Origin of the sequence: Campylobacter sp. RM12637, assembly GCF_020137645.1 — a bacterium.
GTDB lineage: Bacteria > Campylobacterota > Campylobacteria > Campylobacterales > Campylobacteraceae > Campylobacter_E.
This window is the reverse complement of the sequence record NZ_JACGAV010000014.1, coordinates 1-44406: the sequence shown is the minus strand read 5'-3', so window position 1 is coordinate 44406 and position 44406 is coordinate 1. Positions and strand designations below refer to the sequence as shown.

Genomic DNA, 44406 nt, shown 5'->3' with positions numbered 1-44406 from the left:
GAATTTGAAATAGAAATTCGGAATTGGGAAAAAGGGGTGGAAATATCGGTATTTAGGTGCTTTTAAGCTAAAACACAAAATTCGCTCACATTAAAAAAATAAACGCTTTAAAAACTTTCAAAAATGCTTATCTTGTTTCATAAAAAATAGTTGGCAAGTTAAAAACTTGCCTTGTATAAAAAAGGATAAAAGATGATTTGGTATTTAATAAAATTTGAAGTTGCTTTAATGGTTTTAATGTGTTTAACACTTATAATCTTAGATAAATATGCATCAAAAGAAAATCAACTATCTAAAAATAAAATTAAGGTTTATATTTTGTGTGTTGTAGGACTAATTTATCTTATAAAATGTGTTTAAAGGACAAATAATGAAAATTATTGATACTTGGATATTAGTGGCTATGGTTTTAATATGTTTTTGTGTTGTTGTTTTGACTTACGAAGACTATAAAAAAGCCTTAGCTAGTGGTAATGAAAGAAGGATTGATAAAGACAGAAAAGATTTAAAAGAAGCAATAGCTATATTATTTGTAGCGATAGTTTGCTTTATTTTAGGGTTTTTGTTTTTTTGATAGGTGCTTGGCAAAGGCTAGAAACTTGTTGTTTAAAAAAAATAAGGATAGAAAATGGTAAAGGTAAAGTTAAAGTTTAAAACTGATGAAGAAGAATTAAAAAAATTGGCAAGTGAATATAATTTAGCAGATAAAAAAGCGTTAAAAGCTATAGAGATTTATTGCTTGATAGAAAAATTACTTCCTAATGAGTTTGTTGTAGAAGGTAAAGGAATTTTTGGGATTAATAATACAATACTAACATTGCAAGATGAAATAAAGTTCGTAGAATTAATGGCTGTAGATCTTCATAATGCGTTTAATGTATTTATGAGTGATGAACTTATAAAAAGATTTGAACAAGAAGAAAGCTTTTATAAGTATTTTGAAGCTAAAAATATGCTAGGAGAATTTTCTACAAGGCAAATAGCTATGATATTTTGTATGTGTTTTTATAGATTTTATTCTTATTTAATAGCAAGGCGTGAAAATAAGTCAACTAATATTCGTAATTTGAATGAGATAGTTGATAATGATTTAGGTTTTGGTAGATTTGATTTGGGTCTTGTATTTGAAGAACTTAATATAGAACGAGAAAATGAAAAAAGAAGTCATCACAGATATTATGAAGTAGTACAAAATAAAGAATTATACTACAGCACGATTTGTAAGCTGATATTTAAAAGGATTTTTTGTGAAATTGAAAAAACGCAAGAAAAACAGCAAATTGTAAATGAAAATAATACTGATATAATACGAGAATCACTACTTAAAGGTTTTTTTTAAAGGAGCGTTAATGGATATAGTAATTATGTATTTATTAGGTGGATTAGGTTATCTTTATGCTGCTTTTAGATGTCGTAAGGATAAGATAGATTTTTTAGTTTTACTTATATTTGCGATATTTTTTATCGCTGCAGGAATTAAAGAAATATTAGCTGCTTATTGATTAGTTTTGAACCACCGAGTTTTTCTCGGTGGTTGCTTATTTTGTAATTCTCCCCTTTATTTTAATGTTTTTTAAAAATCACAAAGGGGCGATTATTGTTTAAATTATTTAAAGGAAAAAGTATGAGAATAGAAGAATTGATAAAGAAATTAGTTGCATTACAAAATGCTTATGGAAACTACAAAGTGTTTTTAAAAGAAAACGAGAATAGTATAAGAATAATAGAAGATATTGTGCTTGAAGAAGCAATACTAATGATTGATGATGAAAAAGTAGGAAATCATAATTATTTCCTAATTGGCTGAAAGGGTAAAAATGAAAGATTTTCAAATGATTTTGGAATTAAAAGAATTATTAATTAAAACATTTCAAGGTAGTAAAGATATATTTCCTACAAGACCATATGACACTATCATTGTTGCAGGACTTATTAGGGTTTATAAATCTAAAACAAGGGCAAAAACATTAAATATCTTTTTAAAACATTGGATAAAGACTTCACTAGATGATTTATATAAAGATAATTTTAAAGTTGTATTACAAAATCATAAAGGTTTTATATGCTTTAAAGAAGTAGCCTTGCATTGTATGAATGAAACTAAAAGGATAAAAGATGTTTCCAAATAGAGATTACGAAAATATAGAAAAATTTATTAAGGATTTAGAAGAAGCAGGAGCTGATGGCTTTTTCTTCAGCCATATAGATGAAATAGTGTGTCACAAGATAAAACAGGATATTTATTTTAGTTATTTATCTAATATTTTAAATATTAAAAGCTATACCCCTATGAATATCAAACTAGCCTACAGAAAGCTTGAAGAAAGCAAAAGGCAAGAAGTATTTAGCGGACTTATTGCTTATTTAAAATCTACTTATTTAGATTTTAAAAGAGAAAAAATCCAATTGATAAGTAAAAAACAACTAAAAGAAGTTATTGAGTATTGGGAAAAAATAGGGAAAGTTTATGGATATGACTATGCTGACCCAAGACTTTTAAAATCAGGTAAAGATAATTACTTTTTTGAAAATGAAGTAATAAAGCGTATTTTAAGAACAGATTGTTTGCAATTGAGATTTTTATTAGATTATACAAATAGAGATAGAACAAGGGTTGAATTTTTAGAAAATTATTGGGTAAGGCATATTAAAGAGAATGAAACGCCTTATGAATTAGTCGTTAGAGTAATAGAAGAAATCAACCAAATAAACAAGTATTTTGAATTTGTTTGGGATAAGGATGAGTGATGAGAGAATTAAAAGATTTAAAAGATTGGTGGATAGAACATTATAAAAAGCAAATTGATGAGCTAAAAAAGATTAGAAAAAACAAATTATATAGCCAAAAAGAAAAAGAAGTTTCTTCTATAGGAGCTGAATTTAATGCGTATGAAGGTTGGTTTTATTTTGATATTGGAGCTAAGTTTAAACTAATACCTTTACAAAACGACCTATACCATAAAATAAATAGCTTAGATAGTAAAATTAGAAAAGAGTTTGCTTATGAGTTCATAACAAAAGTCTTAAATGGCTATATTTTAAGTGGCATTGTAGAACCGATGAGTAAAGAGCTAGTTGACCCATTTGAATGGAGCTTTTGTTTTGGCTATATTGATAAAAAAGAGCCACAATGTATTAACTTTTTAGACTTTTATGGTGTAAATGATGCAGAGCGTTTGGTGGAAGAAGTTGGGTGCAAAAAATACAACGAGCTTACAGATATGGATGCTGGATATATCAATAGTATGAGTGATTTTTCAGCGTTACTTATTTTAACAGATAGCAAAACCGCGAGTGAATTTATAAAAGATTTTTTAAAAAGGATAAAAAATGGTTAGTAAAGGTTTTTGTGAAAGAGCAACGATGGTTGATAGTGAAATCATTTGCGATAAGGATTTAGATTTAGAAGCTTTAGGACTTTATAGTTTTTTGGTGTTTTTAAGCAATATAAGCGAACCTATAAATCTTTATAAGATAGCAAAAAGCAGAAATATAGATTTTAAAAAACATTATAAAACACTAAAAAGACTTGAAGAAAAAGGATATATAGAATTACGAGACTTAAGAAATATCCTTGCCAAAGAAAGCCTTAATAGTAACGATAAGTTTGAGAATATCGTAGTTAAAGTTCATAATATGTATAGTAGAAAAAGACCACAATTAGGAGAATGATATGGAGCTTAAAGAATTTATAAAGCAGCTTAAAGCCGAGATTGATTGTGTAAATACAAATCCTAAGCTTTATTTTTATATTGAAAATTACGGAATAAAAGCTGAAATTAAAGAAATAAAAGCTTTTAGCGAAAAAGCAATAGATATAAAGCTAATAGCAGAAGAAGTTTAGAAAGGAATAAAATGTTAGAAAGATTTAAGAGATTATTGGAGATAGCAAAAAATGATGAAGAGTTTAAAAAAGAGTTGGCTGATTGCTTAGATAAGGCAGAAACTACTAAAAACCTTAAGTATTTTCAATATGGGCTTTATAGCGATGAAGAAATAGAGCAAATATCACAAAAAATTTTAAGAGCAGATTTAATGTATAAGCTAATTCCTAATAGTATAAAACTACTTAATAATGAGCTTAGTTTTGCTTTTGATGTATCTAGTGATAAGATATTTTTAAAATACGATGTGAAAAACTATAGACCTATTGATTTAGATATTGTTTTTGATGGACACCCAGATACAAACGAAGAAGATAAAAAAAGAGTAAAGGATTTAACTTATAAAAAGATATGGAATGAACTACGTATAGAAGAAAACAAAGCATTATGTAGTAAAGTAATATCGCTTGCAAAAACGCAAGATTTTCAAACAAAACAAGCAATTTCTAAAACAAAACTAGATGAGTTATTAGAAAAGCTTGATGAAACTATTGAAAGTGTAGATTGTATTCCACACAATAGTGTAAATTCGGTATCAGGCGATTGCAGTGATATAGTTGATGAATTAGAAGAATTAAAAACCGAACTTAAAGATTTATTTACAATAAAACTGATTTAACACACACCCAAATTCCCCTTATTTAATAATGTTTTTTTATAAAACACCCAAAAGGGCGAGTATTGTTTAAAGAAAGGAAAAAAAGATGACTTATGAAGAATTAAAAGAGATTAAGCAAAGGCTTGATAAGTGGAGAGAGCAAAGGTATTTAAGTTATGAAAGTCAGCAAAAAGGCTTCGTGCCGAATATCCTAGATGAGCTAAGAGAGTATTATCTAGCAAAAGATGACGATGAAAGGGTCGCTGAATTATGCGATATAGTAATTTATTGTTTAAATGTAAAAGAGTTAGAAGAGTTTGGGTTAAGTAATAAGCGTGCTGCTTCGCTAAGACATTTGATAGATAATCTAGCAAATATGATAAGCACAAAATACACAGGACTTGAGCTTGATTTTAAAAGCGAGTTAGCATTAGCTAGTATTGAAGGACTTATTGAAGTTAGTATAAGAATAATTCAAAGAATGAACTATAACCCTTATGAATGCCTAAAAGAAAAGGTAAAAGAGATAGAAAGCAGAAGTGGTAAATATGATGAGAGTTTAGGTAAGTTTATTAAAGATTTTGGAACTTATACAAAAGAAGAAGCAAAAGAATTAATCATTAGTTTTTATTACGCTTGGGAAGAAGATGATATTAAATACGATAAAGAAGATGAAGATTATTTTTATTTCATTATCACAACAGAAAACAATCGTATTGAAAAAATCAAAAAATGGCATAAAGCTAAGATGATTAAATGCTTAGCATAGATGAATATCTAAAAGCAAAAAATATAAAAAACCCACAATTAAAAAAATCATACGATTTACTAATTAGCTATGAGCTAACTCATAAAAAGTTTAGCAAGGCTGATTTTTTAAATGAGCTTTATATTTTTTGCACCACATTAAAACAAAACAGGTTTTTAAAAGAACGCTACATTCAAGCGTTTTTTTTAATTAATGAAATTGAAAAGAATTTAAAACAAAATTAGAAAGGAAAAACAATGAAACGACACCCAATTTTGAATAGTGATTGTTCTCATTACGACAATGAGAGCGAACCTACGATTTTACAAATACAAAAAGAATTAACCTTAGATGAATTAATCGGCTTTTGCAAAGGCAATGTTATAAAGTATAAAAAAAGATATGGCAAAAAAGAAGGGGAGAATTTAGAAAATAATATAGATAAACAAACTACATATAGGTATGGAGCTTTATTTTATAAATTATTTAAAAGTTTTAAAGCTAATTCAGAAGAACAAGAGATTTTAACTAAGATTTGGAATGCAAATATAACCGAAAAAGAAGCAAGAGATTATTTGGCTAAAAATAAAGCCGCTGCAGAAAATAAAAAAATGTGTTATGTAATTGTTTGCGATATTTTAGAGTATTTATTAAGGAGCTAAAATGCAAGAGTTAAAAGATATTTTTGATTTTTTAAATCAAATGGATTATGAAACGCTTTTTAAGAACTTAAAAGGCATAAACGATAAAGATTTACAAGAAAAGCTAAGAAAAGAAATCAATATTAATTTTAAAACCAACGCTGATTTATCTTATGAAGAATTAAGGCTATATGGATACAGAAAACTTACTAAACCTGAAGCGTTTTTACAAATAAAAAACGCCTTAGAAAAGTTCTACAAAAGTAAAGAGCTAAAGTTTTATATCTATAAAGAAAACAAACAAATTTGTTTAAATGATTTAGATGTTAGCAAAAGCTTTTTTGCTTGGTATGTTGAAAATACTAAGCCACAGATTTATTTTGAATACAAAAATAAAGAATATAACTTAAAAATATACGATGTATATTTTTATGATGTTTTGCTAGGCAATAAAACAATCCTAGAGCTTGAAGCGAATAAGGTTTTTGGTAAAAAAATGAGCGAATGCTTATACGAATTAAACAAAATAAAAGAAAGGCTAGATAATGAGTTTTATAAATAATTTTGAGACAAAGCAAAAGCTTGTAAATATAGAAAATGGCATTAATTCGCTTAAAAACAAAATAAACACAAGCGTTGATTTAAGCGAAGTTTTAAACAAATTAACAAGTATTGAAGCAAGATTAGAAAGGATAGAAAATGAGCTTAGAGAAGCTATCAAAAAACCTACAAATATATAGAGAGTATTTAAAACTAAGTGAATTATTAGATTTTAATCACGAAGCTTTTAACAATATTAAAAAAGAATTTAATGCAGGAGATATGAGAACTTTAATAATTAGGCTAAAAGATATGATTGATAAGATAGAAAGAATATTTTATTATAAAAAATGCTTAGAAAAAATAGCCTACCCTAAGTTTATACAAGCATTGAATAACTTAGATAAAAAGGAGCTAGAAAAGTTTTCACAAAACACAAAGCATTTTTTAGCTTCTAAAAGCGTAAAAACAAAAGATATTAAAAAACATTTAGCTTACGATTTTAAATATGTTTTAAAAGATACTGCATTGTTGCAAGATTTAAAAAACTTGTTAGTCTTAATTTAATCCCTTTTTTTGACAAGTAAGTAAAAGTCCTTTTCACATTAAAAATAAAAAGGATAAAAAATGGTAACACTTAATTTAGTAGGAAGAATAGTAAAAGATGTAGAGCTTTTTAATAAGCAAAGTGGATTAAATGAAGATGTATTTTATACAAATAATACAATAGCGATTGAAATAAACGGCGTAGATAGAAGTAAAACAAAGCCTGAATACACTCAAACACCATTATTTTTTAATTTTGTTTTATTTGGTAATGAAGCAAAAAACTTTAGCAATTGGGCTAGTAAAGGTCAAAGAATAGCAATTGTTGGTGAGTGGCAAATAGACTATTATACTGACAAGAACGGAGAACAAAGAAGCCAAGACACTATAAAAGTATTTAAGTGGCAATTGTTAGATAAGCCGCAAGAAAAACAAGCACAAACAAGGCAAACAAACTACACGCCTAAAGAAAAACCAGCCATTCAGCAAAGCGAAGAAGAAAGCGAAGTTCCATTTTAATAAGGAGAAAAAATGACAAAAAGCAATTTAAATTACATAATAAACGAGTTAAAGCTAATTGCTAATTTTATCAAAAAAAACGATTTAGCTAATTATCACTCAAGCCTAGTTAATTTATATATTTATATATACAAATTAAAGGGTAAAAAACTTGAATATATATTTATTTTGCTTTTGCCAAAAATTGCATTACTTATTAAAACAAACGCTGAAGTTTTTGAGAACAAATTAGAGTTACCAAGGAGAGTTTATATCAAAAAATGCCTTGAAATCCTAGAAGAACTTATAAAAGATTGTGAATTTAGAAAAGAGTATAAATGAGAATTAATTTAATAAATTACGGAATTAGTTCGGTAGTTAGGATAAGAAATGATAAGCAAAAAATATTAGCTAGTTATAGCTTTTTTAACAACGATGAGCTAATAGATGATACAGGAAGAGTTGTGAGTTTTAATGCTAAAGCAAAAAGATTTTATGAAGAATGCTTATTAGCAAACTCGCTAAATGAAATAAAAGAAATTGCAAAAAAATATACATAAAATTTTATGTATTTTTATATGTATTTTAAGGAGTAAATATGAGTGATAAAGAAAGATTATTAGAAATATTATTAAAAGTTTGTAAGGATGAAAACATTAACTTTCTAGCAGTTAATGATATAAGATTAGTAAAAGATAAATTATATCTTAATGAGCTAGAAATTGACCCAAACGCAGTGCTGTATCTTGATTACGCAAGATTGTTTGCGAAGATTAATGCAAGAGTTAGCATTATTCAAGCACTAAATATCGCAATAAAAACTGATTGCGATACTTACAAAGAACAAAGACTATTAATCCACGAAATTTTAAAAATAGCAAGTGAGAGCAAATTATTTAGTGAGCTTGAACTAATGCAGCTTAGCCTAAGCGCAAAAGATAAATGCGATGAGTTGTTAATAAAGGAGTAAAAATGAATAATGAAGAAATATTATTAAATAGCATAATTCAAATAAAAAAAGCGTTTTTTGAAACAAAAGAATTTTTAAACGATAAGGTTTGGGAAGATTTGATAAATAAAAAAGTTTACGAGTTAATTTGTAAAATCGTAGAAGATGGTAAGCAAATTGACTTGGTTACTCTTGTGCTTTACGCACAAGAGTTAAAAGTAGAGCAAGTAATTGATAGGATTTATTCAATTACTAGCACAGAACCTACGCTTAATTATTTAGATTTTGCAAAAAATCTAAATAAAAAAGAATGCTTAAAAGCTCAAAACGACCTAGCGTTAAAACTACTTGACGCTAGTAAAAATGGCAATCTATTAAGTTATGAAGACATTATAAATCTAATCAAAGTTCCAAAAACGATGATTTATAAAACAGCAGCTGATTTGTATTATGAAATGAGCGAAGAAATAAAAACAATGACCTTGTATCCGACAGGAATTAGCGTTATTGATAGGTGCTTTAAAGGTGGCTTTCAAACAGGTGGTCTTATTTTAATAAACGGAGAGCCTGAAGCAGGAAAGAGTATGTTTGGCTTACAAGTAATAGAGCATATTGCAAAAGCTAAACACAGAGCTGCTTATTTTTGTTTTGAGTTTTTAAAAAGAGACTACATTCAGCTAAAAATGAATGTAGATAACAATCTACAAATGCAAGAAAACGCACAAGAAAAGCCAAAAATCATAACACCATTTTACAAGAGTGAGAGCTTTAATAATTTATTTGTAATTGATGAAGATTATGGGCTTGATGATATAGCAATGCATATTAGAAAACTTTATGAAGAACATAATGTAAAGTTCTTTTTGATTGATAGTCAAATGAGAATAGAAACCCACACAGCAAGAAGCCTTGAAGAAGAAGAAAGCCGCAAATTTAGCACCCTTGCAAAACTAGCACATAGTTTAGATATTTGTATAATCTTAATAGTTCAGACGAGTAAGACAGATACGCAGACTCCTGCTGGGACAAAGAAAGGAGCTCACGAAGCAAAAATAATAATTCGTATTGAAACAGAAAAAGTTAATAAAACAATAAAGCCAACTGAAAGATATATCATCGTTCAAAAGAACAAACAAAGTGGAGCACACGATAAATACCACGTTGAATTTAATCCGAACACTTGTAAGTTTGGAGAAAGAATTATTGATAAGAATAAGGTTGTTTATAAGGTAGAAGATTTATGAACCTACAAGAGCTAAAAGATACATTAAATATTTTTGATATTGCAAATTCGCTAGGGCTTAATGTAGCAAAAAATGGCACTAGATTTTGGACGCAGTGTCCATTTCACGCTGATAAAAACCCTAGTTTTATTTTAAATGCTGATAAGAATTTTGGCTATTGCTTTACTTGTAATGCAAGTGCTGATGCTTTTAAACTCGTAATGCATATAAAAAATTGTGATTTTAATAGTGCTTGTGAATATATCGCAAGTTATTACAATACTACTTATGAGAGTAAAAGTTCAAGTCAAAATCAAGAAAAATATGAGCGTTTAGAAAAGGCTTTAAATACTTATCAAAACGCACTCAATGATGAATGCAAAGAATATTTAAAAAAGCGTGGAATAAATGAAGAAAGCATAAAGACTTTTAAGCTTGGGTTTGGACTAAACTATGCTAAAAAAGAAGATGAACTAAAGCTTCATCTTTTTAATAATCGCTTAATAATTCCTATTTTTAATAATGCAAAATTAGTTGGATTTGGTGCTAGAAGCCTTGAGAAAAATCCAAAAATAAAATACATTAATTCCCCTGAAAGCGTGTTTTTTAAAAAATCACAAATTTTATTTGGGCTAAATGCGAATTATATTAAAAAGCAAAATAGCGTAATTATTGTAGAGGGGTATTTTGATGTGATATTAGCTCATCAAAAAGGCTTTAAGAATGTAGTTGCAACGCTTGGCACTGCATTAAATGATTTTCATATAAAAAGGCTTAGCAATCTAACAAATAATATTATATTTTTGTTTGATAACGATAATGCTGGAATACAAACTAGCCTAAAAGTTGCAAGAACTTATATAAATAATGAGTTTTGCAAGATTGGAATAATTGATTTTAAAGGTTGTAAAGACTTAGGAGAATTATTATTAAAAGATAGTGAATGTTTAAGCCGCATAAAGACAAAAGAATTAGCATTGTTTTTATGTCAAAACGAAATGCTAAAATATGTAAAAGGCGAAAATAATATAAATATTATTAATAATATTAAAAGCATATTAGAGCAAGTAAGCTCAAACTATCTAAAGAGCTTTTATAGAACTAAAATATGCGAAACTTACAATTTAGATATAAAGTATTTCGCTCTTAGTGTAAAAAGCGAAAAGCCTACAACTACACCTAATATAAAACAAAAAAGCGAAATAGAAGCAAGTATTTTAAATAAATGTTTAGAAGATAAAAATCATTTAGAATACACGAAAACTTATTTAAAAGAAGTGCATTTTTTAGATTTTTTTGATAGTGCTAGAAAAATCTTTACAAATCAAAGCTTAGATGAGAGCGAATTAGCAGAAATTAGCATTTATGCTAATAAAGAAAGTAACTTGGAGTTTTTAATCGGTTATAAATTAAAAGATTACTCACAATGGCTAATAAAAGAAATAGCCACAAATAAAAGTTTAGATACTTTAAATAAAGCAAAACAAATTCAAAAAATCCAAGAAGATATAAAAAAACTAAATGCAAAGGTAGGACTAAATGCTAGATAAATATAATGTGCTACAAGCAGAACTTATAAAAAGAGAATTGGCTAAAAAGAACTTAGTGGATTTTATGCGATATAAGTTTGAAAACTTTTATAATAAAAAGTTTAATGACTGCTGGTATTACGGCTATATTGCTGAATACTTAAAAGCTTGTATGTTAGGTCAAATTGATAGGCTTATAATAAATGAGCCACCATCACACGGAAAAAGCGAACAAATAGTAAAATCATTCGTTCCATTCGTATGGCTAAATGACCCTAGCTTTAAGATTATTTATACAACTTACGGAGCTGATTTAACAAAAGATGGTGGCTTAAGTGTAAAGACTTTTATTAATTCTAAAGTATATCGCAATTTAGGTGCTGATTTTAAGTTAGTAAGTGATGAAATATTTAATATTACAAATGATAAAGGTGGTAGAATGTTTTCAACTACTACTGGTGGAGCTGTTACAGGCTTTCATTGTAATGCTTTAATTATTGATGACCCATTAAAAGCAGCTGAATGCTATTCGCAAACGGCTAAAAACAATGTAGAAGAGTATTACACAGGCTCACTTTTATCTCGTTTAAAAAATGATGAAGCAAATTTCGTTGTAATTATTATGCAACGCTTAGCCGTAGATGATTTAGTAGGTAGATTAAAGGACAAAGATGGCTTTCATCATATTTGCTTACAAGCTTTAAATGAGCGTAAGACTTATTATTTTATGCCAAACGAAAAAAGAATTACGCATTCAATAAATAATGATGAAGAATTAGAGCTTTTTTATGAAAGAGAAGAACAAGAAGCCTTAAACCCATTTTTAAAACCTGTAGAAAAATTACTAAGAGATAAAGAAGAAATGGGCGAAGTAGTATTTAATACCCAAATGCAACAAGACCCTGTAATTACTGAAGCAGGATTTTTTGAAAAAGAGAAATTATCTTACATAAATGATTTTGATATGCCTAGCCAAAACGACTACATTATAATAGATAGCGCAGAAAGCACTTCTAAAACGGCTGATGATAGAGCAATAGTGGCAAGTGGTATAAGCATAAATGAAGATAATCAAACCTTGCTAATCGTAAAAGATATTCTTCACGGCAAGTGGGAATTAGAAGACTTTTGCGAGAATGCAATTACAATGATGTTACGCTATCCAAATGCACCTGTTTTTATTGAGTTAGCTGGTGGTGGAATAACTTTTCATAGAGAATTACAAAAATACATAAATAAAAAGAATACCGAGTTTAGGCGTGATGGTAAAGCTATTTTAACAAATATTGTTCAAGGCTTTAAGCCAATTACTAAAGAAAGTAAAAATCATCAAATCCAAGCTTTAGCCCCACTTTATAATACAGGCTTTTTAAAATTCAAACACACTTGCTTAAATAAAGAACAAGCGATTAAAGAATTACTAGCATTTGACCCTAGCAAAAAAAATAATACAGATAATGTAATTGATTGCATAGCTAAAATGCTTATTCTAGATGGAGTTTATCCACTAGATAATAATAATTCAAAAAATACTTTAAGCGATATTAGTTATAGATATAAAAGGGGGTGGAGAATATGAATAAAAAAGAATTAAAAATCCAAGCAAGGACATATTATGAAACGCATTTATGCAGTGTAAAAGATGTAGCAAAAGAGTTCAATATAAGCGAAAAAACGCTTTATTATTGGATTAAAAATGAAAATTGGGAGCAAGCAAGCGTGGGTGTAAATGTAGATAGAAATGAACTCGTGCAAGGTGCAATAATGAGCCAAATAGACGCAGCAAAACAAAATGTAAAAAATGAACTTATAACACAATTTGAGAATAAAAAGTGTCTATTTGATGAAAGCATAATAGATACTACAAGCGATGAAATACTACTCACTGCTATGAGTTCAAAAATGATAGATAAAACACTAGTTGAGTATATGTATATGAGCAAGGCAAGTGCAGTGAAGTTATATAAACACGCCACAAGTTTAAAGGAACAAAAAGAAGTAATAAATGCCCTTGCAACTGCTGCAAGTATAGCTGAAAGTGTCAAAAAGTGCATTCACGGAAAAGATGTGCCAAGTATCGCAATCCAGCTAAATAATAACAATATTTTAAGTAGTGAAAACCTAGCAGAGCTTAGTAGTGATGAACTTAGGAGAATGTTAAATGAAATCAAGAAGCCCGAGATTTAGTATAGATAAAAAAGTCTTAAATGATTTAAAAATTACTGCTAGATATTATGGAGTTAGTATCTCGTATTTGTGCGAGTTAGCGATTGATTTTTACAAAGGAAAAGAATATGAAAGAAAATTACAGAAAAAGTTGCATATTTTATATGCAAAAAAACAAGTTAAAGAGCTTAAAAAGACTTGCGAAGAGCAAAAATACTTCAAAAAGCAAGATATTAGAGGTATCGTTGCGACAATTTTTAGCGAATTTGAGTGAAAAAGATATATTTTTAGCAAATGAGCTAAAAAATTTATGGCACTAAAATGAGATTTTAAAATTTGCTACTCTTTTTAAAAATTTTTAAAAGGAGAGCAAATGCCAAACGAAAACGAAGCACCAAACGAAAAAACGGCACAAAAGCCAACACAAGCTCAAGCACCTAGCACTAAAGAACAAATTATGGCTTTAGAGCAAGAAATAAACGAGAGTAGAGCTGCTATTGATAAAGATTTTGCTAAAAAGTTTGCTTCAAACATTAGCGAAGAACAGCAGCAACTAATGTTTAATGATTTAGCTGCTTTTTTAGAAAGTTACGAACAAGCAAAGCTAGAGAATTTAAAATCGGAATTAAAGCCAAAAATCGCAAAACACGATGAGCTTAAAATCCAATTAGAAAATGAAGGCATTGAAGAGACAATAAAAGCTGCGGAAGAAAAATTGCTCGCAAAATACCCAAAGGCGAATGCAAAAGTAGTAATGGAGTTTATGGAACACGACCTAACAAAAAGACAACAAGCTGAATTAATGCAATTAGACCCAACAGATAGGCTACTAGCAGCTTATGAGTTAATGCCACAGAGTAAGGGCAAAGAATTACCACAGGAGCTAAACGACCTAAACGATGATGGTAGTTTAGATAGCAATAATAAACAATACGATGTAATGAATATTGATTAAAAGGAGAAAAAAATGGATAAAAATATTATAACCACAACAAAACAAGCGTTAGATTATTTTAACGATGAATTAGTAGCTAAAAAAATCAGCAATGATTTACAAATAGGATATTTAGCAGAAAACCCATTACTATCCTTAATGGGAACAGGAAAAAATAGAGCAATTAGAACTATAATCTCTAACACATTAAATCCTTTAACAATTCCATTGGGTGGCTTAATTGATGGCGACGCTCAATATGGTAATACGCATATGTTTTCAGAGCTTTCAGAGATTTCGTTTTTATCACAACAATTCACACCGCAAGTTTTAACAAAAGCAGTTCAGCTTGAGATTGAGCCTTATCGTGCTAGGACAGGACTTGATTATGTAGCAGAAGCTAAAAGACAACTTAGTGATTGGTTAGGAGAACATACGCTTAAAACACAAATGGCAAATCTTACTCACAATTTTACAAATGCAGTTTTTGCAGATAAAACAAATGGAGTAAAAACACCAAGTCAAAATCAAAAAATAAGTGCAGTATGTAAGACAATTGAAGCAGATGATTTTTTAACTCTTGCAGTATTAGAAAGAGCTATTGATATGGCAAGAGATGGCGAATACTATGATGGCGATAATAAAAAAGGCTTTACACTTGACCCAATAAAACTTAGCAAACAAAACTTAGGTGCAGGTGGAGCTGAATACATACAAGAAGACTATATTATCGTAATTTCAAGAACTCAAGAAAGACAACTATTAAAAGACCCAAGATATGTCGCACTTTACGAACAAGCAGTAGCAAGGGGAGATAATCATCCGTATTTAACAGGCTTTAGAGTTAGAGTTAAAGGTTGCCCTTTAATGGTAATGAAAAATTGGGATGGAGAAAATGGTGGCGGAATGCCAAACTCACACACAGACCAAGACATAATCAATAAATATCTAAAGAACTTGCCTGATGATACGATTAAACCTTTAAGTGATTATAAAGGTAGTGGTAATTGCAAGGTTGCCATCGGTTGTCTTTTAGGTGCAAGTGCCTTAGTGCATATTGCAGACCAAGAAGTAAAAACTTATATAAAAGAACACCCACAAGACCCAAGAAAACTAATGATAGGAATTCAAAAAATCCTAGTAGCTGAAAAAGTAAGATTTTTCGCAAGTAATAAAGCTAATAAAAACCCACGCAATGGTAAAGATTACGGCGTAATCGGTATCTTTAGCAGTGGTGCAGAAGTTTAAAAAAAAAGGAGAAAAAATGAGAATACACGAACACACAAAAAGAGTAATTAGAATTATAAATCTTGAAGAATTAGCAACTGATAAAAAACATTATATTGGTTGCTTTCCAAATGGCTATTTCATAGGTGCTGTAAAAGTTCTAACAAAAGAAGCAAGTGAAACAACAGGAGTTTTAGCAGTGATTAAAGACAAGAACAACAAAGAGCTAATTTGCGATATTGATTGTGCTGTTAAAAACAACTTAACGGAGCTTTCGGTTTATGATGTAATGGAAGAAACTAAGCATTTATACATTAGTATTAAACAAGGCACTCCTACTAAAGGAAAGCTAGTTGTATCTTATGATTTAGTTTCTAATCAATCAAGCGTTTATGAGTTTGCGTGATGATTAATAAAGCTCATTTCGTAGGTCTTATTTTAAATCAATTAGTTGCTAAAGATGAGAGCAATTATGATGAAGATAAAATATTGTTTTATATCAATATGGCTTTAAAAGTCATCTCAAGCGAACTTGATTTAAATGTAAAAACTATTGAATGTGAGCTTAAAAAAGGGGTTGAATACCCCTTTCCAAGCGATTTTATAAAATTATTGGCAGTTAAAAATAATGATGAGAATGTAAAAATATATTCTTATTTATATTATGCGAATAAAAGCATTAAAGAAAACGCAATTATTTTAAGTGCTAATGATTTTTTTGCAAACTTTAGCTTTAAGGCTAAGATGATTTACTCATTTTATGATGAAGTAATGCCAAGTGATACTTATATAAATATACCACTAATATGCGAAAAAGCACTTTATTATCAAACGCTAATGTTAGCAAAAGAAATGCTACTAAGCACAGGTAAAAGCTTAGAACAAGCAGAAGTATTTCGCCAAAAATACGAGCTTGAGCTACTTAGATGCAAGAACCTACTAAATAACAAGCATAAACTAATTGAAACGAGATATAAAAATGTTTGAAACTGAATTATTTATAAAAAGATTTAAAATGATTGAAGAAGTAATGAGCGAAAGTAAACTCATTGACTTAGGCAAAAAAGCTTTTTTAGAAGAGATTAAAAGTGATGAATTAGGCGAGATGGAAAAAGCTCAAGCTGCGGCTTCATTTCTTTCTCAAATAGTCACTTCAGCACTAAATATTGCTGCTGAAAGTGCTTTAAGAGTAGGCATATCATACGAAGAAGAAAAGGCAAAAAAAGAAAATACATACCATCAAAGCGAGATGGCAAGAGAGCAAATAAACAAACTCTCGCTTGAGAAAGATTTAGTAAAAGCTCAAATTAACTTAACAAATCAGCAAGAAGATATAGAAAAAGCAAAGCTAAAAAGTGCTTTAGCAGATTTAGAAGCAAAACTCAAGCAACTTGAATTACTAAAAGTGCAGATTTTAAGCGAGATTGAAAAGATTAAAACACTTAATAAAACAGCAGATGATAACTTGCGTGTAAAAGTTGGAGAGCTATTAATTCAATTTATGCAAATAGCACTTAGTAAAGATTGGGTTAAATTAGATGATAAAGCAGGAACTAGCCTTTATACGCATATTTTAAATAGTATTCAAGATATTTTAGCGAAGAGCAAAAACATTGCACTTGATACTAGCAAGTTTGATAAGATAATAGCCGAAACGCTAAAAGCAAATGCTAGTTTAAATACGCCTAGCACAAACATAAAGGCTGATAATTATAATGTATTAATTAGTAATTATACGCCTAATTTAGATGAAATTATAAGCATTATGGTTTTAAGTTCTGATGCTAGTATAACACCAAAAATCTATTTGGATAATAAGTTAATTTTTAGTGGTTTTGCGACTAGCTTTAAGATAACTAGCAAAAAAGACTACATTGTAAAAGTAGAATTTAAAAAAGATATTATAAAAGAATATAAATTAAGTGTAGTGTAAAATGGGTTTTTTTAAAAGCATTGGAAAAGCTATTGCAAAAACAGTAAAGAAAATTTCTAAACCTGTTTTTGATATTGTTGCCGCACCTGTTAAATGGACAGGCAAAGCTTTAACTTGGGTTGGTAAAAAAGTTGGCGGTGATGTAGGAAAAATCTTAGGCGGTGCAGGAGCTATTGGAACAGGCATTGTTGATTATGCTGATAAGGCACTAGGTTCTATAATTGATGGCGTTTTCACAGGACACATAAGACAAGCATTAACTACCACACTTGATTTAGTAGCTTCAGCTGCAATAATCATAGCAGGAGTTTTTACATATAATCCTTACTTAATCGCTGCAGGTGTAGCTTATGCTGATTATCGTTTTGGGAATGGTAATTTAATCGTAAGACCTGCAGTAAATGTTACCACAGGCTTTTTAGCAGATACGGGAATTTTAAAACACGCAAGAGAATATAGAGAAGAAATAGCTTTAATAGTTGGTGTTAGTGCAGGTATTTTGGCTAGTTATGGTGTAGGAGCTTTCGTTAGCTCACTTGGAATTAGTCAAAGCATAATAACTACATATAATGCAATAAATAGCGTGAATATGTTTTACAATGGATATGTAAGCTATAAAAACTACGAAGAATTAAAAGAACAACTAAGAGAGCAACTAGAAGAATATAAAAAATACTTGCAAAGCTTAGAAGAAGAGAAAAAACAAGCTAATGATTTGTTTTTAAATCAAGCACTTAATTTTAATTTATACGAGTGGTTTGCAGGTGGCAAAAAGTATAATGAGTTCAGCATAGGAAACGCTGAATATGATTATATGAATACTAAAAATCCGTGGTTCGTAGCACTAAATGAAAGCGAAGAAAAAGCTAAAAATTATGAAGATTTAAAGCCTTATTTATCTTATAAGTCTTTAAATGTTTATGATGATTTTTTTGAAAAGACCTTAAAGGTCGATAGTGTTTTTGGTATTGCCAGTATAAAGCAATTTTCAAATAAAGATATGTATATAAATGTTGCAAACGAATACAACCATTTAGTTGATTTATATAATGCTAAGCAAGATTTATCAGCAAAATTTGGAACTACTAATCTAACAGTATTTACAAGAATTGGCAAAATACTAGCTAGTGTAACATTTCCTGTAAGTGAAGAACAATTAAAACTAAAAGAAAAGGAGCTTAAATATTATGAACGATACTTACAATGATTTTACTAAAAACTTTTTTGGCTCAAAAATGCCAACGCAAGAGCCGTTTAATTTTAACAATGATTACAATTTATGGCAGAGTTTAGGCTATTCTCCATTAAATGCTGGGTATGATAGCTTTTCAAAAAATAGCTTTAGTTTTAGTGGCAGTGGTAATGTAGCTAATAATAACACTAACTTTTTTGCTAGCAAGGGTTTTGCTAATGCAATGGGTGCAGTTAATACGATTGGTGGTATAGCAGGTGTAGTTGGTGGATTTATGGCTGCAAGAGAGCGGAAAAAGTTTGGAAAAGAAATGGCTGCTTTAGAAAGAGAACAAAGACATAGAATATACGCAAGAGAAGACGCAAATAATAAAGCACTCAATCAAGGTTTAAGCGCGTTTTTTAAGCAAAAAAAAGATAATTTATAGCACTAAATTTAAATTTGCATTTTTGCTACATTTCTTACAAGGAGCAAAAAATGCAAAGAGAAGTCATAACAAAAGCTAAAACTTTAAAACTAAAAAATCCTTTTGTAAAAGAATTAGTTCAAGTTGAAAATAACAGAGCCACATTAAGAGTTGATGAGTTTTACGCTGATGAAAATAACAATATTTACTATGTTTTTTCAGGAAATGGCATATTTAGTAGTTTTGATGATTACATTAATACTCCTTTAAATTTAAATAAATTAGACTTTTTCAAAATTGATAAAGAACTACTAAATCCTGATTCAAAATATTTGCTCCTTTTTAATAGCGAAATAGATGAAAAATATAAAAAAGGCTTAGAAGAATTTTTGTTAGAAAGGATAAGCGATGATAGATAATCCAAAAAACTTAAGCGAAATGCTAAAAAGTATTGTGAGTGGATACGATGATATTAAAAGCATTCATAATCAAAATATATTGATAGAAAAAAATATATTTTCAGTGCAGACTGCACTAGAAAACGAGCTAAAAACAAGTGCAAGTTACAATGAAAGAACTAAGCTAAAACTAGATGATATAAACGAAAAATTAGCTAATGCAAAAGTATTTTTTGATGAGATAGCAAGTAATCAAGCCCAAGTAAAAGCACTCTTTACTAGCATTAATAATCTAGTGATAAAAGAAGCAGCACTTATAAAAAATGTAGATAGTAAAATATCAAATTACACCGAGCTAAATGCTAAAAATACTGAATTACTAGCCGAAATTAAAGCTATCAAAGAAGCTGTAGCTTTAGCTACTAAAACTTACAAAAATGATTGTGATTTGGCATTAAAAGGGCTTAACGAAAGCTTAACAAGGGCAAATACATTAAATGAGAGCTTGGCTGTTAAGGATGTAGAACTAAAAAATACGCTTGAAAGTATAGAAAGTGCTAGGACAAACTGCCTCGTAATCTCAAACGAGATTAAAGAAATGCGAAAGCGTAGTCAATGCCTAATGTCTAAAGCTGAAGATATTTTTAGCAAGGCTACTTGGTTTGAGAATACGCTAAATGAATACATTGCAAAAATACAAACACTAGAAAACAATTATAATGAAGCTTTTGTTAAAAATGAAGAATTAGAGCTAAAAATAAAAGATAGCATTGATACACTTGATAAGATTTTAATAGCCTTAAACGGAAGAAGCTTGGATGAAGTATTAACAGAGCTAAAAACTACAAATACTACCTTACAAACTGCAATAAACACAAAGTCAGAAATTGATACAATTAAGACCAACTTAGAGCAAGTTTTAGCAGAGCAAAACACAAAGCTAGATAATTATTACACAAAGATTGAAAGCGATGAGCTTTTAGACTTAGTGAATAATGAAATAGCAAAATTACAAGAGAATAAAGCTGATAAGCTAGAGCTTGAGCCACTAAAATCTGATATTTCAAATCTAACTAATAATAAAGCAAATAATACAGATTTAGAGCCAATTAAAAATAATATTTCTAATCTAGCTAATAATAAAGCTGATAAGCTAGATTTAAATCCAATAAAGAATGATATTTCAAATCTAGCCAACACTAAAGCAAATAAAAGCGAAGTTTATACAAAAACAGAAAGCAATAATTTACTAAATGCAAAAGCTAACAATACGGATTTAAATCCAATAAAGAATGATATTTCAAATCTAACTAATACTAAAGCAAATAAAAGCGAAGTTTATACAAAAACAGAAAGCAATAATTTACTAAATGCAAAAGCAAATATAGGGGACTTAACAAAAGCTAAAAGCGATTTAGAAGTAAGAATTAAAGCAGTTGAGAATGATTATGTAAAAGTCTATGATACGCCTATTAATGTAAGCGTAGGCACCGGTGGAACTTATGCGAAACTAAGCGACGCGTTTAAGGCGTTAATGTGTTACAAAAAAGCAAGAGCAAATGTAGGAGATTGTGTTATTACGCTTTTACCTAATTTTGTTTTAAACGAGCAACTTACATTTGATAATGTAGATTTAACGCATATAAGACTTATTTCAAATAATGCAGTAATTAAATGTGAGTTCGCCCACGAAGCAAGTGCAAATTTTGCAGTTTTTAGATTTTTTCATTCTAAATCTTGCTTATTTTATAGATGTAAATTTGATTTTACAAATAAGCCACAAAGACTAATTCAATTAGGTTATAATAGTTCGCTTAGATTTTGTGAATGTAGTGTAAATAATTCAATTTACGGAATAATCTCTTATAATGGTTTTGCAGATGTTAGAAGTTGCACTTTTACAAACACTATTGAAACTTGTCTTTATTTTACAGAAAACGCTAATTTAAATGCATTAACTAACACTTACGATACTTCAAATCGTGCAATTGTAAGCCTAAGAAATACAAAACTAAATTCATATAGAGATATTTTTAAAAACATTAAATTAGAATGCTTCCTAGTGGACTGGGGAGGATTTGCTATGTATGAAGCACATCCGAATGGGAGTTTTGTGAACTCTCCTAAGAAATGTAATCTAGTGCCAAATACACTTTATAAAAATGGAGTATTTTTTGATAGGACTACTAGCGAACAACCAATAATACAGACAGATATACCGAGTGGAAAAATGTTTAAATGCAATGGTATCAATGTAATAATGCTAAGAAATCTTAAAGTAGTTCCAACTTGCACTGATGCAATATGTACTAATTCTTATACAATAAATAAAGGATATATAAAAAGATATTCTTTTAGATATGACTTTAAACTACCTGTTGTAGGAGCCTTTATGGTCGGAATGGATAGAAAAGGCTTTTTTATGAGTGGTCAAAGTTTTTCATATTCAATAAAAGACAAAGAAGAAACAACACCAGGAAAAGATTTAAAAGTGCAAGTAAATCAGCTTAGCGAAGCTGACGCCTTAACATTTAACATTGTAGCAATAGGATATTAAGATGGAAGAATTAAACAATTTAATACAAGATGATTTTATCAATGATTTTAGCGATTATTACACTGATGAGAAAGTTTACAGCGTTGTTTTAAAAGAAAGCGGCTTTATTGATTATATTGATATGAAAAAACTTGAGAACGGCATAGAAGTTAGCGAAGAAGTTTATTTACAAATTATGCAAAATAAAGTGAATTTCTACGAAAACGGCGAGTTTATTTATAAGCCTGAAATTATGGAGCTAAGTTTTAATGAGTTTAAAGAGAAAAAACTAAGTGAAATAGAAACTAGCTTTAAAAATGCGATGAGCAACTTAGACAAAACGCCTGATGAAGAAAGGCTTACTTTTGAAAGGCAAGAGCGTGAAGCTAGAGAGTATCTAGCTAGTAATGATGAAAGCAAAGCACCATTTTTAAAAGCACTTGCAACTAGCCGTGAAGTGCCTTTAAACGACTTAGCACAAAAAGTAGTAGCTAAAGCTAATTTATACGCAAACGCTAGTGCAACACTCATCGGAAAAAGACAAAAGTGCCTAGATGAGCTTAAAAAAGCTACCACTAAAGAAGAGCTGGAAAGGATAAGTTTTGAATAGAGTAACACTTAAGCCAATTAAAAAAGATAGGTGGGAATTAGTGCAAGATTATGAATATGAGAGTTCGTTCGGAATTATTAGTATTCCAAAGGGGTTTATCACGAACGGAGCGAATATTCCAAGAATTCTATGGAGTTTGTTTCCACCGAATAGTCCTGAATATATCAGTGCAGCTACTATTCACGATTATTTGTGCTTAAATGCTTATAAGGATAATAAAAATTATGCGATGTTTTATTTTGCAGATAAGGTGTTTTATGAGTGCCTTAGAAAGCTTAATGTAAATAAGTTTAAAGCTAAGATTTTTTATATATTTTGTAGGGCATATCATTATGTTAAGTATAAATAAAGAGCTAATAATAATCGGTGTTTTATTGCTATGTTTATTGTATCTAAATCACGAGAATAAGCACATAAAAATAAGGCTAAATGAAGAGCTAAAGGCGAAACAAGAACATATAAAAACGATAGAGAATTTAAATCAAGAAATTAGGAAAATAGAGAGCCTAAATAAAGAATTAAAAGCACAAGAAATAAAGCAAGAAAATATAAAAAATATTCAAATAAAAAAGGCGTTAAATAATGAAAAAAGTAAAGATAAGCTTAGCGATTATTTCGTTGATGTTTTTTGCAGCTTGCAGCAAACAAACGCAAATAGTGTATGTAAAGCAAAGAATAGCAAGTAATTTGCTAGAGTGTAAAAGTATAGATTACTCAAATTATAAAATGAGTAAAAATAGTGATTTAGCATTGTTTTTAATAGATTTAAACGATGGCTATTTAGATTGTAAATATAAGCTTAATTTAATTAGGAGAGAATATGGAAACTGAAGCGATAGGAATAGTAGTAAAAACCGCTAAAGCTTTTGAAGACTTAGGCATTATAGGAATTATGTTTGTTTGGATTGTATATCGTGAATATCAACATTATAGATTTTCAAAATCAACTACAGATGAGCTGGTAAAATCATCAAATGCTTTATATAATTTAACAGATAAGATAAATCAAAAAATCATAGAAAGTAATGCAAATAACGCTAAAAATATAGAACTTTTAGGCAGTATTGATACAGAATTAAAACAAAACAATGAAGTAAATAAGCACTTGATAGAATATGTAAAAGATACTTGCGTAGGTGTAAAAGTAAGACTTGATAAACTAGATGATAAATTAAATGAAATAGATAAAAAAATTATAGCACTAAAATGAAATTTGCTCTTTTGCTAGACTAAAGCAAAGGAGCAAGAATGATAAAAATTAAGCTACATAGATACAAGCTAAATTCACACGGAAGATTTGGTGCGTTTAGCTTGTATGATGATGATAAACTCATATATAAATGTAATAGTTTAGAAGAATTAATCGTAGGCACTAAAGCAGGTTGTGATATGGCAATTCCAATTGGAGTGTATGAATGCGATTTGCATTATAGCCCAAGTAAGAAAAACGGAAGTAAGAAATATCCAAATAATTTATTAATTAGAGTAAGCAATGTAAATGTAGATAAAGATAGATATATCTTAATCCATATCGGAAATACGCTAAAAGATACGCTTGGCTGCATACTGCTTGGCGTGGTGGATAAGGATTATACAGGAGTATGGAACTCTACAAAGACTACAGGGGAGTTTTACGATAATCTTTATGATTTATGCAAAAAATATGAGTATGAGCTAAAACAAGAGCAAGTGGTAGCAACGCTAGAAATTACTAGCGAACTTGAAGATGAAATCGTATGTTTAAGTTAAAGGAGATAAAATGGGACAATATGTAGATAGTAATTTGCTAAATATGGCAAAGCCTGATAAAAATGAATGGCAAGCAGTTGGAGATGGCTTTAAAGAAATGTATAATAATTACATTAGAACTAGACTAAGCCAAAATGAAATAGATTTAAGTGACTTGAGATTAGGCTATGAAAGAGCTACTCAAGATGATAGGATTAGAGCGATTAAGCTAGGAACAGAGAACCTAGAAAATCAAGTGCAAAAAGGTGCAATTGATTTAGATATAGCTAGACAAACTAAAAATAATAAAATCGCACAAGAGCAAATAAAAACCGCAAACGATATGGAAACTCTAAAGCAAAATCAATTCGCTACAAAAACACAACCTGAAATATTTAAAATGCAAAAGGAAAATCACAAAGTAAACTTAAGCAATACCTATTCAATTATAAATGAGCGTAAGCAAAATATGTTTTTTAAAGACCAAGCCTACAAAGAACAAGAAGAAGCTAAAAAAGTAATGAGTGATTTTAATGAGTTTTCACTCAAGTTTCCTAACTTAAAAGGAGATGATTTAAAGAATGGTTATGTAAAAAACCTTGATGATGAGTATAATTATACACTCAATAATCCACTATTAAACGATAGTCAAAGAGTTAATAAATTAAGTGAAATTCATAGAAAGAAAATAAATTTTGCAAAATATTTGCCACAAACCGCACAAACAAATAGCATTATAACACAAGGGTTTAGTCCTTATAGTAAAGGTGGCAATGGTGCAAATGCAACAAGTGGAATAGATACGAACGAAATATTTAACAACCTTAACAAAGAAAAACTATTAAAAGAAGAAATTAACAAAAATAATAAAGATATAACTAATATTAAAAATCAAATCAGTTCTATAAGAAATAATCATTTAATTAGCGATGAAGAAAAAGCAAAACAAATACAAGAATTAGATGGTGCAAAAAAAGACCTAGAAAATAAAAATAATACCTTAATGAACTATCAAAATACAATATACAAATCAGATTTATCTGATATATATAAAATTCTTGAAACTAAAACAAGTAAAGAAATAGCAAAAGACGCTTTTACGAACTTAGAGAATTTAAAAGAAGTAAAAAACCTAATTAATAAAGCAGCTTATTTAAGTGATAAGGTAGGATGGTTTGGTATAAATAATAAGATTTATAGCGTAGCTGCTAATATGGTTGGCTCTACTTCTGATATGAAAGAATTAGAATCCGTAATGACACAAATAAAAGCAAGATTAAGTGCAGAAAAAGGCAAAACATTATCTAAAGAATATCAGAATTTAACTAAATTAGTTGATGACCCAACAACTTTTGCAAACAACTTAAACGCTTTTAGGCAAAGTCTTAGCTCACTTGATGATTATATCATAGGACAAGCTTTAAATATAGGAGATAGTTATGGCAATGATGTTAAAAATCTAGTATCTAATGTCGGTGGTTTTAATAAAAAGGTTAGAGATGATTTCAATAGCGAAGATAATGAGATAAATTTGGTTTTAAAACAATATACCGAAACTACAAGCAGTAATAAAAATCCTACAAATCCTACGCTAGAATTAGCTAAAAGAAGCCCATTTGCATAAAACTAAGACAGGAAAAACTTTAATAATATAGGAGCCAAGCCTAATATTAAGGCTATTATTAAAGCTCTTTTCCAATCCCATTGATTATAACTTAAATTGCTATCTTTTGTATGTTTATCTTCTATTAACTGCTCTTCTGAATTAGTTTTATTGTAAAGATTTTCATTCTTTTTCATCATAGGAACTAGATTATTATAAATTCCACTATGTTGATGTAGACATAATTTACACTCTTCATCGTATTTTGTTCTACTTGTTTCATCACTAAGAATTGAATAAACTTTAAGATAAAGTTCACCTTTTTTATTAAGTGCTGTGCCATATTCGTTAATTAATTCTTCTTTTTTATCTTCATAAGCATTTATGATTTCATCTAAACTAGCTGCCCTACTAACACCTAAGATTTTATAATAATCTAGCATTATAGTTTCGGTATCTTGTTCTTTTTTACTATTAACATTCAAGCTATCATTTGAAGCTATGGATTTTTGTTTATCTTTTTCGCTAGATTCATCAGAAAAAAGAAAACCAATAAAACCAATAATTAAAAATAAAATTATAACAATTGCACCTATGCCTATTAAAAAAGGGGCAATATGCACTAATAACCACATTGCACCAGAAGCAAATGCTAACATTACGCATAGTCCAATTAAACTGCCTATGAATTCAGCCATTAAAATCCTTTTTAAATATATTAAAAATTAAAAAAAACATAAATTATTATACAAGAAATCACCTATAATCTACTTTCTTAGTAATTTCACTAATTCTTTTTGGTCTACCTAAGTATTTTGGCTTGTTTAACTTCTCGTATTCATAATCATTTGTCGTTTTATATAAATCTTCATTTTTCTTAAACATAGGGACTAATTTTGAATATACCTTGCTATGCCGATGTAAAAACTGCTTATACTCTTCATCGTATTTTGCTCTACTTGTTTCATCACTAAGAGTTGCGTAGGCTTTAAACAATCTTTTGCCTTTTTTGTTAGTAGCTGTGCCATAATCTTCAATCAAGAGAGCTTTTTTATTTTCATAAGCATTTACAATCTCATCTAGGTTGGCATTATAATCAATACCCAATATTTCATAGTGATTATCCATTGTATTGGTTTGCAAATCTTCTTCATTGCGTTTATTATTTTCTTCTAATAGCTTTCCTAAATCGCAATTTTTATTATCACCTACCATATCTTCTGTTATATCGCTCAATATCTCTTTACATATCGCAATGGTTTTTTCTTTTTCTCTTTTATCTGAAAATAAAAAATTTAAAAACCAACGCAACACAGCAAATCCAATAATAACCCCACCGATAGCAGTTAAAATTGGTATAGCAATTTTCATTAAACCTGAAGCAAGAGCAGCTATTGCCAATACAAATCCAATTCCAACAAGCCCTATTATAAAATCTGCCAAAAAAATCCTTTTTAACACATTATAAATAAAATAAACTAAAAAATATTTTAATATTTATATTTATAGCATAAAACGACTTTTAACTTTTAGTTATATTAAATATAAGAAAGGACAGAATAAATGAAAAAACATAAAAAAAACAATTTTAATTATAGATTATTCTTATTGTTATACTATTTATAAACCCTAGCAAAACACGGCTAATTTGCTAGGGTTAGGTGAATTGCTTTAAGCTTAGGCTAAGCCGTGCTTCACTATAATTTGATTAGAGAATTAAAAAAGTGTTTTACTTAGAACTTTTTTAAGGTTCTAAGTAAAGCTATGATTAAAACGATTAAAATAATTGTTTCTCCCATATTACCACCTTTCCACCCTAACAAGCCTAAGGCAAAAAGCAAATCATATTATAAATTAATTTTTATTAAAAACATTTTAAATAATATTTTTATGGTATTTTCCGTTTTGGAAATAACCACTTTACGGCACTAAAACGATTTTTAGCTTTTAGCTATCTTGAAAATAAAAAGGATAGACAAATGCTAAAAGTTGCAGGATTTTTTGCAGGTAGTGGTGGGATTGAATTAGGATTTAGCCAAGCTGGATTTAATATAATTTATGCAATCGAGATAAATCCACTAGCAGCTAAAATATACGAAGCAAACTTCAAACACAAAGTAGATATTAAAGATATAAAAGATGTAGATAATGTGCCTAATTGTGATGTAATAGTGGGTGGTTTTCCTTGTCAAAGCTTTAGCCTTGCTGGTCTTAAGCTTGGATTTAATGACAAAGTTAATGGTAATTGCTTTTTTGAACTTGCAAGAATGATAAAGCTTAAAAATCCAAAAGCCTTTATGCTTGAAAATGTAAAAGGACTTGTAAATCACGATAAGGGTAAAACGCTAAATATTATTAAAAATACTCTTAAGGATTTAGGATATTACTTACATATAAATATTTATAATGCAAAGGAATATGCAAATATCCCGCAAAATCGTGAGAGAATATTTATAATCGGATTTAAAGATAAAAGAGCTTATGAAAGATACAAACCTTTAAAAAAAGTGCCTTTAACTAAAAGCATTAAAGATTTCGTAGATTTTAATGCTTTATTAGATGAGAAATATTATATAAAAGAGAGTTTTACTAGATATGAATTAGTAAAAGATATAGAAAAATATAAAATATATACTATTGCATTCAAACAAGCTAGAACAAATAAAGATAATGTATGTCCTTGCTTACTTGCAAGTATGGGCAAGGGTGGTGGTAGAACACCTTTTATAAAAACAAGTGATGATAGGATTAGAGTATTAACTCCTAAAGAATGCTTTAAACTGCAAGGCTATCCTGATAATTTTATTTATCCAAAGGATATATCTAAAACACAACTTTACATAGCAGCAGGTAATAGTGTCGTAGTGCCACTCATAAAAGAAATTGCATTAAGTATCAAAGAAGCTTTAAAGCATAATTTATAGCACTAAAATGAGATTTTACAAAACGCTAAACTCTTTTTAATTTAATTAAAAGGAGTTTTGATGACTTATGAAGAATTTCAAAAATTATATAATGAAGATGAAGAGTTTAAAAGTTTAATAGATGAAAAAGCAAAAGCAAAAAGTAAAGCGATTGACAATATTGCTACAAAACAAGTAAAAAACATAATCGCTGATATAAATACAAGCGATAATGAGTTTTTACAAACACCTAGTCAAACACCTACGCAAACACCTACACAAGAGCCAACACAAACGCCTACGCAAACGCCTATGCAACAAGTAGGACAAGCATTTAATGATAAAACTAAGATATCTAATAATATAAATGAAATGAAAACTTTAAATGAGATAGCAAAAGATAATAAAAGTGATATTACAGGTTATATTAATGATATAACTAAAAAAGAAAGAGAAGAATTTGATTTTTATACTAATGAGATTAAGCAAAATACTAAAATAAAAAGCGATAGTTTCATAAATAAATTAGTTAAAAATTATAGACAATTTAACAAAGGAGAAGATGTTGTTACATATGCAAATAATGTAGTAAAACAAATAAATGATTTTACAAATCAAGGTATGCAAGATTTAGAAGATGATGGCTTATTTGCTCATTATAAAATAGATAAAAATGATTTTAATTCAGAAGCTTATTTTAATTACATTGAAAATCAAGCCCTAAAACAAGAAAAAATCAAGCCCCTTGATAATTTTATATTAGATAGAATGTTAGCGTTAAATGAAGTCAATAATAAGTTTAATGATATAGCAGCAAAGGCTAATCATTTATATACTGATTATTCAGATATTATAAAAGCAGCAATAGGAGATAATAATGATAAAGCTGAATTGTTAGACAAGACTGCTGTAGTAAAAGCTCAAGTTAATTCATATTTTAACAAAAACTATAATAGCCAAATTACTCAAGATGGTAAAAATTATTATGCGATTGATAATATTACAGGTAAAAAGATATTTCTTGGAGATAGCAATAGTATATGGTCTGATTTAAAAGCTGCACCATTTGAAACAACTCTAACTGCTGCAGGTGCCTTAGGTGGCGGAATTATTGCTAAAAATACTTTAGGAGCAAGACTTGGAGCAACTTTAGCTACAGAATTAGCAGGTTCAATCACAGCGGCTGCTTTAGCTGCTAGTGGTGGTTCTATAGTTGATTATTATAAAAATGTCAACGAATTAGGTGTAGATGGCAATTGGGATGAAGCATTAAAAAAAGCAAAAGAAGCAGCCGCTTTTTCTGCGGTTGTTGATATAGGTGCTTTAGGAGTATTAAATACACCAAAACTAATTTCAAAAGGTTTTAATATGACCATAGGTAAAATAATACCTACTAATGCAAAAAAACGAGCGAGTAAATTTATAGGTGGTCAAGGTATTGGAGCAGCAGAAAATTACACTAAAGGTTTGCAAATAGAAGATGATGTATATGAAGTATTACTTAATGCAAATGAAAAATATAAATTTGCTGATTTAAGTGAAATAAAACATAATCACGAAGTAAGAGAAAAATTTGCAGATAAAGTAGTAGGAGTAATAGCTAATCGTTTCGCTCAAGAAGAGATTACAAAATCACAAAAAGAAATGCTATTAAAGGCATTAGTTAGCGAACAAGGTGCAGATAACTTAATAGAAGCAGTGCAGAAAAACATAAGCTACGCACCACTTTTAGAAAAAAATATCATAGGAGCTCATACAAGAGCTTTTCATACTTTTATGGGACAAATAAAAGATAATGTAAGTGAAGAAGAAATAAGCAAAATCATATTTAAAAATATTGATGAGATTAAAAATAACTATGCAAATATCTATGAAAAAATAAAGAAAATTGACAAAAATGAAAATCATAAAGTAGATATTAAAGAATTTTCAAAGCTATTAAATAATTTTTTAGAAAGCGATACAAATATCGCACATTTAACAAGTAGACAAAAAAGAGAAAAGTTTTTTAGGGGATTTGAAAATATTGTTTTTGATGATAAGCACAATTTAAAAAGCTTTAATGCTAATGAACTAATAGAAATTAGAAAAGAGCTTTATAGTTATTATTATTCAAATACAAATAAAGGTGCTTTAAAGAAAGATTATAAAGCTTTAAAAGATATTTTAGATAGTAAAATATATGATTATTTAGAAAAGCTTGAAAAGAACGGACATAAAGAATTAGCAAAAGAATTTAGAGCCGTAAATGATGATTATCACTTCTATAAATCAGTTTTATTAGATGATACGATAGGCTTACAAGAAACTTTAGATAAAAGATTGTTAGATAATAACGCCTTTTTAAATGCTTATGAAAAATTATTAAAAGATGATATTAGAAATGAAACAGGCGAAAATTATTTCCATAGGTTTATATCAAAACTAAGCGATAGTGAAAGGGCAAAAATAGAGTTTTCTATAATAGAAAGAAATATTAATAAGAAAATCCATACACAAAGATTAAGCGAAATTGTAAGTTATGATTATGGTAAAATCGCAGATGGCTTAAAAGGATATAACTTTTTATCGCAAACTAGCAAAGATATGGTGGAGTTAATTGATACATATTCTAAGTTTTTTGCAAATGATATAAAAATTTTAAAAGCTATTGGTAAAGATGCTACCGAGCAATTATCACAAGGTATTAGCCAAAATGTAATAACAAGATTTTTTACAATGCTTTCAAATCTTTTTATGCAGAGCTTAAAAAAATATATGTTTTGGACTGATAGTGGTAAAAAAGCGTCGTTTCAATATCATATCCTGCAAGGCATTAAACAATCTAAAAATATAAATGATTTTAACGACTACCTAAAAATGAGCTATAACTTGGCAAAAGATAGCAAATTAGCCTATGCAAGTATTTTAAAAGAGATGGTAGATGATACTCAAAAAATGGTGGATATCAAAGATGAAATCATAAAAGAGAGCGAAAAAGGAACACCAAGAAAAGTAAAAGAGCGTGAAATAGATTTAGATAATGTTACACCTAATTCAGGCAAAGCTGATTTGATGGATGTGGGATTTACTAAAGAAGAAGCTAATAAAATGACTTTAAGACCATTTGATGAATTAGGCAGCTTAGGAGCTGATAATGAAATATTTAAAATGGATTTTAAGAAATATATAAATAAAATAAATGATAATGAAGAAGAATTTTATAAAAGGAGTTATTTAGATGATAGAACAAATTCAAAAGGTGCTACATTCAACAGAATTGGTGAATTTAACGAATTATCGCAAGATAATGGCATTAAGGGAAGTTATAATGTCCTTAACGAAGGAAGAGCAACAGAGTTTAGAAGTGAATTTGGCGGGGATAGAAGAAGAGAGCTTACTAAGACAGATACTAGAATACGAGAAAATCAAGATGAACGATTGGCAGATAAAGTATCTAAGCAATCATCTGATACCGACTTGGCTGGATTATCAGAGCAACGAAATGCTAATAGCCTTAATGCAGAAAAAACTATGGATAATACTAGATACGATAACACAGAATTGGCAAGTGATAACACAAGAAATTTACCCACCGCAACACACACAAAAGCAGGAGAATTACAGGAGAATGGTAATGAGCGATTTAGAGAGATTGCTGATACTAATAGATTTGAACGAGATAGCAGAATACGACAACAATATGCAAGAAGCGAAGAGAATATTATCACAGGTGTTGAGCTAGAAAAAAAAGAAACGATTAATCATTTAGCTACTAAAAAAGCTAAGCAAAAGGTAGCTAAAGATTTAAGTGATGAAAAAGTATTAAATGAGAGCATAAAAGAAGCAAAAGAGCAAAGGGCTTTAAGCGAAGCTACTAAAAATTATGCAGGAACAATTGATAAAGCAAATATTAATACAAATATACAAAGCTTAAAGTTATTAAAAGAGCTTGAGAATACAGGAAGAATTGCTAATGAAGAAGAACAAAGATTGTTAGCTAGTTTTAGTGGATTTGGTAAAGACGCACAAAAAGTATTTAGTGAAGATAGTAAATATCTAAAAGAACTAAAAGAGTTTTTAGATGATAGCGAGATAGAGCAATTAAAAAGAGCTACGCTAGACGCATATTTTACCCCTACTGCAATTGTAAATAATATGTATGAGATAATGAAAAAGCTAGGCTTAAATAAAGGAGATTTAATCCTTGAGCCTAGCGTTGGGCTTGGTGCATTCGTTAGAAACAAAAACGAATATAACTTTAATTTAGTTGAGCTAAATCCTGTTATTGCAAGATTTACAAAGCAGCTTTATCCATCATCAAAATTAATAAATGATGATTATATAAAAACAAGTGCTAAGGCTAATTTCATCTTAGCAAATCCACCTTATGGCAATATAAAAACTTTTTATAAAAATGAAGAGCTAAATATACACAACGCATTTACTAAAAAAATGATAGATGATTTAAATGAAAACGGCGTTTTAGGTATGATAATAACTCATAGTTTTATTGATAATATGGATAATGCTATGAAAGAATTTCTTCATAAAAACGCTGATTTTATTACGATGATAAAAGTGCCTAATAAGGCGTTTAAAGATACAGATATTAATACTGATATTATCTTTTTACGCAAAGGCACAGGGCAAAACATAGATGTAATGCTAAATAATTTTTATGAAAAATATCCACAAAACTTACTAGGTGCAAGTAAGAGCCAAAAAACAAATCAATATGGTAAATTAGAAGATATTTTTAGTGGTGGAGCATTAGAAAAAGCTCACGCAAATGATGATATAAGGATTAATATAGATAGTATTAAAATCTATGAATACGAAAAAAATCCAATAATTAACAAAGAATTAGACCAACCACTACTAAAAGCTAGAGAATATTACAATAAAAACGCTGATGAAATAAGAGCTGGCGAAGTTTATGTAAAAGATAATAAAGTATATTTTAACGATAGCGAAATAAATTTAAATGAACTTGATAAAACAAGAGCAAGTGCTTATAAAAAATTCATTGAACTATATCCTAATATAAAAGCCCTAAGAACCACATTAAATAGCTTAAGAGAAGCAGAGTTAAGCGACGCTAAATTAGATACTATAAATCTACTTAGAACCAAACTAAATAGTGATTATGATACCTTAGCAAAAAAGCTAAAAAATGATAATATATTTAATTCACACGCTTTAAAATACGGACTTGAAAACGACGCTTATGCTTATGAGCTAAAAGCATTAATTAGATACGATGAAAAAACTAAAAAATACTATAAAAATGATATTTTTAATAAAAGGGTGTTTAATCCTGTAAAAGTTGAAAGTAAGCCTAAAAGCATAACTGACGCATTCTATTATAATCAAAACAAAAACTACGCATTTAATTCTCAAAGCTTAAGCGAGTTGCTAGATAATAAATTTAGTGTTAGAGAGATTGAAAAAGAGCTTTTAGATAAAGAATTGGTGCTTAAAAATCATAATGGCGAATTAGTAGATACAAATGAGCTTTTAAGTGGAGATTTATTAGAAAAAATAGCAGAATTTAAAAATGCAAAAAACTTAGATGAATATCAATTAAAAACACTTGAAAAACTAGAAAACGCCTTGCCCGAAAGGATTAAAATAGATGATATTAGCTTTTCTATGAGTTCAAATATCATAAAAGAAAAATATATAAAAGACTTTTTTAGTGATACTTATAAAGCTAATATAAAAGATATTATTAAAGAGCCAAACACGAGTAAAATAGATATTATTTTTAGCGAACTTGGAGAGCATAAGTTAGTAGTAGATGATTTATATAAAACTTATGATATTAGCGATTTTGCTGATATTATTTTAAATAATAAGCAAATCGTAGCTCAAAAATATATAGACAAAAAGCTAGTAATTAGTGATAAAGGCACACAAGCTTTAAAAGGCATTATAAACGATATTAAGCTTAAATTTGATAATTATGTAAGAAGTAATTATGCAAATGAAATTGAAGAAAGTGTATATAAGCTAAATGCAAAGATAAACAAATCTTATGAAAACTCACATATTAGCGTTGCAGGAATGAATGCTGATATTAGTCTTTACGACCATCAAAAAAGTGCAGTGGCAAGGGTTCTTGATAATAAAGCAACTTTTATAGCTCACGAAATGGGACTTGGTAAAACTATGAGTATTGCAAGTAGCGTAATGAAACTTAAAGAAGTTGGCAAAGCAAATAGAAGTATGATAATAACGCCAAAGGCGGTTGTAGGTCAATTTGCTAATGAGTTTAAATTCTTATATCCAAATAGCAAAATCTTAATGATAGATAAGTTTGATAAAGCAAATCGTTTAAAAACTCTTAATATGATGAAATACAATGATTTTGATGTATGTATCATAAGCCACGATAATTTTAAAAATATAAAAATAAATACTGAATATGAAGCTAATTTTATTAAAAGCGAAATAGATGAGCTAGAAAGCACGATAAAAAGAATTAAAGCAAAAGATAATGATAATATAAACATTAAAAATCTAACAACAAGACTAGAAAACGCCCAAAACAAGTTAAAAAATAGACTTGAAATTGCAAATAAAGAAAAAGATAATGTGTTTTTTGACGACTTAGGAATTGACGCTTTATTTGTAGATGAAGCACATAAGTTTAAGAATATGAGCTTTTATTCAAGTTTTAAAAACTTAAAAGGACTTGGTGCAAACGACGCAAGTGAAATAGCTTACGATATGTATATAAAAACTAGCTTTTTAAGAGATAATGATAAAAGAATTGTTTTTGCGACAGGAACACCGCTAAGTAATAGCATAACAGAGCTATATTCATATATGAGAATGCTAAAACCTGATGAATTAAAAGCGTATAACATACACTCACTTGATGATTTTATAAACGCACACGCAAAAATTGAAGCAGTGCTAGAGCCTAATGCAAAAAACGAGCTAGTAGAAGCTACTAGAATAACTGATATTGTAAATATTAAAACTCTTAAAAATATGCTTTTTAGCGTGATGGATTATATGAGTAATAAAGAGCTTAAAGAAATTTGGGAAATCCGTGCTAAGAATGGAGATTTAATAGCACACGAAAAACTAAGAAGCCTTGCACCTAAGATAGAGCATATTGAAGTGGCTATTAAACCAACAGATGAGCATAAAGCTAGAAATAGATTATATGCTAAGTTTTATGATGATTTAAATAATAGTAATAATCACGCATTAGCAGGACTTGAACACTATAAAAAAATGTATGATGAAAATAGACTAAGCGAAAAATATGAAGGCACTTTTTCAAGTGATAAAATATATTCTAGAAAACTTGCAGCAAATGGAGAATTAAACGCCGCAAGAATGAATGATAGTATTGATATAAGGCTTAATGGTGGAACGCTAGATGATGAAAACTCTAAAATAAATACTGCAGTAAAAAATATAATAAATACTGCTAAGGATTGGGATAAAGATAAAGGAACTCAAATTGTGTTCTTAGACAAATCAAATGCTATGCAAGATGAGATAAGAGAAAAATTAATAAAAAGTGGTAAGTTTAAAGAAAGCGAAATCGTAAATATTAGAGATTTTGACAAAATCACAAACGAGAATAAAAGAAATGAAGAAATAGCAAAAGCTTTAGAAAAAATGCAGAATGGAGAAGTCAGAGTTTTAATAGGCTCAAGGCAAAAACTTGGAGCTGGAGTGAATGTGCAAAAACGCATAGTAGCATTACACAATATAGACGCTCCGTGGAACGCAGCTGATTATATGCAAGCACTTGGTCGTGCTGAAAGGCAAGGAAATGAGCTAAATAAGATATATGATAATTTTAGTGTAAAAAGCTATAACTATGTTTTAGAAGAGAGTTTTGATGCTAAAGTTTATGATATATTAAAGCATAAACAAAATATATCAAGAACATTTTTTGCAAAAGATAGCAATTTAAATAGTGCTGAAAATTTTGTAGGAGATATACCATTTGAGACTATGTCAAACCTTGCAAATGGTAATGAATTAGCAACTAAAATGCACGAGCTAATGAAACAAAGAGCTAAATTAGTAGAAAGTAAAGCTGCAATTGAAGCTGCAAACACTAATAACGAGCAAATGTTAAGTAAAAATCAAGCACTTTTTAGCAAAGCAAATAAAACGCAAAAGCTAATAAAAAGCCTTGATATAAAAGAAAGCGAGAATGTAGTAATTGGTGGTAAAGAATATCCTAAAAATGCTGATACAAATAAGCTTATAAAAGAGCGTTTAAGGGCTAATCAGCACTCACACGATTTTTTATTAAGTTACGATGGAGTTTATGTGAATTATCAAAGAAAAAGCTTTAATAAATATGAGCTTTTTATATATGATAAAATTGATGGAGTTGATACAAGATTTGACTTAGTAAAAGAGTTTAGTTTAGATGATAATACAAATATACTGCAAAGATTAAAAAATAGTTTTGCTAAGTTTAGTGATGTTTTAAAAGAACAAGGAGAGATAAAATACAATGCACTTAAAAAAATCAACGAAGCAAAAGAATATAAAGTGCAAGTATTTAATGATGATGAAAAAATCATAAAGCTAAACAATGAAATCGCAGAGCTTAAAGCTGATATCAAAAGGCAAGTAAAAGCAGCTAAAGAGCAACCAAGCAACGAGCCTATAAAAGAAGAAATAAAAGAAGAGCCAAAAACTTTAAAAAACGATTTAATAAATAAAAGTAAAGATGATAATTTAAGTGAGTGATTTTATGTAAAAAAAACGCTGGTTGCAGTGATAGTGCAACTAGCGTAGCATTTATTGCACTAATTCTATCTAAGTTTGAAATCTGCAGTTCACCTACAAGATTTAAAAAAATAAATGCTAGTTTTTATTTTAACCCTATTTTATTAATATAAAAATAAAAAAGGTTTGAAACTTGAAAAATATTAAAATTACTGATGATTTTATAAATGATTTTAAATTAGATGAAAATATTAGAAAGAAAAGCTTTAAAATAAAAGATAATTTATATATTAGATTTGAGCGAAATGTTAAAGCATTTGATTTTAAAATGAGTTATCAAAATAAGGTATATTTTGAGAAAATAAATGAATTTAATTATCAAGATTTTACGATAAAAGATGCTTTTATTAAAGCTTTAGAAATTAAAGCAAGTATTTTAAAAAACCATAAAATTGATTTTGCTAAAATTGTCAATATTACTCCTAATAAATCTAAAAATCAAGTTTTTAGTAGGACTTTAAGAAGAACAAAATTCCTTAAAATTGATAAGATTATTTATAGGCTAAAATATACTGATAAGATTTTCAAGTTTAGAATAAATGAGTATTTAATAGTAAAAGTTTCTAAAAAATGCAAGGCTTTTATTTTTAATTATACTAAAGATAATAATTATTATAATTATAATTTGGGTTGGTTTTCAGCCGATTTTTTATATAAAGACGCTATGCAAAAAGTTGAAGAGTTGAAAAGTGAATTAAATATTTAATTTTTAAATATAAAATCTAATTAAGAAAAAATATAGTTTCACAACCGATTTGAAACAAAAAAGCATTATAATAAATGCGTTTTAGGTAAATGTTAGTTTCATAACTTTGATTGTGAAATCATCTAAAAAGTAGAAATGAAAAGGATAATGCGATTAAAAATCACACTCCTTTTTTTAAATTCTCATTTGCATATTGTATGATTTCGTTACCATCAAAATCAAATTTATAAAAATATAAACTTGTGTATTCTCTTACTAAATATGCTTTAGCTAAAAACTCTTTAGTAGCTAGTCTTTTATCAAGTTTTAAGATTGATTTGCTTGTATATTTTATAAGCTCTAACCATTCTAGTTCTAAAATTTCTTTTTTGTTTGGTGTAGGATTTAAAAAATATTTGCATTGTTTAGTAAGCAAAATAAATAAATCATTTGTGTAGCTATCTTCAAAATTATGAATATTAAAATCTAAAAAAGGCAATTTGCGTTTTATCTCACAATAATCTATGATATATTTTGTTCTTATATACTCAAAATTTGATTTTGTTTTGTAAGGATATAGCTTTTTGTTTTTATCTAAAAAGCTTAAAACCTTATCATAATAAGTCTCATCATTTTTTAAGCTTTCATAATCATTACTTAAAATTGCTAATTCTTGCATTAGCTTGTATTTTTCATTGAAATCGTTTATAAGCTCATTAAAACCGCACTTTTTGAATAACTCTATTATTTTATCTTTATTAGTAATTCTGTTAGCAAAAAAATCATCAAAACAACTGCTACAAAATGATTTTAAATCACCCTTAAAAAAAGTTAAAAAATCATCTATATTATTATTTAAAATATTTTGGATATGATATTCACAATAAAAATTATTGCTAAAATGAGTGCTTAAAAATAACTCATAATTTTGTTTATGCAAAACACTAAAATCTATTATATCAACTTTAAATTCTTTATTTAAATATTTTATTTCTTCATCGCTTAATTTTAGGATATTTTTAATTTGAATAAAAGTTTCATAATCTGTTTTAAGCGTTGAATTTCCATAAGCAAAATTTAAAATGGCTTTATTGTTTATGTTCTCATTTTTTAGAGTTGTTAATAGACTTAAATCATCATTATTTATTAAATTAATCAATTCTTTTAAAATAGTATTAGCTTTTTTATTTTTTGGTATTAGTTGCTCTATGTGAAACCTAAAATAAAAAAAATCTAATTCATAAAAGCTTGTAGCATTGAAATACTTGCTAGTATGATGATATGAGTGATATCTAAGCGTAGCTTCTTTAAATGATGAAAAAGTAATTACTTTTTCTAGCAAAAATTTAAATACTTCATAATCATCAAATTGACTTAAAGCTTTTAATATGTTAACTTTATTCCATTTGCTCTTTGGCATAATATTATCTTCGTAACATTTAACTGCATTGTTACTCATTCCTGCCGCCCAATCATAACCTGCCATTTTAACTCCTTTAAAAAATAATATAATTGTATTTGCTAAACGCTTGATTTTGCGTTTTTGCTTGGCTCTTATGAGTGATGAGTTTAGCTAAGAACTCATCGCTTTTAATTAATTCTAAGAATGCTAAGTAATTCATATTGCATCCTTATAATAAAGTTTGCAAAATTCTTTTAAAGCACTTAGTGCTTCTTCGTGTTCTCTAAACCTTTCTTTAAGATGATATGTCTTTCTCATATCATCATTAAATCCGCCTTCGCTGACAAAATCTACTTTATCGCTTAAATATTCTTCTTGCTCTTTTGATAGTTTTTTGAGTCTAATATCAGCCTTTATTGTCTCATCATATATTGTTAAGCTAAGTTCTATGCTATCACCTGAAAATCTGCTACTTTTTGTATCTGCAATTGTAACAATTCTTTTAATTGAATGTCCTTTTGGATAAGCACCTGCTGAAATAATTTCTAATTCTTTAAACTCTTCAAATGCTTTTGCGTAAGCTTTTATGTTAAATCTTTTCATTTTTTATCCTTTTATTTAATTATTTTGCTTAAAATAAAAGCCCTTGCTCGTAACAAGGGCTAAAAGGCTCTTAAGCAAAAAGCCTTTTGCAATGAGATATTAAAATCTCTTTTAAGTTGGTGTTTTTAGAGAGAGTGCTTATCTCTTCTAAAAACATTTCATCATCGTAAAGCTTTACGAACTCATCTTCTGAAATTTGTTCTCTAAATAATATGTGTTTTAGCAAAAGATTGTGCTTTTCTTGAAACTCATAAGCACTGAAATTATCTTGCCTATAAGCTATGACAAGTGTTTGTGCTTCTAAGCTCAAGTTATTAAAATCTTTATCATTCAACTCGCTAACCATAACCCTTGCAACTTCGTTTAAGAAGTCTTCTAAACTCATATTTAAATCTATCATCATTTATCCTTTTTGTTTTTTTATTTTTTTTGGCTTTTTAAAAAGCAACTTGTTTTTTATCCGTTTTAAAATCTTTTTTTTGTTTTTTATGGCATTTGGTTAGTCTCCTTTCGTTAGTATATATATGTTTAAAAAACATTCTTTATTATTTTTTTTCGTTTTAAAAACATATTAAGCGAAATGTAACATAATATTCTTAAATTAAACTTAAATAAATGTTATTTTTAAATATTTTTTATATTTTTTATGTTTTATTAACATATATATATTAAACTATCATCATATATCAAAAAAAAGGAAAAAAAATGACAAAAGAAGATTTTCAACAAAAGCTAAAAGATTTGAAATTAAGTCTTACTGACTTTGCAAAACTTATAAACACTCCTTACTCAACCGTGCAAAATTGGACTAGAGAAAATCACACGCCGCCTTCTTGGCTTGAGAGCTGGTTTGATAACTATGAGAAGGCAAAAAGTTTTGATAGTGTAAAAGATGAAGTAATCAAATTAGCTAAATTATTTAATAAAGAATAGATTTAATTCTGAATTTAAATTCTTGTATTTTTTTAAGAATTTAAATTCGCCACCCCACTTAAAAAAATCACATACCATACTAAAGTTAATAAACAATTAATTTTATAAAGAATTTAAATTTATTTTAAGGAAAAATTGGTAAAATACTTGTGTCTTTTGCTAAAGCTTAAGAGTTAAAGATGATTTAAAATTATTTTTAATTTTTGTTTTTTTGGGTGGAAAGATATGGTGGATTAAAGATGATAGAATATATTTTATTTTTAATTCTTGTAATCGCTTTACTTAAAACTTTAAAAAGTTTCTAAGTAAAGCACAATTCAAAAAAACCTAAAAGCATTATAAACTTGCACTGCTTAGCTTTAGCTTAAGGCAAAATCAATCCAAAAAAACTGCGGTGCGGTTTTAATGCTTATAAGAGTGAAAGCTTTTATAAGCAATTGGATGATTTAAATCTTTCAAAATTACGCTTAAAATCAAAAAACTTTACTAAAACATACTAAGATACTAATTTTATATTTAAAACGATTTTAGATATGTTTTTGTTAATTTAAAAGCATATTTTATAAACTCGCCACATCAGATTTTTTTACACTTTTAAAAATTCGCCGCCCCCCACCGAAAGGAAATTTTTTTATTTTTTATGGTTTTTAACTTTAAAAATAAGTGTTTTCGCCGATTTGTGCTAGGTTTTTAGACAATTCTTTAGGATTTTTTTAAAAATTCTAATTTTTCTAAAAAAATATTTTTGCTTTTTTTTGATGGATTTATGTTTTGTATTGAAAACTTTAATCCTTTACAAAAATTATTTTTTTTAGATTTTTTAGCACAATTTAGCACAATTTATAACACAATAATATTTTTAATATTGCTAAAACTACGACTACATAAGCAAATAAACATTTTTATACTAATTTTTAGCTCAAATTCAGAAAATCAAAAACGAAAATTTTTAAACAAAAATAACTCAAAACACGCTCACTAATACTCATTGCCTAGAAGTGAAAATCGTAAAATCATAGGGGGCTATCTTGCCCATCGTAACAATTACCCCTAGCTATGCAAATAATCAATTCTTTTAAAAATTAGCCAATTTGTTTTAAAGCCAAGCAATCATAAAAACAAAAAAATATTTTTAAATTGGGCGACTTGAATTTGAATTTTGGGGGCGATTTATGGCACTAAAATGAGTTTTTGGTTTTGGGTAATCTTTTTGCAAAAAGATTAAGGCTTAAAAATGAACCTAGATAAACTCAAAAAAATGTTTAAAGAAGCAAAAGAGATGAAATACGCTGAACGCAAAGAATACGAGCAAAGCTGCGAGTATTATCATAATAATCAGCTAAGTGATGAAGTTTTGGCAATTCTTAAAGAAAGAGGCCAGCCACCGCAAAGCGAAAACATTTTCGCAATGCTTATAAATAAAGTGCTAGGCTATAAAAACCAAGAGCAATTAGACATCCAAGTATTGCCTACGCAAGAAAGGAACAAAGACTTAGCGATTTTGCTTAGCAATATTTTAGAGAGTTTATTTGATTACGAGTGGCAAAAAGAAAGCAAAAAGCTTTTTTTAGACCTTGCGAATGGGGTGGCAGTCGCTAAGATATGGTGCGTGGCTAGTAAAACTACAAACAGATGGGGCGAACCTAACAAAGAACTTCACATAAAACGCATTGACCCTAAAACATTTTTCATAGACCCTTATAGCAAGGAATATAATGCAAAAGATAGCAGATATTTTCATCATATCCAACTAATTAGCCTTGATGAAGCTAAAAAGCTTTTTAAGGGCAAAATCACTCCTAGCTGTGTGATAACTAATAGTTACGGAAGTGAATTTGTGCGTATAGTTGAGACTTGGTATAAAGAAAACGACGCTTGGCACAGGGTTTTTTGGAATAATGAAATGATTTTTAAAAGTGAAAAAAATGTTTTAAGCTTTAATAAAACGCCTTATGTCGTGCAAAAGTTTAACATAGATGAGAAGAACAACTTCTATGGCTTTTTAAGAACCCTTAAGCCTGTGCTTGATTTTATAAACTACGCTGAAAACAGAATGGCAAATATGCTAAATAGCACTAAAGTTTTTTATGAAAAAAGTGCAGTGGATGACCCTGAAGAGTTCGAGCGTGGTGCGAGTATGGATAATGTGATTTTACCTGTAAGAGATGGGGCGTTATCGGGCAATAAAATCCGTGTAGATAATCAAGCTCAAGAAATAAGTCAAATAGCTGCAAAAGTGAATGAGAAGCGTAACACAGCACAATTTCTAGTAGGTTTTAATAGTGAAATGCTAGGCTTTACAAATACTCGTGTAAGCACAGAAACCGTAATGCAGCGTAATCGTGCAGGTGTGATTAGCCTTGAACTTTATATGCAAAGCACGATAGCATTGCAAAAAAATATGGCAAGAATTATGCTTGATTATATTCAGCATTATTTTGATACGGAGCAAGTGTTTAGACTTGTGGATAAAGAAAATTACGAAATATACTATCAAACAATTAATGAAGCCGTGCAAGAAAACGGCGTAGTAATCTATGAAAACGGAAAGCCTAAAATGAATAATGCAATTTCGTTTGATAGATACGATATACAGCTAAGCACTAGAACAGATACGGACGCAAGTGAGCTTAAGTTTGCAACTTGGGGCGAAATCTTAAAAACTATTGCACCAATAGACCCGCAATTAGTCTATAAACTAATGCCAATGATGTTTAGTGATAGTTCAAATGCAACTTATAGAAAGGTTGCAAATATTATGCAAGAACACATAGAGCAAATGGGGCAAAACGCACAGCAAGACCCAAATGCCGACTTTAATCAAGCTATGCAGCAACTAATGTTACAAGAAAAACAAGCCGACATTAATGTCAAAAAATCAAAAATAGCCGAAAATATAGCCCAATCTCAATATCATCTTAAAAAAACAGATAATCAAGGAGAGCGAAACGACCTTTAAATAAGGCTTTTCGCACCTTTTTTATTTTTTTCTTTCGTTTAAGCAAACTTTAAGCTACCCTTATATATTTTATTTATAAATAAATTTAATATAATAAATTTAAATTTAAATTTTTAATTAGATAATATCTCTTTATTAGAATTTATTAAAATTCAAATTCTCTAAATTCAAAAAAAAAAAAAAAAAAAAAAAAAAAAAAAAAAAAAAAAAAAAAAAAACTTTTATTTATTATATTTTATTATTTTTTTTTATTTTTTTTATATTTATTTTTTTTT

At 28.5% G+C, this 44406-nt stretch carries 53 protein-coding genes; 47 read left to right on the top strand and 6 right to left on the bottom strand.

Going from position 1 to position 44406, the window contains the following annotated elements; all coding sequences use genetic code 11:
- The first annotated feature begins 192 nt into the window (after positions 1-192).
- The 42 genes from AVBRAN12637_RS07535 to AVBRAN12637_RS07330 all read left to right on the top strand — a co-directional run bounded on the left by AVBRAN12637_RS07535 (position 193) and on the right by AVBRAN12637_RS07330 (position 25910).
- Positions 193-360 carry a hypothetical protein gene (locus AVBRAN12637_RS07535; RefSeq protein WP_239803410.1) on the top strand — a complete coding sequence of 56 codons (168 nt, stop codon included), beginning with the start codon at positions 193-195 and terminating at the stop codon, positions 358-360.
- A gap of 10 nt (positions 361-370) precedes the next feature.
- A complete protein-coding gene (locus tag AVBRAN12637_RS07530) occupies positions 371-574 on the top strand; it encodes a hypothetical protein (RefSeq protein WP_239803411.1) in 204 nt (67 codons plus the stop codon).
- 54 nt (positions 575-628) lie between these two features.
- Positions 629-1339 carry a hypothetical protein gene (locus AVBRAN12637_RS07525; RefSeq protein WP_336615617.1) on the top strand — a complete coding sequence of 237 codons (711 nt, stop codon included), beginning with the start codon at positions 629-631 and terminating at the stop codon, positions 1337-1339.
- Between the two features lie 10 nt (positions 1340-1349).
- Complete coding sequence (locus tag AVBRAN12637_RS07520; protein ID WP_239803413.1) at positions 1350-1502, top strand: hypothetical protein; 153 nt, start codon at positions 1350-1352, stop codon at positions 1500-1502.
- A 122-nt stretch (positions 1503-1624) separates the two neighbouring features.
- Entirely contained in the window at positions 1625-1807 is a 183-nt protein-coding gene (locus AVBRAN12637_RS07515; RefSeq protein WP_239803414.1) for a hypothetical protein, read from the top strand.
- A gap of 10 nt (positions 1808-1817) precedes the next feature.
- Entirely contained in the window at positions 1818-2129 is a 312-nt protein-coding gene (locus tag AVBRAN12637_RS07510; RefSeq protein WP_239803415.1) for a hypothetical protein, read from the top strand.
- Positions 2116-2748: a hypothetical protein gene (locus tag AVBRAN12637_RS07505; RefSeq protein ID WP_239803416.1), complete on the top strand. Its 633-nt coding sequence runs from the start codon at positions 2116-2118 to the stop codon at positions 2746-2748. Before AVBRAN12637_RS07510 ends, AVBRAN12637_RS07505 begins: the two co-directional genes overlap by 14 nt.
- Positions 2748-3338 (top strand): hypothetical protein, encoded by a 591-nt coding sequence (locus tag AVBRAN12637_RS07500; RefSeq protein WP_239803417.1) that lies wholly within the window; start codon positions 2748-2750, stop codon positions 3336-3338. The genes AVBRAN12637_RS07505 and AVBRAN12637_RS07500 overlap by 1 nt, the downstream gene beginning before the upstream one ends.
- Positions 3331-3672: a hypothetical protein gene (locus AVBRAN12637_RS07495; protein WP_239803418.1), complete on the top strand. Its 342-nt coding sequence runs from the start codon at positions 3331-3333 to the stop codon at positions 3670-3672. Before AVBRAN12637_RS07500 ends, AVBRAN12637_RS07495 begins: the two co-directional genes overlap by 8 nt.
- A gap of 1 nt (position 3673) precedes the next feature.
- Entirely contained in the window at positions 3674-3844 is a 171-nt protein-coding gene (locus tag AVBRAN12637_RS07490; RefSeq protein ID WP_239803419.1) for a hypothetical protein, read from the top strand.
- 11 nt (positions 3845-3855) lie between these two features.
- Positions 3856-4503, top strand: a complete 648-nt coding sequence (locus tag AVBRAN12637_RS07485; protein ID WP_336615616.1) for a hypothetical protein — start codon at positions 3856-3858, stop codon at positions 4501-4503.
- Between the two features lie 85 nt (positions 4504-4588).
- Positions 4589-5251 (top strand): hypothetical protein, encoded by a 663-nt coding sequence (locus tag AVBRAN12637_RS07480; RefSeq protein ID WP_239803421.1) that lies wholly within the window; start codon positions 4589-4591, stop codon positions 5249-5251.
- Positions 5239-5475 carry a hypothetical protein gene (locus AVBRAN12637_RS07475; RefSeq protein ID WP_239803422.1) on the top strand — a complete coding sequence of 79 codons (237 nt, stop codon included), beginning with the start codon at positions 5239-5241 and terminating at the stop codon, positions 5473-5475. The genes AVBRAN12637_RS07480 and AVBRAN12637_RS07475 overlap by 13 nt, the downstream gene beginning before the upstream one ends.
- Positions 5476-5487: 12 nt before the next feature.
- Positions 5488-5892, top strand: coding sequence for a DUF3310 domain-containing protein (locus tag AVBRAN12637_RS07470; RefSeq protein WP_239803423.1), 405 nt, complete (start codon positions 5488-5490; stop codon positions 5890-5892).
- Position 5893: 1 nt separating this feature from the next.
- On the top strand, positions 5894-6433 hold the full coding sequence (locus AVBRAN12637_RS07465; RefSeq protein ID WP_336615615.1) for a hypothetical protein: 540 nt from the start codon (positions 5894-5896) through the stop codon (positions 6431-6433).
- The gene (locus tag AVBRAN12637_RS07460; RefSeq protein WP_336615614.1) at positions 6417-6611 is read left to right on the top strand and encodes a hypothetical protein; all 195 of its coding nucleotides are present in this window, start codon (positions 6417-6419) and stop codon (positions 6609-6611) included. Before AVBRAN12637_RS07465 ends, AVBRAN12637_RS07460 begins: the two co-directional genes overlap by 17 nt.
- Positions 6571-6978, top strand: a complete 408-nt coding sequence (locus AVBRAN12637_RS07455) for a hypothetical protein (protein ID WP_336615613.1) — start codon at positions 6571-6573, stop codon at positions 6976-6978. Before AVBRAN12637_RS07460 ends, AVBRAN12637_RS07455 begins: the two co-directional genes overlap by 41 nt.
- 60 nt (positions 6979-7038) lie before the next feature.
- Positions 7039-7476 carry a single-stranded DNA-binding protein gene (locus AVBRAN12637_RS07450; RefSeq protein WP_336615612.1) on the top strand — a complete coding sequence of 146 codons (438 nt, stop codon included), beginning with the start codon at positions 7039-7041 and terminating at the stop codon, positions 7474-7476.
- Between the two features lie 12 nt (positions 7477-7488).
- The gene (locus AVBRAN12637_RS07445; protein WP_336615611.1) at positions 7489-7797 is read left to right on the top strand and encodes a hypothetical protein; all 309 of its coding nucleotides are present in this window, start codon (positions 7489-7491) and stop codon (positions 7795-7797) included.
- Positions 7794-8015 carry a hypothetical protein gene (locus AVBRAN12637_RS07440; RefSeq protein WP_336615610.1) on the top strand — a complete coding sequence of 74 codons (222 nt, stop codon included), beginning with the start codon at positions 7794-7796 and terminating at the stop codon, positions 8013-8015. Before AVBRAN12637_RS07445 ends, AVBRAN12637_RS07440 begins: the two co-directional genes overlap by 4 nt.
- A 38-nt stretch (positions 8016-8053) precedes the next feature.
- Positions 8054-8425 carry a hypothetical protein gene (locus AVBRAN12637_RS07435; RefSeq protein ID WP_336615609.1) on the top strand — a complete coding sequence of 124 codons (372 nt, stop codon included), beginning with the start codon at positions 8054-8056 and terminating at the stop codon, positions 8423-8425.
- 2 nt (positions 8426-8427) lie between these two features.
- Positions 8428-9648, top strand: coding sequence for an RAD55 family ATPase (locus AVBRAN12637_RS07430; RefSeq protein ID WP_336615608.1), 1221 nt, complete (start codon positions 8428-8430; stop codon positions 9646-9648).
- Complete coding sequence (locus AVBRAN12637_RS07425; RefSeq protein WP_336615607.1) at positions 9645-11177, top strand: CHC2 zinc finger domain-containing protein; 1533 nt, start codon at positions 9645-9647, stop codon at positions 11175-11177. The genes AVBRAN12637_RS07430 and AVBRAN12637_RS07425 overlap by 4 nt, the downstream gene beginning before the upstream one ends.
- The gene (locus tag AVBRAN12637_RS07420; RefSeq protein WP_336615606.1) at positions 11167-12735 is read left to right on the top strand and encodes a hypothetical protein; all 1569 of its coding nucleotides are present in this window, start codon (positions 11167-11169) and stop codon (positions 12733-12735) included. Before AVBRAN12637_RS07425 ends, AVBRAN12637_RS07420 begins: the two co-directional genes overlap by 11 nt.
- The gene (locus AVBRAN12637_RS07415) at positions 12732-13343 is read left to right on the top strand and encodes a helix-turn-helix domain-containing protein (RefSeq protein WP_336615605.1); all 612 of its coding nucleotides are present in this window, start codon (positions 12732-12734) and stop codon (positions 13341-13343) included. Before AVBRAN12637_RS07420 ends, AVBRAN12637_RS07415 begins: the two co-directional genes overlap by 4 nt.
- Positions 13318-13596, top strand: a complete 279-nt coding sequence (locus AVBRAN12637_RS07410; protein ID WP_239803435.1) for a hypothetical protein — start codon at positions 13318-13320, stop codon at positions 13594-13596. Before AVBRAN12637_RS07415 ends, AVBRAN12637_RS07410 begins: the two co-directional genes overlap by 26 nt.
- Positions 13597-13695: 99 nt before the next feature.
- Complete coding sequence (locus AVBRAN12637_RS07405) at positions 13696-14277, top strand: hypothetical protein (RefSeq protein ID WP_336615604.1); 582 nt, start codon at positions 13696-13698, stop codon at positions 14275-14277.
- Between the two features lie 12 nt (positions 14278-14289).
- A complete protein-coding gene (locus tag AVBRAN12637_RS07400; RefSeq protein WP_239803437.1) occupies positions 14290-15504 on the top strand; it encodes a phage capsid family protein in 1215 nt (404 codons plus the stop codon).
- Positions 15505-15520: 16 nt separating this feature from the next.
- On the top strand, positions 15521-15889 hold the full coding sequence (locus tag AVBRAN12637_RS07395; RefSeq protein WP_239803438.1) for a hypothetical protein: 369 nt from the start codon (positions 15521-15523) through the stop codon (positions 15887-15889).
- Positions 15886-16470, top strand: coding sequence for a hypothetical protein (locus AVBRAN12637_RS07390; protein WP_336615603.1), 585 nt, complete (start codon positions 15886-15888; stop codon positions 16468-16470). Before AVBRAN12637_RS07395 ends, AVBRAN12637_RS07390 begins: the two co-directional genes overlap by 4 nt.
- Entirely contained in the window at positions 16463-17416 is a 954-nt protein-coding gene (locus AVBRAN12637_RS07385) for a hypothetical protein (protein ID WP_239803440.1), read from the top strand. The genes AVBRAN12637_RS07390 and AVBRAN12637_RS07385 overlap by 8 nt, the downstream gene beginning before the upstream one ends.
- A gap of 1 nt (position 17417) precedes the next feature.
- Complete coding sequence (locus AVBRAN12637_RS07380) at positions 17418-18623, top strand: hypothetical protein (protein ID WP_239803441.1); 1206 nt, start codon at positions 17418-17420, stop codon at positions 18621-18623.
- Positions 18604-19035, top strand: a complete 432-nt coding sequence (locus tag AVBRAN12637_RS07375) for a hypothetical protein (protein ID WP_239803442.1) — start codon at positions 18604-18606, stop codon at positions 19033-19035. The genes AVBRAN12637_RS07380 and AVBRAN12637_RS07375 overlap by 20 nt, the downstream gene beginning before the upstream one ends.
- 50 nt (positions 19036-19085) lie before the next feature.
- A complete protein-coding gene (locus AVBRAN12637_RS07370) occupies positions 19086-19433 on the top strand; it encodes a hypothetical protein (protein ID WP_336615602.1) in 348 nt (115 codons plus the stop codon).
- Positions 19423-21969: a hypothetical protein gene (locus tag AVBRAN12637_RS07365; RefSeq protein ID WP_336615601.1), complete on the top strand. Its 2547-nt coding sequence runs from the start codon at positions 19423-19425 to the stop codon at positions 21967-21969. Before AVBRAN12637_RS07370 ends, AVBRAN12637_RS07365 begins: the two co-directional genes overlap by 11 nt.
- Before the next feature lies 1 nt (position 21970).
- Positions 21971-22558: a hypothetical protein gene (locus AVBRAN12637_RS07360; RefSeq protein ID WP_239803445.1), complete on the top strand. Its 588-nt coding sequence runs from the start codon at positions 21971-21973 to the stop codon at positions 22556-22558.
- On the top strand, positions 22551-22907 hold the full coding sequence (locus AVBRAN12637_RS07355; protein WP_336615600.1) for a DUF1353 domain-containing protein: 357 nt from the start codon (positions 22551-22553) through the stop codon (positions 22905-22907). Before AVBRAN12637_RS07360 ends, AVBRAN12637_RS07355 begins: the two co-directional genes overlap by 8 nt.
- Positions 22891-23244 (top strand): hypothetical protein, encoded by a 354-nt coding sequence (locus tag AVBRAN12637_RS07350; RefSeq protein WP_336615599.1) that lies wholly within the window; start codon positions 22891-22893, stop codon positions 23242-23244. Before AVBRAN12637_RS07355 ends, AVBRAN12637_RS07350 begins: the two co-directional genes overlap by 17 nt.
- A gap of 1 nt (position 23245) precedes the next feature.
- Positions 23246-23389 carry a hypothetical protein gene (locus tag AVBRAN12637_RS07345; RefSeq protein WP_336615598.1) on the top strand — a complete coding sequence of 48 codons (144 nt, stop codon included), beginning with the start codon at positions 23246-23248 and terminating at the stop codon, positions 23387-23389.
- Positions 23379-23768 (top strand): hypothetical protein, encoded by a 390-nt coding sequence (locus AVBRAN12637_RS07340; protein ID WP_239803448.1) that lies wholly within the window; start codon positions 23379-23381, stop codon positions 23766-23768. The genes AVBRAN12637_RS07345 and AVBRAN12637_RS07340 overlap by 11 nt, the downstream gene beginning before the upstream one ends.
- Positions 23769-23806: 38 nt before the next feature.
- Positions 23807-24307 carry a DUF5675 family protein gene (locus AVBRAN12637_RS07335; protein ID WP_336615597.1) on the top strand — a complete coding sequence of 167 codons (501 nt, stop codon included), beginning with the start codon at positions 23807-23809 and terminating at the stop codon, positions 24305-24307.
- A 10-nt stretch (positions 24308-24317) separates the two neighbouring features.
- Positions 24318-25910 carry a hypothetical protein gene (locus AVBRAN12637_RS07330; RefSeq protein WP_336615596.1) on the top strand — a complete coding sequence of 531 codons (1593 nt, stop codon included), beginning with the start codon at positions 24318-24320 and terminating at the stop codon, positions 25908-25910.
- 2 nt (positions 25911-25912) lie between these two features.
- On the opposite strand, the gene AVBRAN12637_RS07325 is transcribed toward AVBRAN12637_RS07330, so the two are convergent.
- Positions 25913-26587, bottom strand: coding sequence for a J domain-containing protein (locus AVBRAN12637_RS07325; protein WP_239803451.1), 675 nt, complete (start codon positions 26585-26587; stop codon positions 25913-25915).
- A gap of 58 nt (positions 26588-26645) precedes the next feature.
- Entirely contained in the window at positions 26646-27332 is a 687-nt protein-coding gene (locus AVBRAN12637_RS07320) for a J domain-containing protein (protein ID WP_239803452.1), read from the bottom strand.
- 536 nt (positions 27333-27868) lie between these two features.
- Here AVBRAN12637_RS07320 and dcm point away from each other — a divergent pair.
- The 3 genes from dcm (at position 27869) to AVBRAN12637_RS07305 (ending at position 38255) form a co-directional block, all read left to right on the top strand.
- Positions 27869-28813, top strand: a complete 945-nt coding sequence (gene dcm, locus AVBRAN12637_RS07315) for a DNA (cytosine-5-)-methyltransferase (protein WP_336615595.1) — start codon at positions 27869-27871, stop codon at positions 28811-28813.
- Between the two features lie 60 nt (positions 28814-28873).
- Positions 28874-37510 (top strand): SNF2-related protein, encoded by an 8637-nt coding sequence (locus AVBRAN12637_RS07310; protein ID WP_336615594.1) that lies wholly within the window; start codon positions 28874-28876, stop codon positions 37508-37510.
- A gap of 172 nt (positions 37511-37682) precedes the next feature.
- Positions 37683-38255 carry a hypothetical protein gene (locus tag AVBRAN12637_RS07305; protein ID WP_336615593.1) on the top strand — a complete coding sequence of 191 codons (573 nt, stop codon included), beginning with the start codon at positions 37683-37685 and terminating at the stop codon, positions 38253-38255.
- 160 nt (positions 38256-38415) lie between these two features.
- Here AVBRAN12637_RS07305 and AVBRAN12637_RS07300 read toward each other — a convergent pair whose 3' ends face one another.
- The 4 genes from AVBRAN12637_RS07300 to AVBRAN12637_RS07285 form a co-directional block, all read right to left on the bottom strand.
- Positions 38416-39720: a hypothetical protein gene (locus AVBRAN12637_RS07300; RefSeq protein WP_336615592.1), complete on the bottom strand. Its 1305-nt coding sequence runs from the start codon at positions 39718-39720 to the stop codon at positions 38416-38418.
- Between the two features lie 10 nt (positions 39721-39730).
- Positions 39731-39856, bottom strand: coding sequence for a hypothetical protein (locus tag AVBRAN12637_RS07295; RefSeq protein WP_336615591.1), 126 nt, complete (start codon positions 39854-39856; stop codon positions 39731-39733).
- On the bottom strand, positions 39853-40239 hold the full coding sequence (locus tag AVBRAN12637_RS07290) for a hypothetical protein (protein WP_336615590.1): 387 nt from the start codon (positions 40237-40239) through the stop codon (positions 39853-39855). The genes AVBRAN12637_RS07295 and AVBRAN12637_RS07290 overlap by 4 nt, the downstream gene beginning before the upstream one ends.
- Before the next feature lie 70 nt (positions 40240-40309).
- Complete coding sequence (locus tag AVBRAN12637_RS07285) at positions 40310-40639, bottom strand: hypothetical protein (RefSeq protein WP_336615589.1); 330 nt, start codon at positions 40637-40639, stop codon at positions 40310-40312.
- A 305-nt stretch (positions 40640-40944) separates the two neighbouring features.
- On the opposite strand from AVBRAN12637_RS07285, the gene AVBRAN12637_RS07280 reads away from it, so the two are divergent.
- Together AVBRAN12637_RS07280 and AVBRAN12637_RS07275 are read left to right on the top strand one after the other, a co-directional pair.
- Positions 40945-41172 (top strand): helix-turn-helix transcriptional regulator, encoded by a 228-nt coding sequence (locus tag AVBRAN12637_RS07280; protein WP_336615588.1) that lies wholly within the window; start codon positions 40945-40947, stop codon positions 41170-41172.
- Between the two features lie 1234 nt (positions 41173-42406).
- On the top strand, positions 42407-44131 hold the full coding sequence (locus AVBRAN12637_RS07275) for a portal protein (protein ID WP_336615587.1): 1725 nt from the start codon (positions 42407-42409) through the stop codon (positions 44129-44131).
- Positions 44132-44406: the final 275 nt, after the last annotated feature.

Bases quoted from the DNA above. Each gene is read 5' to 3' on its own strand.
- AVBRAN12637_RS07535 (WP_239803410.1), top strand. From the start codon at position 193: ATGATTTGGTATTTAATAAAATTTGAAGTTGCTTTAATGGTTTTAATG.
- AVBRAN12637_RS07530 (WP_239803411.1), top strand. From the start codon at position 371: ATGAAAATTATTGATACTTGGATATTAGTGGCTATGGTTTTAATATGT.
- AVBRAN12637_RS07525 (WP_336615617.1), top strand. From the start codon at position 629: ATGGTAAAGGTAAAGTTAAAGTTTAAAACTGATGAAGAAGAATTAAAA.
- AVBRAN12637_RS07520 (WP_239803413.1), top strand. From the start codon at position 1,350: ATGGATATAGTAATTATGTATTTATTAGGTGGATTAGGTTATCTTTAT.
- AVBRAN12637_RS07515 (WP_239803414.1), top strand. From the start codon at position 1,625: ATGAGAATAGAAGAATTGATAAAGAAATTAGTTGCATTACAAAATGCT.
- AVBRAN12637_RS07510 (WP_239803415.1), top strand. From the start codon at position 1,818: ATGAAAGATTTTCAAATGATTTTGGAATTAAAAGAATTATTAATTAAA.
- AVBRAN12637_RS07505 (WP_239803416.1), top strand. From the start codon at position 2,116: ATGTTTCCAAATAGAGATTACGAAAATATAGAAAAATTTATTAAGGAT.
- AVBRAN12637_RS07500 (WP_239803417.1), top strand. From the start codon at position 2,748: ATGAGAGAATTAAAAGATTTAAAAGATTGGTGGATAGAACATTATAAA.
- AVBRAN12637_RS07495 (WP_239803418.1), top strand. From the start codon at position 3,331: ATGGTTAGTAAAGGTTTTTGTGAAAGAGCAACGATGGTTGATAGTGAA.
- AVBRAN12637_RS07490 (WP_239803419.1), top strand. From the start codon at position 3,674: ATGGAGCTTAAAGAATTTATAAAGCAGCTTAAAGCCGAGATTGATTGT.
- AVBRAN12637_RS07485 (WP_336615616.1), top strand. From the start codon at position 3,856: ATGTTAGAAAGATTTAAGAGATTATTGGAGATAGCAAAAAATGATGAA.
- AVBRAN12637_RS07480 (WP_239803421.1), top strand. From the start codon at position 4,589: ATGACTTATGAAGAATTAAAAGAGATTAAGCAAAGGCTTGATAAGTGG.
- AVBRAN12637_RS07475 (WP_239803422.1), top strand. From the start codon at position 5,239: ATGCTTAGCATAGATGAATATCTAAAAGCAAAAAATATAAAAAACCCA.
- AVBRAN12637_RS07470 (WP_239803423.1), top strand. From the start codon at position 5,488: ATGAAACGACACCCAATTTTGAATAGTGATTGTTCTCATTACGACAAT.
- AVBRAN12637_RS07465 (WP_336615615.1), top strand. From the start codon at position 5,894: ATGCAAGAGTTAAAAGATATTTTTGATTTTTTAAATCAAATGGATTAT.
- AVBRAN12637_RS07460 (WP_336615614.1), top strand. From the start codon at position 6,417: ATGAGTTTTATAAATAATTTTGAGACAAAGCAAAAGCTTGTAAATATA.
- AVBRAN12637_RS07455 (WP_336615613.1), top strand. From the start codon at position 6,571: ATGAGCTTAGAGAAGCTATCAAAAAACCTACAAATATATAGAGAGTAT.
- AVBRAN12637_RS07450 (WP_336615612.1), top strand. From the start codon at position 7,039: ATGGTAACACTTAATTTAGTAGGAAGAATAGTAAAAGATGTAGAGCTT.
- AVBRAN12637_RS07445 (WP_336615611.1), top strand. From the start codon at position 7,489: ATGACAAAAAGCAATTTAAATTACATAATAAACGAGTTAAAGCTAATT.
- AVBRAN12637_RS07440 (WP_336615610.1), top strand. From the start codon at position 7,794: ATGAGAATTAATTTAATAAATTACGGAATTAGTTCGGTAGTTAGGATA.
- AVBRAN12637_RS07435 (WP_336615609.1), top strand. From the start codon at position 8,054: ATGAGTGATAAAGAAAGATTATTAGAAATATTATTAAAAGTTTGTAAG.
- AVBRAN12637_RS07430 (WP_336615608.1), top strand. From the start codon at position 8,428: ATGAATAATGAAGAAATATTATTAAATAGCATAATTCAAATAAAAAAA.
- AVBRAN12637_RS07425 (WP_336615607.1), top strand. From the start codon at position 9,645: ATGAACCTACAAGAGCTAAAAGATACATTAAATATTTTTGATATTGCA.
- AVBRAN12637_RS07420 (WP_336615606.1), top strand. From the start codon at position 11,167: ATGCTAGATAAATATAATGTGCTACAAGCAGAACTTATAAAAAGAGAA.
- AVBRAN12637_RS07415 (WP_336615605.1), top strand. From the start codon at position 12,732: ATGAATAAAAAAGAATTAAAAATCCAAGCAAGGACATATTATGAAACG.
- AVBRAN12637_RS07410 (WP_239803435.1), top strand. From the start codon at position 13,318: ATGAAATCAAGAAGCCCGAGATTTAGTATAGATAAAAAAGTCTTAAAT.
- AVBRAN12637_RS07405 (WP_336615604.1), top strand. From the start codon at position 13,696: ATGCCAAACGAAAACGAAGCACCAAACGAAAAAACGGCACAAAAGCCA.
- AVBRAN12637_RS07400 (WP_239803437.1), top strand. From the start codon at position 14,290: ATGGATAAAAATATTATAACCACAACAAAACAAGCGTTAGATTATTTT.
- AVBRAN12637_RS07395 (WP_239803438.1), top strand. From the start codon at position 15,521: ATGAGAATACACGAACACACAAAAAGAGTAATTAGAATTATAAATCTT.
- AVBRAN12637_RS07385 (WP_239803440.1), top strand. From the start codon at position 16,463: ATGTTTGAAACTGAATTATTTATAAAAAGATTTAAAATGATTGAAGAA.
- AVBRAN12637_RS07380 (WP_239803441.1), top strand. From the start codon at position 17,418: ATGGGTTTTTTTAAAAGCATTGGAAAAGCTATTGCAAAAACAGTAAAG.
- AVBRAN12637_RS07375 (WP_239803442.1), top strand. From the start codon at position 18,604: ATGAACGATACTTACAATGATTTTACTAAAAACTTTTTTGGCTCAAAA.
- AVBRAN12637_RS07370 (WP_336615602.1), top strand. From the start codon at position 19,086: ATGCAAAGAGAAGTCATAACAAAAGCTAAAACTTTAAAACTAAAAAAT.
- AVBRAN12637_RS07365 (WP_336615601.1), top strand. From the start codon at position 19,423: ATGATAGATAATCCAAAAAACTTAAGCGAAATGCTAAAAAGTATTGTG.
- AVBRAN12637_RS07360 (WP_239803445.1), top strand. From the start codon at position 21,971: ATGGAAGAATTAAACAATTTAATACAAGATGATTTTATCAATGATTTT.
- AVBRAN12637_RS07350 (WP_336615599.1), top strand. From the start codon at position 22,891: ATGTTAAGTATAAATAAAGAGCTAATAATAATCGGTGTTTTATTGCTA.
- AVBRAN12637_RS07340 (WP_239803448.1), top strand. From the start codon at position 23,379: ATGGAAACTGAAGCGATAGGAATAGTAGTAAAAACCGCTAAAGCTTTT.
- AVBRAN12637_RS07335 (WP_336615597.1), top strand. From the start codon at position 23,807: ATGATAAAAATTAAGCTACATAGATACAAGCTAAATTCACACGGAAGA.
- AVBRAN12637_RS07330 (WP_336615596.1), top strand. From the start codon at position 24,318: ATGGGACAATATGTAGATAGTAATTTGCTAAATATGGCAAAGCCTGAT.
- AVBRAN12637_RS07325 (WP_239803451.1), bottom strand. From the start codon at position 26,587: ATGGCTGAATTCATAGGCAGTTTAATTGGACTATGCGTAATGTTAGCA.
- dcm (WP_336615595.1), top strand. From the start codon at position 27,869: ATGCTAAAAGTTGCAGGATTTTTTGCAGGTAGTGGTGGGATTGAATTA.
- AVBRAN12637_RS07310 (WP_336615594.1), top strand. From the start codon at position 28,874: ATGACTTATGAAGAATTTCAAAAATTATATAATGAAGATGAAGAGTTT.
- AVBRAN12637_RS07300 (WP_336615592.1), bottom strand. From the start codon at position 39,720: ATGGCAGGTTATGATTGGGCGGCAGGAATGAGTAACAATGCAGTTAAA.
- AVBRAN12637_RS07295 (WP_336615591.1), bottom strand. From the start codon at position 39,856: ATGAATTACTTAGCATTCTTAGAATTAATTAAAAGCGATGAGTTCTTA.
- AVBRAN12637_RS07290 (WP_336615590.1), bottom strand. From the start codon at position 40,239: ATGAAAAGATTTAACATAAAAGCTTACGCAAAAGCATTTGAAGAGTTT.
- AVBRAN12637_RS07285 (WP_336615589.1), bottom strand. From the start codon at position 40,639: ATGATAGATTTAAATATGAGTTTAGAAGACTTCTTAAACGAAGTTGCA.
- AVBRAN12637_RS07280 (WP_336615588.1), top strand. From the start codon at position 40,945: ATGACAAAAGAAGATTTTCAACAAAAGCTAAAAGATTTGAAATTAAGT.
- AVBRAN12637_RS07275 (WP_336615587.1), top strand. From the start codon at position 42,407: ATGAACCTAGATAAACTCAAAAAAATGTTTAAAGAAGCAAAAGAGATG.